The organism is Luminiphilus syltensis NOR5-1B, assembly GCF_000158175.1.
Taxonomy (GTDB): Bacteria; Pseudomonadota; Gammaproteobacteria; order Pseudomonadales; family Halieaceae; genus Luminiphilus; species Luminiphilus syltensis.
In genome coordinates this window covers 1,788,929-1,845,828 of the sequence record NZ_DS999411.1, presented here as the reverse complement: position 1 = coordinate 1,845,828, position 56,900 = coordinate 1,788,929, and the positions used below count along the sequence as shown (strand labels likewise).

Sequence of the window (56,900 nt, the reverse complement as noted above, 5' to 3'; positions counted from 1 at the left end):
CATGCTCGCTAAATTTGAGCTCAACCCACAACATTCTGTGAGGGCATAAAAAAAGCGGCCCGAAGGCCGCTTGTTTATATTTTACGGTTAATCCTGTTCGGATCAGCCGATTGATACTACGGAATACGCCATTACCCCAGCAACGACGGCACTGATTGCATAGATGCCGATGGTGTTGAGGGGGCGGAATATACGGTTAAACATAAAACCTCCTCCTAACCGGACATCGCTCTGCCCGATGCGGGCCAGCTTAATGTTACTTAATTATACATAAATACTCAGATGTGGATCACAAAGTAACACTTTTATTTTCAGTTTTTATGGTCGTGCACGTCCCCTTATAGGGGTAGTGGGTAAAAAATCGACGCTAAAAGGACTATTTTCGCCGAATAAGCAGCAAAATGCAGGCGTCCAGCGTTCGGAGACACGAACCGATCCCGTAAAATAGTATGTGCTCACTAACATCGACAGCACAGGTCGCAGCGCCAGAGGTCAGATTTGTCCCTCTGGCGTTATCCGATTAATTATAACTGACTAGCATGCAAAGCCTGCTCAATATCCAAAATAATATCGTCGATGTGTTCAATACCTATGGATAAGCGCACCATATCCTCGGAGACGCCCGCGCTGTTGAGCTCTTTGGGGGATAACTGGCGGTGGGTAGTCGATGCCGGATGACAGGCCAGGGATTTGGCATCGCCGATATTGACCAGGCGCAGGATCAACTGCAACGCATCGATGAACTTGGCGCCCGCCTCCGCACCACCGCGAATGCCGAAGCTCAATATGCCCGAGGCCTGACCACCGCAGAGTCGATCACAATTCGCCTTGTAAGGGCTATCGGGCAAGGCTGCATAATTCACCCAGTTGACCGCTTCGTGTCCCGAAAGAAACTCGGCTGCCGCCAGCGAATTGGCGCAATGCCGCTCCATACGCAGACCCAGGGTCTCCAGCCCCTGCATGATTAGAAAGGCGCTGTTGGCAGCCAGCGCCGCCCCGGTATTCCGCAAGGGCACTACGCGGCATCGCCCGATAAACGCCGCCTCACCCAGCGCTTCGGTGTAAACCACCCCGTGATAGGACGGATCCGGCGTGTTGAGAATGGCAAATTTTTCCTTGTCCGCCGTCCAGTCAAACCGTCCGGAATCAACGATCGCGCCGCCCACCGTGGTGCCGTGACCACCGATGTATTTCGTCAGCGAATGCAGGGCAATGTCGGCGCCGTAATCAAATACCTTGCACAAGAAGGGCGTCGCCACGGTGTTATCGACCATGAGCGGAACCCCGTGCTCATGGGCGAGCTTCGCCCAGGCTTCTATATCGACAACATTGCCGGCGGGGTTACCGATCGATTCGCAGTACAGCGCTTTGGTGTTTTCGTCGATCAATCGGGCCGCGCCATCGAGGTCATCGGCGCTGGCCATGCGCACATCGATACCCTGACGGGGGAACGTATGCGCAAACAGGTTGTAACTTCCGCCATAGAGCTGGCTGGTAGAGACGATATTGTCCCCCTGGGACGCAATGGTCTCTATCGCATAACGAATCGCCGCCATGCCCGAGGCAACCGCCAAGGCACCGACACCGCCCTCCAGCGCAGTAAGGCGTGCCTCAAGTACGGCGTTGGTCGGATTCATGATCCGCGAATAGATATTGCCCGGGACCACCAGATTGAAAAGGTCCGCGCCGTGCTGGGTATTGTCGAAGGTAAACGACGTGGTTTGATAAATAGGGGTAGTCGCCGCATTGGTGGCGGGATCGCCGTCGTAACCCTCATGCAGGGCGATGGTCTCTGGTTTCATTACTATTCTCCTAGGTTGGACGCAGGTTAAAACGGGAGTTGCAGCAAACCACATCGCTCAGCGTGGAGGTACCGAACCCCTTTATCTTACGAAGTTGTATTCGAAATCTAGCACGGTCCCGAACACCTGACTGCTATCATTTAGTCAAGAGACGGACGCCGCCGGTGAATTAGGTAAAGATAGACCCCGAGCGCGTCTAACAGCAAACCATCAATGCCATTTGGAGGCTTAGATGCGGGCAGCGCCGATCATCCTTACCCTGATAACGGCTTTATTGACAGCTCCCGCTCAGGCCTGGTGGGACCTCGGTCACGCCGCCATTTGTGATGCGGCGCTTGAGTATGTCAAACCCGGTACGCGCCTCGAAATCGATCGACTGCTGGCAACCCGTGACAACCGCGGCTTCGGCGCCCTCTGCAGCTGGCCAGACGAGATTAAAACGGATCAGCCGACAACAGCGCCATGGCATTATCTCAATGTTCCGGTCGGCACCACCGACATTGCTACCGCTCCCCGGCCTGCCGAAGGCGATATTCTGGCTGTACTGACCGAGCAACAGGCGCGTTTATCGCAAGCCAATACCGATATCCATGCGCGCGCGGAGGCGCTGTTATGGGTGGCCCACCTCGTTGGAGATCTACACCAGCCCTTGCACGTCGCCTACGCAGAGGATCGTGGTGGCAGTAGCTATCGCTTGCAGGTACCCCGCGAGATCAGAGCGTTACTTGGCGAGCGGTACGAGGAAACCGGAATGCACCAGATCTGGGATGGCTACCTGCCGCTCTACGCCCGCTACTCGGGCGGATCCGGACTCAAACAACTGGTCATTGAGCAGTCGGCTGAGGCTGGAGGAACCCCTTTGGAATGGGCGCAGGAGAGCCTCACCATCATGAACAACCCGGGCACCGCTTACCTTTACGGCTATCGTATAACCATCCTCGACGAAGCGTATCTGGCGAAGAACTACCGGATCGCGCTGAAACGCATGAAGCAGGCTGCGCTGCGTCTTGCGGCAGTACTGGATGCCGCACTCGCCCCTGTTGACTGAATCGCGCGCAAAAAAGGCTCATCGCGGGTTTCAGGGATCGGCAATTCCCACGCGTCTATCTGAAATGAGTCCAGGCGACTCAGCCACCGATTACTCGAGCTGCTCACGCGGCTCCATCGGCCCCGGCATTCAGCGATTGCCGTTTAAATAGGTAATCAAGGTTCTGTGCAGACTGTGCTAACGCCTATTTGCGCTTAGCAAAAAAAAGCGCCCCGGAGGGCGCTTTTAACTGAAGGCTAGCTGATCAGAAGTTGTAGCTGACACCGAAGCGCATTTCCCACAGCGAGGCATCACCCACGCGCTGCTCGGCAGTACCGTTGTCGACGTCGTCCTGGGTGGCGTTACCCGGAAAAACCGCCTGCTCCATAATGCCCCAGTCGTCGTTGATCAGATTGGTAACGTTGTTGATGACAAAGAAGGCGCTGCCGCGATGGCTATCGCTGAAGCCAGGGAATTCCTGGGTCACCCGAAGATCGGCCTTGGTCCACCAGGAACCGTCCTGATTGTTACGCGTGCCCGGTTCAACCACCACGTTCTCGAGAAAGTCGAGGAATGGCGTGAATCCATAGGCTGAGACAGTGCCATCAAAGCCGCTTTGCGTAATGCTGTAAGGCACTCCGGAGTTGGATTGCATGAACAGCGAGATACGCGTCTCGTAGCCATTAAACCAGTCTGCCGTGTAGTTGAAGACACCGGTAAATCGATGTTCGATATTCCAATTGGAGGTCGCCAACTCGTCGGACTGGGGATCATAGAAACCCCGCTCAGCGTAGTTGGAGAATGCCACCGAACTGGTCATTGGATTCACATCCTTTGAATCCGTCCAGGCGTAACCGAGGCGCATATTGAAACCGTTTTCGTAATCCTTGAATACACTGAACGACAGCGACTCGGATTCATTACCATTGGAGCTATTGGTCAGCACAAATGACGGCAAACGAACGCTTTCATAAATCGGGTAGCCATTGCCAAAATCATTGAACTCACCGGTAAACTCGAGGTCACCCCGCTTGTACAGAGCAGTGTCTTTACCCCGGGTAATCTGCGCGTCAGCGGTGACGACGTAGTCATTCGGTGTTATCCAAGTCGCACCGAGGGTGTATTTCCATTCGGTGGGGGCGTCGAAGTCCGGGTCGAGGTACACAATTTCGAAGTTATCTCCCTGGCCGGCGGCTACCTGATCACGGAGCGCGGTTGGCACACCATAACCGGGTCCACAAACCGGCACGCCCTCTTCACACAAGTCGTAATCAAGTGAAAACAAATCAACGTCGTCCAACTGCGTTTGTACGGCAGTTGTATTGGTATTGCTGTACACGTTGGAGTACCAGACATTGGGGTTACCGCCAGAGAACAAGCCTATACCACCGCGCACCGTCACATCATCGGTGGCTTCAAAGGTAAAGCCGAAGCGTGGCAGGAATAGGTCGATACCGTCCAGCGTGGCGTCATTGCCGAACCCGTAACTGGCCTCAAAATCGGGGTTCAGGTTGGGCTTATCGCTGGTTTCATAGCGGTCGTAACGCATGCCGAGGGTGACGTTGAGGCGGTCGTTAACCTGCCATTCATCCTCGATATAGAACGTATTCACCGCGTACGAGAACTCCTCACCCGCGTCCCGCTCGTTGTTCGTTATGGCGTTGCCGTACTGAATGCGATCGGCGAGCCCGGCCTCGAAATTATCGATGCCGTCAAAACGGATTTCGGTATCGACATGCTGGTAGAAGAGGTTGTAAAACTCGAGATCCTCACGCTCAAAGCCGGCTGTAATCGCATGGTTACCCACAAAATACGTGCCGCGGATCACGATCTGCTCGTTCTCCCACTCGAGCTCGTTGGCTTGGCGGCTGTCGTCACCACCGAGATACACATCAACATCATCCAACTCAACACGAATCTCACCAAAGTCCCGACCGGCGGTGGGTGCCTGCAGGAATTCGAGGTCGGTTAAGGTGTAGCGGATCTCGGTGGAGAAGTTTTCATTCCAGTCCGAGTACAGATTCAAGCTGTAGGTATTGAGCTCGGCGCCACGCTTGTAGAAGTGAAGATCGAACTCAAATTCGTCGAGATCACCATCGGATGGCGTGAAGTTGAACGAGTCGTTGTACATGTAGGTCGCTGACAAGCGCTGGGTATCGGTGACGTACCAGTCGATCTTGGCGAGATACTTTTCATCGTCAAAATCGAAGGCTTCAGAAACCGAATTACCCGGATCAAAGCCGTAGACATCGCGTGAAATCCGGGCGATACGATCCAACTCGGGCTGGGTGACCGCCACTTCGTTGACGGCACCCGAGCCAATCGCGCCGCGGTTATTCAAGTCAGCCCCTTCGTATTTTTCATAGGCACCGTAAAAGAACAATTTATCCTGAATCAGGGCGCCGCCGAGTTCGAAGCCGTAACGGTCTTCGGAGTAGTCCTGGCTCTGGATCGAGTCACCCTCGAGTTTGTCCCCACGGAAATCATCACTGGTGTAGTCATAGAAGACGGAGCCAAACATCTCATTGGCACCGGTCTTCGTGACCGCATTCACATTACAGGCCGAGAAACCACCGTAGACCACGCTCATCGGGGCCAGCTCTACTGCGACACTGGAGATCGCGTCGAAAGGGAATGGCATACGCTGGGTGGGGTAGCCATTGCTGTTCAGACCAAAACCGTCGTTGAGGCGAACACCGTCAACCGTAAGGCTGTTGTAGCGGGGGTTGGCACCATTACACTGAATCGAGTTATCACTGCTCGACTGATCGATATAAATCCGCGGATCCTGCTGGATGATGTCGTTGATGTTCCGGTTGATCGCCGGCGAATCCTGCAGCGCGGCCAAATCGAAAACGGCGGTGGGGCCAATGGCAGTGGCGGCGGTTTCAATACGCTGCCCCATCACGATGACCTCTTCCTCGGCGCTGAGTTGGTAATTCATCACCGCGGTCTGACCCACTGCCAACTGCAGCGAATCTGTGGTCGCTTTTTGCAGATCGGGTGCGTCGACCGAAATCATGTAGGTCACGCCAGCGGGCAGGTTGCGGACGTTGTAGATACCGTTCGCGTTGGTTTTTAGCGAACGGGCAACGCCGGTTCCAGAGCTGGTGATAATCACATCAGCATCGGCTACCGGGGCTCCGGTCATGTCAGTCACCTGGCCGCGAACTCCGGCGGTGGTTTCCTGAGCGAAAGCGGAGGTGGAATAACCGACAACACCGGCGGCGGAGGCGCTGGCAATGGCGCTTACAAGGGCTTTTCGTGCAAATAAGTGAATAACGGACTTTTTCATGGGGAAAGGGCTCCTGGGAAAGAGAAAACCAACGGCCGCGCTGAATAGCGCCAACACAGACCTGACTTTCAGCGACAAATGTTACAGGGGAATGAAAAGTTCCCGCCAGAGGCAAAAAAGTTTAATTTCACCAAAAATTCAGGACGTGCATTGACGAATTAGCAGAATAAGGCCCGGCGCTGAGACGACGGCGACAAGGAATCCCAGGGGAACCGGCTTGATCGTCAGCAATCCTGCTCCATGGATCACCAGAACCGAGGCACGATCCACCGCACAAGCCCCTGAATACCCCGGGTTATCAGCCCTGGCACCGTACCCAGCGCACGGGCCTAATTGCAAGACAGAATCGCTGAATTCGCGACAACTGGCCTTTTGAAACCCACCAAGAGAATTCCTGCCCCGCGAAACCGATCAATCTCCCAGTCCGTTACCGCTGTGCTCCAACACCCATGCCACGCCCATGCCGCATAACACGTTCTGGCGACCCGCATAGGTATAGAGGATGACTTCGTACCTGGCCCGACCGACTCAGCCCCCCTCAATGGTCGCTGCAAGTACGGTCGAAAATCACCTGCACTTGGCATTGCCTCGCCGACTTCAGGATATAGCGCCCGGTTGTCATGGAGTGGCTTCTTGAGCACTGATGGAGGTACCGCACAGGCCTTGATCCCGCCAGCCCGCGAGGAACCTTCTGAAAGTACAAGAAATCCACGCCTCAATTGATAACGTACCCAGAGCACATGAAAACTCCCCCCACTATCCGACATCTTCACTGGTTTCAGCGCGATCTGAGACTCGCTGACAACCCGGCGCTATCGAGCCACGTCGCCGCCGATACACTACTCTGCGTGTATCTAATGCCCAAGACCGGGCCCTGGTGCAACGTTACCGGGATGGGTCCGCAACGGGACCGATTCCTCAGGGAGTCATTGCAGGCCTTACGCGATGAACTCAACCGTCTGGGTCAGGACTTACTGGTCCTCGAAGGATCACCCGAGCTGGTGCTCCCCGACCTGGTATCCCGATTTGACATCACCGAAGTGAGCGCCTGCACCGCACCCGGCTATTACGAACGACTCACGTACGAGCGACTCCAGCGCCGTCTGGGGGTTCCTTTTGAACTGCACCGTGGCAATACGCTGTTCACCGAGGATCAATTACCTACCGGACTCGCCGATTTTCCGGCGACATTCACCCCGTTTCGCAAGCAGGTAGAACCGCTGACCATCACGCCTCCTGCTGCTGAGCCCGTGACACTACCGCCACCACCGGCGGCACAGTTCGATGCCATTCCGCCCGCACAGGCGTTACCCAGTCCCGCGCTTCCGATACCCGGCGGCAGAGCTGCCGGATTGCGCCGTGTGCGCCAATTCATCTTCGATGAGCGGCGAATCGTCAGCTATAAAGAAACGCGTAACTGCCTCGATGGTCTCGACGGGTCGAGTAGCCTGTCGCCCTGGCTCGCTAACGGTAACTTGTCCGCACGTGAAGTCGCCCATGAAATCTTTCGCTTCGAACGCGAGCAGCTTGCCAATGAATCGACCTACTGGCTGTTCTTTGAACTGCTTTGGCGTGAGTTTTTCCAATGGCGCGCGGTGATTGATGATCACGGGCTGTTTCATATTGGCGGCGTACAGAAACGCGGCAGGCGCTGTTGTTTTGACCCCCGGGCATTTGCACGATGGAGCGCCGGTGACACCGACTTCCCCCTGGTAAACGCATTAATGCACCAGCTCACCGATACCGGCTGGATGAGCAACCGAGGCCGTCAGATTGTCGCGAGCTGTCTGATCAATGAACTGGGTCAGGATTGGCGTTTTGGCGCTGCTTTTTTCGAGAAACACCTTATCGATTACGATGTCGGCAGTAATTACGGAAACTGGCAATACATCGCCGGTGTCGGCGCCGATCCTCGTGGAGGTCGGCATTTCAATCTCGACAAACAGGCCGCGCAGCACGATCCCGAAAATATCTTCACCACCAAATGGGATGGCTTTCGTAAGCCGCAGCAGCAACATGTTACTGACGCCGCCGATTGGCCGCTCGATCCACAGACCTGAGCGCCACCTGCGAACCCGGATCCATGCGAAAAAAACGCGATCTACCGAGCAAAATCTGCCCCATTTGCGGACGTCCTTTCACCTGGCGAGCGCGGTGGAAAAACAATTGGGACGAGGTGGTTTACTGCTCCCGCCGGTGTGCGGGCGAACGCAGCAAGCGTAAGTAGCCGATTACGCGTGTCGATCAAGGCAATGGTCGGCCCACTTCAGAATAGCGGTCTTGTCGTCGGGGTTTCGCTTCTTCCAATTCGCCATAATCAAACCCATTCGCGGGTTGTTCTCCAGCTTGTCGGACTGTCGGTCGATAAAACGCCAATACAGGCTGTTGAAAGGACAGGCATCCTCCCCGGTCATCTTGCTGGGTTTGAAGCGGCACTGTTTGCAATGGTCACCCTGCTTTTGAATGTATTTACCGCTCGCCGCGTAGGGCTTGCTGGCCATACTGCCGCCATCGGCATACAGGGCCATACCCAGCGTATTGGGTAGCTCTACCCACTCGTACGCGTCGATATAAACCGCGAGGTACCAGTCACAGACTGACTGCACATCAAGTCCAGTGAGCAGTGAAAAGTTACCGATAACCATCAGGCGCTGGATATGGTGCGCATAGCCCAGATCGAGGGATTGCCTAACGGCCTGACTGACGCAACGCATCTCGGTTTCCCCTGACCAGAACCAGTCGGGGAGCGGGCGCTCGGCACCAAAAAAGTTTTCATCGGCATAATCGGGCATAAAGCGCCAATAAATTCCGCGGATGTACTCGCGCCACCCGAGCACCTGACGGATAAAACCCTCCGCTGCCGACAGCTCGCAGTCTCCGTTTCGCCAGTGCTGCTCGACACGGCGACAGACCTCCAGAGGGTCCAGCAAACCGCAATTCAGATACATCGAAATTAAACTGTGAAACACCCAGGGCGACTCCTCGACCAGGGCATCCTGGTAGGTTCCGAAGCGGGACAACGCGTGCTCGCAAAACCAGTCAAACTGACGCTCAGCTCCGGTCTGGGTCACCGCCAGCCGGAACTGGGACAGATCTCCCGGATTATCTGGAAAGGCGGCGGACACCTCCTCGATAACGGCAGCGGTTACCGCATCGGGCTCGACATTGACACGCGGGGGGATGTCCTCCTGCTGGCGCCAACCCACCCGGTTTTCGTTATCGTAATTCCATCGATCGCCGCAGGGCTTATCGCCATCCATCAGGATGTCATACTGCCGGCGCATGTCGCGATAGAAATACTCCATACGGAGTTGTTTTCGGCCATCAGCCCATGCATCGAAGGCCTCGAGCGAAGCCAGAAAACGGGTGTCGGCCAACACCTCGACTTCAACGCCCAGGGCCTCTGGCCACTGCCTGAATTCGTGGGCAAGGCGGTACTCCCCCGGCTGGCATACCAAAACCCGTTCGAAATCATGCCCGTCGAGTACGGTTTTACAGGCTGATTTCAGCGTCGACACGTCATCGCCCAGCTGAAAATAATGGACCTCGAACCCTTTCCTTTTGAGTCGACTGGCAAAGTGACGCATCGCTGAAAACAACAGCACCAGTTTGTGCCGATTATGGCGCACGTAGGTCGCCTCTTCGGTAACCTCCGCGAGTAGAATATGGTCGCAGGCAGGATCGGCGTCGCTAAGTGCCGGGTTGTTCAGGCTGAGCTGGTCACCGAGGACCAGGATAAGATTTCTGGCGGACATGCCCTGCTTACGAGGATCGCCCGACTTCAGACCAATGTGGGTTCGCGCCAACCGCCGCACTCACCAGTAATGAGAGAGGAAGACTATGGCTGCATTGCGGCTAATATTGAGTGGAATGGGTATCGCCTCGTTATTGGCCATCATTATTATTTTTGGCCCGCTACCCCACTGGATCGATGCTCGCTCAAATACGGTGGTCAATATCAAGGAGGGTTCCAAGACAACTTCAGCGCAGCGCCTTCATCACTCACTGGTCATCGCCGACCTGCACGCGGATTCGCTGCTCTGGCGACGCGACTTTGCCGACGCCAATAGCATCGGCCATACCGATCTGCCACGAATGGAAGCTGGCAATGTGGCACTGCAAATGCTGACCACGGTGACCCAGTCACCCGCGGGCCAGAATTACCAACGAAACAGCGCCAACGCCCTGGATCGAATCACACTGCTGGGTATCGCCCAGGGATGGCCTGCGGAAACCCATGGGTCGCGCTTTGCGCGGGCCGCGTTCCAGGCCAGGAAATTACATGAAACGGTCAGGCAGACCGAACGACTGCAGCTGATTACCCACCAAACCGAGCTCGACACGCTGCTGAAGCAGCGCGCGATGGGGCAAGACGTGACGGGAGTGCTTCTGGGTACCGAAGGCTCCCATGCCCTCGATGGCGATATCGACAACGTGGATCGACTGTACGCGCTGGGCTTTAGAATGATGAGCCTGCAGCATTTTTTCGATAATCGGCTGGGAGGATCACTGCATGGAGAATCCCAGAGCGGTCTCACTGAATTCGGAGCGGCGGTAGTACGCCGAATGAACGCGCTCGGTATCATGATCGACGTGTCCCACTCATCAGAAGCCGTGGTCCGGGATGTAGTGGCGATCAGTGAAGGTCCATTAATGATCAGCCATACCGGATTTCAGGGGCACTGCAACAGCCCGCGCAATATTTCGGATGCCACTATGGAGAGGGTTACCAAGGCAGGCGGGCTTATAGGTGTGGGCTACTGGGAGGGGGCAATTTGCGATGCCACGATCGCTAATATTGCCGGTGCGCTTCGTTACGGTATCGATCGTTTCGGGCTCGACGCCATCGCCCTGGGATCGGACTGGGACGGCTCGGTGCACACCCCTATCGATGCCTCGGGCCTACCCCAACTCACCGAAGCATTATTGAATCAGGGCTTTAGCGAAGCCGAAATCAGGGCCGTCATGGGAGAAAACGCGGTCAATTTTTTCCGCGCACAACTCCCCCGCAGCTAGTCCTCCAGCCAGGGCTTTAACAGCGCATTCACGTTCACCCGGGCCCCGAGTCGAGAGGCGAGCAAAAACAGCCCCGCAATTTTGCGGTGTATATAGGCGGCATCGATGGGCGGAATTTCCCAGAAATCTTTGAAATACTGCATCTCTCCGCCCAATTCTGCGGCGATCCGGGCAATAGGGGAATTGCCAAAATCATAGGGCGCGTCCTCAACCACGGGCTCAAGGATAATGTCGAAGAAATCGAGCACCAGAGTTTGATAGCGGGTACCGGGCTCGCCCAGGGAGTACCCCACCTGCTCCGCTGCGGCGGCCATACCCGGCCGATCCCCTTCGACCCGGGCTTTCAGCAGGTCGAGATAACCCCGGGTAAAGGCTGCCTTGAAACGGCGGGAGGCACCGAAATCGAGTAGCGCCACCTGTCCCGTGTCGACGTTGTAGCGGTAATTGGCAAAATTAGGGTCGGTCTGGACCAGGCGCAGGTCGAACAGCTCAACCAGAAAAAGCTCGATGAGCAGCGACATTACCCGGTCCCGCTCCTCCTGCTCTTCATCAAGCACCGCTTCAATCGCCTCGCCCGGGACAAAGGTCATACCCATCACCCGTTCGGTGGTCAGCGACGGTATGAGCCGCGGAAGCAGAAAGCGGTCATCATCCCCCAGCGCGCGTACAAAGGCATTGAGGTATCGGGACTCATTCTGATAATCCGCTTCCTCCCGCAATTGCTCCTTGACCTCTTCGAGAATGGGGCGGATCTCGATTTGTGCGGGTAGCAACCCCGAGATTCTCAGCAGTGATACGAGGTTATCAACGTCCGAGTCGATACTTTCTGCCACGCCGGGATACTGCACTTTGAGCACTGCGTCGCGTCCATTACCCGACTTCAGACGGTGCACCTGACCGATTGAGGCAGCGGCAAAGGGCTTGCTTTCAAAATCGCTGAGCTTGTTACGCCAGTCATGGCCAAACGACTCCGACAACACCTGATCGAGCTGATCGGCGGGCATGGCGTAAGCACCAGAGCGCAGCGTCGCCAGAATATCCGCAAGCTCCCGGGGTAGGAAATCCCCTCCGTCCATCGACAGTATCTGGCCCAGCTTCATGGCCGCGCCGCGCATCTCCGAGAGCTGCCGGGTCAGGCGACGGGCATTGCCCGGAGTCAGCAGCAGATCGCGGGTCGAGGGTCGATTGCCAGCGCGGGCCTGGCGCGCTCCCTCGGCAATCATGCCGCCGGCGACGCCACCCGCCAACTTGGCGATTTTTCCGAAGCGGCTAAGCCGCCCCTTCGGAACCTTTCTCGACTCGTCGGTCACGCCTCACCGCCAAAACGGGCCTGGTATCGCTGCGCGACTTCCCAACCGTTAAATTCCGCATCAAGCACCGAAATAAAGGTAAACACTCCTGTCAGCTTGCGCACAATGAGTGCAAATTGCTCGGAGGGAATCGCGAAATGCCGACTCGCCGCCGAACCCGCCGCTCGCTTACCCGCACGGTTGAGCAAACCGGAGGCCTGCCATTGGTAGGCGCCGGCATCATTGATGCTCTCGTCCGGTATATCTTCGGGGTAGCGCAGCGGCTCAATCACATGATGGACAAACTTGGAGAACGTACTGCGCACGTGATCGCTGGCATCGGGTTTAATACAGCCCAGGCGTGTCAGCGCATCAGCGAGCCGCCTCTCGTCGTTCGCCAGGCCCGCAAAAATAGCATCGCCCAGCGAAGCCACAAAAGAATCTTCCAGCTCGATGACCGAACCAAAATCCAACAAGGTCAACTCGCCACCCGAGGGGTCAATCAGGTAATTACCAAAATTGGAATCAACCTGCATTAGACCCCAGTCAAAGACCTCGGCAAAAAACAGCTCGAGCATAGCGCGACCCAGTGCATTGCGCCGGGCTTGGCTGAGTTGAAGGATTCGGGCATCGGTTACCGGCAAACCATCGATGTATTCGATCGCCAGCACCTCCCCGGCCGAATAGACGGCGTGATACTCGGGTACCCGAATCGTCACCTCGGCCTCGGGTTGCCACGCCGAGAGATGTGCCGCCATTCGTCCTGCCATGGCCAGCTCTCTCGGGTAATCGGTCTCTGCGTGGAGCTGACGACGCATGGTGCTTAGCCAGGCGTCAAAATCCCTGCCGGCGGGGATCCAGCGCGCGAGGCGCATCATGCGCACGACAACATTGAAATCATCGTCGATGACAGCGGTGAGTTCGGGATACTGCACCTTAAGCACCAGTTGCTGGCCGGTCGCCTTTACCCTGGCCCGATGCACCTGAGCCAATGATGCCGCCGCGATGGCTTCGCGCTCGATGTCCAGGTCGTCAAACGCATTGCCCAGGGATCGACGCAGCGTCGGCTCAATATGCTGCCAGTCCAGAGGGCGAGTGCCGGCCTCCAGTTCGTGTAATGCAGAGGTGAGTTCGGGGGGCATGAAGTGTTCGCCCAGCAGGGCCATGATCTGCCCGATCTTGACGTAGCTGCCCTTTAACTCACCCAGGCTTTGAGCAAACCGGCGGGCTTCACTGTGTAAACGGGGCGAGCTCTGGGCCTCACCACCACGAATACGGCGCCAGGCGCCATCTATCGCCAGGGCACCTCCAGCACGCGCGCTGGCTATAGATACGGCAAGCCCACGACCCAGAGCACCCCGCTTGATAGGATTCTTTTTTGACATGCCCAATCTACGCCGGGAACCCCGGTTCAGACCGCCCCTTACATGGACAATATCCAGTCTCACGGCGCAGGGAAGGATGGATCATACTGAAATCAGCAGGTCCTGCCCGCCGACCGGGTAGTAAAGCGCGAATAACCCCATTTTGCGCGCCTCTCTATCACTCGATTCGCAACAGCGCTACTATTGCGCACCAATCCGCGCGCGCCGTCCGCGCGTAGAGGCAGCTGACCCCGGGCTTATTGGATAACGAATGAAATACCAAGGTTTCCCTGATTTCGATCACGGTTCTGCACCGCGCGTAGGGGTTCTGATGACCAATCTGGGGACGCCTGACGCCCCCACCAAAGAGGCGCTGAAGCCCTACCTGAAACAGTTTCTGTCGGATCCTCGGGTTGTTGAGGTGCCGCGGCTCATCTGGTGGCTCATCCTCAACGGTATCATTCTGAATACGCGCCCCAAGCGCTCAGCGGAAGGGTACCAGGAGGTGTGGACGGATCGAGGCTCGCCGCTCTTATATCACCTGCAAGATCAGGTCGCCGGGGTAGAAAAGCGCATTGCCGATCGCTGGGGCGACCCGGTGATGGTCCGCGGAGCAATGCGCTACGGGAATCCATCGATTCCGTCGGTACTCCAGGAAATGTTCAGCGCCGGTGTGCAACGGCTAGTAGTTCTACCCCTATACCCCCACTACGGCGGCCCGACGACAGGCTCGACCTTCGACGCTCTGGCTGAGGATATGCAACAGCGGCGCTGGCTACCCGATCTGCGATTTATCAGTTGTTACCACGATGACCCGGGTTATATCGAAGCGGTCGCCGCCAGTGTGCGTGATCATTGGCAGCATCACCCCAAGGCCGACAAACTGGTTTTTTCCTACCACGGTATGCCGCTGCGTTATCTGAACGAAGGCGACCCCTACCACTGCCAATGCCACAAGACGACGCGACTGGTCGCTGAAGCGCTGGGCTTGGCGAGCGAGGAATATGTCACGACTTTCCAGTCCCGGTTTGGGCGCGAAGAATGGCTGAAACCCTACACCGACATGACTCTCAAAGAGCTTCCCGCACAGGGCGTAAAATCGCTACAGATCCTGTGCCCGGGATTCTCGGCCGACTGCCTCGAAACCATTGAAGAAATTGGCATGGAAAATCGCGACTACTTCATGGAATCGGGCGGCGAGCGGTACGAATACATCCCCTGCCTCAACGCCGAGGCACAACACCTGGACGTATTGACCAATATGATTGAGCGTGAATTGCTGGGGTGGACCAGTCCTCGCTACGATCCCGCGCAAACCGCGGCCCTCGCCGATGCCCTGAGGAGTTGAGCTTACCGTCCTCAGTGTGCCGGCTCGAAGATTCCAATGGTCATCGCCAGCGCGATCCCAACAATAAACAGGACTGTGAGTTTGCCACGATCGTGGCTATGAAACTGCACCTCGGGTAGCAGGTCAGCCAGTGCGATACAGATAAACGCACCTGCCGAAAAGGCGAGCGCACCGGGCAGCAACAATGAATCTCCTGCAATCACGTCCGCGCGCAGGAAAAATAACACCGCCGCCAGGGGACACAGTAGCGAAAAAACAGTCGTCGCAATGCGCCTTACCGACACGGCAGTCCCCGCCGCGGTCATCACTGTCTCCAGCGCGAGTGTATCCAGGGGCTTGTGCAGAAAAATAGCCATAAATACCCCCACGCCCAATAGGCTGGCCTGCGCCTCACCACTCTGCATGACCGCACCCAGGGCAATACCATCGACGATAGTATGAACCGCCAGGCCGAAAGCCAGACCAAACCAACTCGATGCATTCGCCGGCGGGCTGGCATGGGCGTGATCATGGGCCTGGGCATGATCGTGCGCCTCGGCACTACCGTGCTCGCAGCCTGCCTCCAGGTCGCCAAAATCATGCTGGTGGAAGTGGAACAAGCGTAAAAGCATCAGCATGAAGACCAAGCCAGCCATGACCCAACGCATGGTGAAGTCAATATGACTGCCCGCCTCTGTCGCGCTATGTGGAATGAGATGAAACAAAGCCACGCCCAGCATCAAACCCGCAACGAGACTCATCACCAGTTGCATACGCGTGTGCGTCATTTTCATGCGTCGTGGGACCATCGCGCCCGCCATCGACGCGATGAAAATAGCCGCGCAGTAAAGCGCCAGCAACGCCGTCGCCACTCAGCTGCCCACCGTGATCAGATTATCCCGGTGGATCATTTCCACATCCCCACCGTAACCGATACGGCTCTCAATGTCGGAAGAAATCACACCAATCAGTTGCCGAGCCTCCTGGTCAGGGTAATTGATCAGCCCGCGTGCGACCTCGCGTCCCTCTAAATTCAGACATCTGACAAGATCACCGCGATCAAAACGTCCTTCAACGCCAGTCACACCTACCGGTAACAGCGAACGCCCTTGCTGCACCACCCCACGCACCGCGCCGTCGTCGAGAATAAGCGCCCCTTTGGCATGGAGCAGACTGGCCAGCCACTGCTTGCGAGCACTTTCCGGACGCCGATCGGTGTGCAACAGGGTACCGATAGTTTCCCCGCTGCGGATCCGCTCAATGACGTTCGCTTCCTTTCCAGAAGCAATCACCGTCATGGTTCCAGATCGGGCAGCGAGTCGAGCGGCGCGAAGTTTGGTGACCATGCCACCCCTACCGAGGGTGCCACCTTCACCGACCATGCCATCGAGCGATGCATCGGAGACCGAAGCGTGGTCGATTAATCGGGCATCGCTATCGATACTGGGATTTCGGTCATACAGCCCCGATTGATCGGTCAGAATGAGCAGCGCGTCCGCATCAACGAGGTTGGCTACGAGTGCGGCAAGCGTGTCGTTATCACCAAGGCGAATTTCGTCGGTGACCACGGTATCGTTTTCGTTGACGATGGGTAAGACCCCCATTGCCAATAAGGTCTTCAGGGTCGCCCGCGCATTCAGGTATCGATCCCGTGCCAGAATATCCGCATGACTGAGCAAGATCTGAGCACTGAGCACTCCTTTTGGCTGCAGCGCATCTTCGTAGGCACGAACCAGCGCCGATTGCCCCACTGCGGCCGCGGCCTGCAAGTCGTGCAAATCGTGGGGCCGTTCGGACATGCCCAGCCGCACAACACCCGCTGCAACGGCACCACTGGACACCAAAACGACCTCGATGCCACCACCGAGCAATTGAGCGATCTGGGTCGTCAGCGAATCAATAATGTCCCGATCAAGTCGCTTGCCGTCATCGGTCAGCAAGGCGCTGCCAATTTTGATGACCCAGCGTTTAGCAGACACCAGCGCTGATCGACTAGCGCTGGTCAATGCCGGTACTCCACCTCAATGTCAGACTCATCGTCGGCACCCTCAATCTCGGCCTTGCGCGCCGCGCTACGGGTCTTTTGCAGCATCTCGATACGTTCACGAGCCTCTGACTGCATACGCTCCTGAATGGCCTCTTCGGCGGCCAGGGCATCGGGATCATTGAACTCCTGCTCGTTACGCGCTTCGATCATGGTCATCAGATCGCCACTAACACGGTCAGTGCCCTGGGACGAGATCGCTGAAATGTCGTACACAGGACCGTCCCAATCGAGGGCCTGCAGCACCGACGCTTTGCGTAGCGCAAACTCCTCCGCATCGAGCAAATCCTTCTTGTTCAATAAAAGCCAGCGAGGGCGCTGGGCAAGGGTCGGGCTGAACTGCTCCAGCTCACGGACAATCGCGAGCGCTTGCTCCGCGGGGTCCGTGTCATCGAAAGGCGCCATATCAACGATGTGTAATAACACTCGATTGCGTGTCAAATGCTTTAAAAATCGAATACCCAATCCTGCGCCTTCCGAGGCTCCGGCTATCAAACCGGGAATATCGGCGACAACAAAGGACCGGTGGGCGTCTACCTTTACCACCCCCAGATTAGGCACCAGCGTCGTGAAGGGGTAATCCGCCACCTTCGGCGTTGCCGCCGAAACCGCCCGAATAAATGAGGATTTACCGGCATTGGGTAGGCCCAAAAGGCCGACATCCGCCAATACCTTCAACTCAAACTTAAGGCTGCGGGACTCTCCCAGAGTACCCTCGGACGTCTGCCGCGGGGCGCGGTTGGTACTGGACTTGAACCGGGTATTACCCAGGCCATGCCAGCCACCTTGGGCCACCACCAGTCGCTGGTCGTGTTCGCGAATATCTCCCAACACCTCGTCGGTTTCGGTATCGATAACCGTCGTACCGAGCGGCACGGGTAACAGCAAATCATTGCCTTTACGACCCGTACAGTTACGGCCTTTACCGGGCTCGCCATTCTCCGCCCGGTGACGCCGGGTGTAGCGGTAATCGATCATCGTATTAAGCGACTGATCACCACAGACAATAACGCTACCACCATCGCCGCCATCGCCACCATCGGGTCCACCTTTGGGGATGTACTTCTCTCGACGAAAACTCAGGCAGCCGTTGCCACCGTTACCGGCAAAGACTTCGATGGTCGCTTCATCAACAAATTTCATAGCGTCAGTGTAAACCCTGCAGACAAAAAAAAGCCCCGTCGCGTGACGAGGCTTCTCGACTCGAGATTCAGTCGATCAGGCGCTCACCACGTTTACAAATTTGCGGCCTTTGGCACCGCCCGTAGTAAATTCCACTTTGCCATCGGTAGTGGCGAACAACGTATGGTCCTTGCCGCATCCGACGTTCAGTCCGGGGTGGAACCGGGTACCACGCTGGCGAACAATAATGCTCCCCGCGCTAATGGTCTGACCACCAAAGGCCTTGATACCCAATCGCTTGCTCTGGGAGTCGCGACCGTTTCGAGTACTACCACCTGCTTTCTTATGAGCCATATGCGCCTCCTATCAACCCTGAATTCCAGTAATTTTGACTTCGGTGTACCACTGACGGTGACCGGTCTCGTTGCGATAATGCTTTCGGCGATTGAACTTCACGATTCGGATTTTTTCGTGACGCCCATGGGAAACCACTTCAGCGGTGACTTTCCCGCCCTCAACAACCGGCGTACCGATTTTGACGTCACTGCCCGCGCCGAGCAGCAGGACGCGATCAAATTCGATCGTATCGCCGGTACCGGCTTCAATTTTCTCAAGCTTCAGCAGCTCGCCTTCTTCGACCCGATGCTGCTTACCACCGGCTTCTATCACCGCGTACATAGTGTTCTCCACTCAGTTAGCCTGCTCGCAATGTCAATCCGAGTGTTTCGGGGCAGAGTCAGGCACTAGCTTCAGCGTGGCGAAAGGCCACACATTTAAGGCGGCGGAGTATAGGTTGGCGGCGGTCTCAGTGCAAGTAGTGAATATTAACGCCCATCGCCGTCCCGGTCACGCCGTCCGCGGCTTTTGGTGGATTTTCGACCCCCCGGAAATTACACTGTTCGGGTTATTAAACCGCTTATTTTGCCCGCCGACCGCGGGCTAAGGCGAAGCCACCGGGGCACTTCTTGCTTAAACACTATATCAATCTCATTCGGGTGCGTGTCGCCACCGACCTGAAAGCCGAGGCGTCGGGCTATTTCCTGGGATTGGCCTGGTGGATCCTGGAGCCCGCACTCTATCTGGTCGCGTTTTACTGTGTTTTCGCGCTTGGCTTCAGACGCGGTGATGAAGGTTTTGTGTCGTTCCTTCTGATCGGCCTGGTGCACTGGAAATGGTTTGCTTCCAGTATTGCGAATTCCACGACCTCGATATTGCAGGCAAAGAATCTGATCCAACAGATTTACCTACCCAAAATTCTGTTCCCGCTGTTTGTTGTTGCAGGAAATACCGTGAAGTATTTTGTCACCCTGATTTTACTTTTTTCAGTCCTGCTTTGGCAGCACTCACTGCACCTTCAGTACTGGTACGTGCTTCCCCTGATCATGCTCATTCAGCTCATCCTCATCACGGCCTGCGCAACACTTGCGGCAGTGCTGGTGCCCCTGCTTGGTGATCTGAAGCCCATCATCGACAACGGCTTGTTACTCGGCATGCTCATATCAGGCATATTTTTCGACATTGGCGACTTTGCGGAGCCCGCGCGAACCTACTTCAATCTCAATCCCATGGCGGTACTGATTGGTGCCTACCGCACGCTTCTCCTCGAGGGAGAGTTACCCGCATGGGGATCCGTATTTTACGTACTTGGATTGAGCCTTGGGCTCCTGTACCTGTCCATCGCCCTGCATCGACACTACGATCGTCGACTGCCCAAACTGATCGTCTGAGTAGTCGGAAACCGCCATGAATGACGCTGTCATCACTATTGAAGACCTTGGCGTTCGCTACGCGCGCCAATCCGGCGCCGATAATTGGATTATCCGTCAGCTCTCGTTGACTATTCTGAAAGGTGAAACCATAGGTATTATCGGTCGCAACGGCGCGGGTAAAAGCTCACTGCTGCGTGTTCTCGGTCGAATCATTCTGCCGGACGAGGGCAGCGTTCATACCGCGCCGAATCTGCGCGCAGCGCTGTTAACCCTGCAGTTACCCTTTTCAACCGACCTGAGTTGCCGGGACAATATCGCGCTGAATGGCATGCTTCTGGGAATGAGCACGGCGCAGGTCAAGGCCTCCACGCCCCAGATTCTTGATTTTGCTGAGCTCGGGGATATGGAATTTGAGCGGGTGGGTACGTTTTCCTCGGGGCAACGTGCGAGACTGGCACTGGGTATCGCCATCGCCTCACTGCCCGACGTGATTCTGATCGATGAAGTCCTTGGGGTGGGCGACGGCGTATTCAGAAAGAAGTCTGAGCAGGCCATTGCACAACTGATTCGGTCGAATGCAACGGTCGTTCTGGTATCGCACAATCTGAATACCATCAGCAAACTGTGTCATCGGGTCATGTGGCTGGAAAATGGGACCGTAAAAATGATCGACACACCGGAAATTGTGCTGCCTGAGTACCGGCGCCAGATTGAAAACAAGGCCAGCTGAGGTGTCATCCGACGATAAGCAGGGGCTGATCGTGATCGCGGGAATGCACCGCAGCGGTACCAGTGCACTCGCCGGGGCGCTGAATGCGGCCGGAGTAAATTTTGGTGACGACCTGATCGGCGCCGCCAAAGACAATAAAAAGGGTTTTTTCGAAGATCGACAGCTCGTCGAGGCCAACGATCGGCTCCTCGCAAGCCTCATGCAACGCTGGGACACCGCCGCGCCACTGGATATTGAGACGGCAATCCCCGCCACCGCCCGCTACCGGGCAGACGCGGTCGCGCTGTTGCAGCAATTGATCGCCGACCGACCGCTGTCGGGGATCAAGGACCCGCGGGTGTCGATCCTGGTCCCTTTCTGGAGCGAAATTTTCAGCGCGCTGGATGTGGAACCCTACTGGCTACTTTGCATTCGTTCACCCCATGAGGTTGCCTCATCGTTATATCAGCGGAACCGATTCAGCAGCGAAAAATCGGTCGCGCTGTGGCTCAAATACACCCTCAGCCTGCTCGAGGGGCTTCGTTCTGTACTCGACACCTCAAAGATCCTCGTGGTCGACTTTACGCGATCGCTACAACACCCCGAGCAAACATTGCGGGACATTACTGTGGGATTCGGCCTGGACGACCTTGACCAGCAGGCCTTCCTCGATTTTTACGACCAGGGATTGGTGACAGCAAGCGAGGCCGAGTACGGCAGCGACGTTAATGCCCTTGCAGATCTAGCGCAACGTCTCTATCAGGCGCTGCTGAGCGAGCCGCTCACCCTCGATTTGATTGAAAGCTACTCCGCGGAATGGCGTTCACTGTGCCCGCTAATCGTACATCTCGACTACGAGTACCATTCACTCGAAATGCTCGAGGAGAATGATCGTCTCTGGGTCGCTGACCTGGAGCGCCAGCTTCAGGAAAAGAATAAGTACCTGGGCTCACTCGAAAAACAGGTCAACTCACTTGCCGAGGTCAGTAACCGTCTATCTGCCGACCTTGAATCAAAACAACACGTTGAGAGGGAGCTGAAAACTGCGCTTCGGCAAGCCCAGCTCTATCATGAAAATTGGTCGCTCAGTCGGATGGAGACCCGACAGGCACTCGCTATCGCGAGAGAAAGGGAAAATGAGGCCCGGCAAAATTATTTGACGCTCAAAGCGGTGTATCAATCCACTAGCTGGAAAATCTCCTATCCGGTGCGCTTTTTTAAACGGATAATCCAGCGTATTCGCGGTGAATCCAATGACGGCTGACCCCTGTAAATTCATTTGGATTGTAGGCAGTCCACGATCAGGCACAACCTTCCTGACCCGCCTTATTGGTGACAACTGCGATCTGACCTACGACGAGCCCGGCGATATCCCGCACCTGCAGCGGGGGAAAGTGGGAAAGTGGCACTTCCCACCCGCCAAGACCATTTGTTTCAAGTGGTGTGAGAATTACCGGGTCGCCGATCCCATCGTCAGAAAATTCCCAAACTCCTATTTCATCCACATTACGCGAGAACCTCAGAACAACGTCTATTCGATAGCCTTCCCCAAAGAGAGTGCCTTTCCGCCACGGCAATTTCCCGAACTCGGCGACGCCATAGAAGAGCGTATGATCCGGGCGATTCGAATGTGGTTCGGCTACGACCAGGGTTGTCGGCAACTGCGGAAACAACTGGGCAGTCGCTACCTCGAAGTGCCGTATGAGCAACTTCCCGACTATTACGGCGCCATCGAAACGTTTACCGGTATCAAACTCACCAAGCGGCCTGAATTTTCGAATCAGAATCTGCCACAGGGCGCGCTCGAGGAACTGACGCCCTACTGGCAAAAGACGCCTTTCGCCAAACGATACGCCGATTCGCTGGTACCGTCTGAATCAGATCCAGAAACATCGGTAACGGCGAATGACAACACTGAGAAAATGGCGATAAGCGCACCAACATTGGCACCGCCGCCCATGACGACGCCAGGTGAAAAACCGAGTTTCGAACCCTTTGCAGGCAATGGCCTTAGATCCCCAACGACAACCACTGCCCTTAACAGCGCCTTGTGGACCGACCACCCCGATGCGAAAGCAATGATCAAACACGGGCTGGAGGCCGGCAGCATAAGCTGGGATGAGGCGGAGAATCTGCGCTTCTTTTGCGATCAGGGTTATCTGGTGATTCCAGATGCCCTGCCCGACGACCTTACCGAAAGCATTCTCAACGAGATTCTCACCGCCTGGTCCAACCCGACGGGAGAGACTTATGCCTCTTTCTGGGAGGGATCGCAGAAGCGACATCTCCCCTCACAAAGCGACTACGCGACCAGACACGAGGCCAAACTGCTCGATATCCATATGGTGTCGGAGTCGGTGCGCGCGGCCATCTTTCACGAGCAGATTCGACGCTACCTGACCCTGATATTGCAGGACGAGCCTCTGGCGTTTCAGTCATTGTCGTTTGAGAAGGGCTCCGAACAGGGAATGCACTCGGATATTGCCTTTGTAAAGGTCGACGAACCGAGAAATTTCGTAGCATCCTGGATTGCCCTCGAGGACGTTCACCCCGGCACCGGCGAACTCGAATACTATCCGGGCAGTCACAAGATACCCGATCACGTATTCGATAACGGCAGCGTCTGGCAGGATGCCAAGCCCACGGGCTACGAGCGCCTGGTAAGGAGTTTATTTGCAAAACGCAGCGATCGGTACCAGCGCTTACTCCCCAAAACCCACTACACCCGAATCGTCCACAAACTGGCCAAAGAAAATGGGTTGCTCAGCCAGCGGTTTCTGCCAAGAAAGGGCGATGCACTGATCTGGTCATCAGGGCTGTATCATGGCGGGTCTAAAATCGAGAATCCCCAGTCCACGAGACGAAGTCTGGTCACCCACTATTGCCCCCAGCGGTGCACTCCGCCCTACTTGAAAGAAAAGGCGGGTAAACAATCGACAAACCACGGCGGCCATGTCTGTGGTCAGTACACCAAAACCATTCTCTAAGCGGCAGATGCCGCGTTGGTAATCCCAAGCGCCTTGAGAACGTCGTTGATCACCCTTGGATAAACCGCGGGGTCGCACTCGTCGGCAATTAATTTCAGTGCCTGTTCACGGCAATTGCGCCACTGGGCTTCATCCCTGTGCAACGAAATACACTGCTTTGCAAATGCCTCACCGTCGCTGCTCGAGGCAGCCAGCAATCCGCCATTTTCACGCCAGCCGGTCTGGTCAGCGATTAACTCACTGGCGACCACCGGCAAGCCCATCGCCGCCGCTTCATGAACCTTGAACGGAACACCCGCGGCATAGCGCGTAGGCGCGATAAATACACGGCACTGGTTATACAAGGCGCTGACATCATCCACACGACCGTGCACCTGGACACCGTCAATACTGCAGCGCTTTATCGATGGCGCATTGTTGGCACCGACCAGGTGCAGCGTGGTTTCCGGCAACTCACGCCGAATAAGCGGCCATACCTGATTGAGGAACCACCGTATCGAATCGACGTTGGGGGAGTCCTCGTAGTCCATATTACCGACGAATAGCAGGCCCGAACGCGCTGCAAAACCAGCAGCTGTAGGCGTAACATCAAGCGCGTGCCCCAGTACTGATACGGTCGAGCCCTGAACCTTGCCATAGTCGATGAAGTGTTCCTTTTCGTGCTCGTTGACCGCGACAATATGATCAGCAGATTCAATCAAACGCACCTCCTTGGCAATCTGCTCCCTCGACTGCTCCTCGCTCATGGGCCGGCCTTCCACCCGCGCCTGCTCGATATCCCGTAACGCAAAAATAGCTTCCGCGTCGTAAACGATTTGGGCACCGGCAATGGCGGCTCGATCAACAAAGGTCATAAAATGCGACATGTTGTGCGGTCGGCTCACCCAGACGACACCGTAAAGCCCTGCGCGCTGGCGCAATATGTCATTGAGGTTGGTCCTGCCAACCCCCAGGAGTACTTCAACGGTGCGCGGAATATCCGCGTACACCGTCGCCAACGAGTCCTCATCGGGAAAATTGTACGGCACGAGTGTGATATTAAATCCCGCCTCAGCCAGCGCCCTGAGCACGTCATTGGAGCGTGGAAAGCCACCGCCAAATGAACGATGGGGTACCCGGTCATCGACGTACAACAGATGCGGCTTCAAATGATCGTAGTGTCGCGCGCGCCAGATATTGCTCGATTCGGGTGGCAGACGGGTATCCAAAAGTCCCCGGTTTTTTTCGCGAAACAGCGAAGCGTTCTTCGTCATCTGACGAATGGCAAAATCGCTCTTTCCTGCACTGGCAAACTCAAAATGGGTGATTGCGGCACGAGGCTCATAGACAATACGAAGACCCGCCCGATGCACCCGCGCACAGTAGTCCGTTTCTTCATAGTAGGCGGGGGCGTAGGCCTCATCGAGCCCGCCTAAATCTCTGAATAACTGCCTCGGCGTCATCATGAAAGCACCTGAGCAGTAGTCGACGTCGCGGACGAAATTGACCGCGGGATCCTCGGGGTTAAATCCGCGGGCAAAGCCGAGGCAGGATCCGTCCTGCCACATAATACTGCCCGCCTCCTGCAGGGTATCGTCGAGCAAGGTGATCTTGCCGCCGACAACGCCGATACCAGCACCGGTGTCGAAAGCGGCGACCGCCGACTCAACCGTGCCCGCGTGAACTTCGGCGTCATTGTTGAGCAGCAATATATAATGTCCGAGTGCCCGTTCTGCCGCCTGGTTACAGGCAAGAAGAAAACCGCGGTTGTCGTCGTTACGGATAATCTCAGCACCGTCGATTCGATTGAGCAGTATCGCCGTCTCATCCTCGGACGCGTTATCGACGATAACCAACTGAAAAGGTATCCCGATGTGTTGCTTGAGGCTTTTTAAACACGCCAGAGACAACTCTGCGCGATTAAAAAACACCAGCAGAATGCTAACCACCGGCGACTGTTCATTGGCAAAATCCAATCGTTCCTCAGAAATGAGGAAGTCGTAAAGCTCACCTTTCTTGTCGATGGTGTGTGTTTCTTTCGGTGTGATCGGAACACTACCGCCGAGCCTCCCTTTAATACGATCGGTAATAGCCATTGTTTTCCTGAGTCCTTGTCGGGCGCGGTAGATCGCGTTCTCCAGCGTGGATTTAAGGTAGCGTCGTTTGCGCATTTTTCCCATCGTTGTCTGACTCGCTCACCGCTCTATCGGCATCGTGATGCCCTGCTTTAGACCACGAAAAATTGCTTTGACTCGCGGAATACGCTGATCGGCAAAGACGATCATAATGACGGTTTTCAGTATAAAGCGAATCCCGTCGTGCCACTTCCAGATCGCCGGTATCGTGTTCTTGCGATAACTCAGCACCCGGCTTCGGGTCATTATCATTGATCGATCCGGGCTGTGAATCTTCACGTGCCAGCCCATTCCGGGCAAGTGAATACTGCGATTGCCAACCTGATGCAGCATGGTCACGCGGTCGGTCCCCAACAAACGATAACCTTTGCTTTGCGCGCGGTAGCTCCATTCGAGATCGACATTGTCCACAAAAAGCTGGTCGTCAAAGATGCCGGTTTTACGGAATGCCTCTCGATCGTACAAGGTTCCCGAAATAATCAGCCAATCAGGCTGCACCACGCCATTCTTCATGGGCAGCTCGACCGCACGGAGTCCCTGCAAGCGGAAGAATCCCAAATGCACATGATCGGGAAGGTCAATGACCCAGCCTCCCAGCGCTGCGGTCGCTGGAGACTGCCTGCGCGCTTCAGACCAAAGGGCTTCCAGTCGTCGGATGTAGCCATCTCCAGGCTCACTATCCTGATCAAAAGCAACAAAGCCCTTGATCGCAGGCGGAAGTCCCGCCTCCAATCGATTCAGGGCAGCCGCCAGACCGACGTTAGCCTCAGAGGCGATTAGGGTTGCCGAAAACTCTGCTGCTACCGACGTAACATCAGCCGCATTGTCAGAGCCGTTGTCAAAGATAAAGACAGGATATTCATCCCCCAACGCACTCAACAGGCTGACCAGCCTCTCGATTTCGGGGGAAAAAGTAACAATAACCGCGGCGAGATGCACCGAGGAAGCGGAGGGTGGCACTGAGAGAACCTCCTTTAGCCGTGGGATTGGCGGATCGGGCTGGAACCATAGCAGTTTTCAGGTCAGCACTTCATCAGGCTTCCTTATTGCACCGTCAAATATCGTAAAATTTGACACTCTGCGGCGCCCCACATAGCATCGCGGTTCGCTCCGGAGATACCCCGTGATTGAAGCCATTCGCGCCTGCGTCCAATCAGAAGTGGAACAGGTAGATCAACTCATTATTGAGCAGCTGCACTCCGACGTTGATATGGTCGAAAACGTCGGGCAGTACATTGTCGATGCGGGAGGCAAGCGCCTGCGGCCGCTTCTGGTGCTGCTCGCGGGTGAAGCCCTGGGAGGCTGCACCGAGTCCCATATTCGGTTCTCAGCCGTTGTCGAGTTTATTCACACGGCAACGCTGTTGCACGATGATGTTGTCGATGTATCCACACTTCGCCGAGGACGCCCCACCGCCAATGAGGCGTTCGGTAATGCGCCAAGCGTACTGGTTGGTGACTTTCTCTACACACGGGCCTTCCAGTTGATGGTCCAGCTGGACAATATGGACTTGCTGCGCCATATGGCAGACACGACCAACACCATAGCTGAAGGTGAGGTCCTGCAGTTGGCCCGGGCGGGAAACCCGGATATCGATGAAAGCCAGTACATTGATGTGATCACCCGCAAGACCGCGATTCTCTTTGCCTCGGCCTGCCAGGGAGCCGCCATGCTCGCTAACTGCGACATCAAGACTCAGCAGGCGCTCAGCCAATACGGCCTCAACCTCGGGATCGCGTTCCAGATGATTGATGATGTGCTCGACTACGAGGGCGATCCCACCGTTACCGGCAAGAATATTGGTGATGATCTCAACGAGGGCAAAACCACGTTACCCCTGCTGCATACTATGCAGACCGGATCCAAACCCGATAGAGACCTCGTTGCCCAGTCCCTCAGGGAAAAATCCACGGCATCACTGAGCGAGGTTATTGCGGCGGTTAGGCGCTCGGGAAGTCTTGACTTCACACGTGAACGTGCTCGTGAACGCCACGATCTGGCGATGAGCGGCCTGGATGTGCTTCAGGAAAATCGCGCCAAAGCAGCACTCTCTGACTTACTGCATCTCTCTTTGGAGAGAGCCAGCTAGTCGTGCCCGATTCGGTGACTGAGCCGTCGCTCAATAAACACGCCCATCGACTGTTGGCCTCATCGGTTGCAGCACTATTTGCTGCCGATCCCAAGCGGCACGAACAGTTGAGCTGCCGAACAGAAACGCTGATGCTCGACTATTCAAAGCAGCTTCTGGATTACGAGGTGCTGGGTGAGCTTCTGGATCTCGCCGGGCACCACAAGCTCGGCGCTGCCTTTTTCGAACTCGTGAGCGGTGCGCAAATGAACGTGACAGAAGCGCGCCCTGCACTCCATACGCTGTTACGGGGCACCGCCCGATCGGAAAATCCCGATTTCGTGGCCGCCGTAGACGCCTGCCTTGATAAGATGCAAAGCCTTGTCCGAGCGATTCATGCGGGCGAACGCTGCGGTCATCGCGGTGATCGCTTCACCGATGTCGTCAACATCGGTATCGGCGGCTCGGATCTTGGCCCGCGGATGGTTTGTCGCGCGCTTGAACAGCGAGACCAGCCCCTCAACGCCCATTTCATCGCCAACGTCGACCCCAACGACCTCGATACCGTTCTCGCCCCACTAAACCCGGATACGACGCTCGTGATCGTCTGCTCCAAATCGTTTACCACGGAGGAGACGCTAACGAATGCACTCCGCGCCCGATCCTGGCTCGCCAGCGCCGGCGTAGCCGAGTGCGATATCCATAATCATGTGATTGCGGTGACTACCAATCTCGAGGCGGCATCCCACTTCGGTATCGACCGCGACCAGTGCTACCCCCTGTGGGACTGGGTTGGCGGCCGTTACTCCCTGTGGTCGGCGATCGGGCTGGTGATCGCACTGCAAAGTGGGTGGACTGCGTTTGAGCAGCTACTGGAAGGGGCAAGACAGCTTGATGAGTGCACCCTGAGTGCGGCGCCCATCGACAATCTTCCGATGCTTATGGCCCTGCTGGAGTACTGGAATACGCTTTATCTCCACCGTGATACCCACGTTGTTCTTCCCTATTCCCAACGCCTCGAGCATCTCACTGCCTGTCTGCAGCAGTTGACGATGGAAAGTAACGGCAAGCGGGTAAAAGAGTCGGGGGAACCTGCCCCCCAGCGCACCGCACCGGTACTGTGGGGCTCGGCGGGAACCATTGGCCAACACTCCTACTATCAGCTATTACATCAGGGGATGCGGCAATTCAGCGCCGATTTCATCATCACGCTCAAGGAGCCCGGCAGTGATAGCGATGCGCAGCGTAAACTGGTCGCCAATGCACTCGCTCAAAGCCGAACCCTAATGCTGGGTCGCTCCGATGAGGAAGCACAGCAACTCGCCATCTCAAGAGGCCAGCCGAAGGCGATGACAGGGCATTATGCGATGCCGGGGAACCATCCGCACTCGCTGCTCATCATGGACTCGGTAAACCCCAAAAGCCTCGGCGCACTGGTAGCCGCGTATGAGCACAAGACCTTTTTTCTGAGCAAGCTGCTGGGCATCAATGCCTTTGATCAATGGGGTGTAGAGCTGGGCAAGCAAATTGGCCAGCAAATCAATCAAATGCTGATCGACGGTCAGGGCCTTGACGATCTGGACCCGGCAACGGCGGCTACGGTAACCGCCTGGCGCGACGCTAACGCTTAACCATCAATAAAACGTAGCAATTCTTCGGTTTTCTGCTTCATTTTTTCGACGTCTCCCCGGGTTTCAACATTCAGCCGTACTACCGGCTCGGTATTGGATGAGCGGAGGTTAAAGCGCCAGTCGTCGAACTCGATACTCAACCCATCGACATGAGCGATGTGTGTGCAGCCCTGGGCGTAATAGGCCTCGACCGCTCGCATCAATGCCCGGGGATCTTCCACCTTGCGATTGATCTCGCCACTGCAGGGAAACATGGCCGCTCTTGCGGCAATCATCTCAGCCAGTGATTGATTGCGCTGCGCCATCAACTCAGCCACGAGCAGCCAGGGAATCATTCCGCTGTCGCAATAGGCAAAGTCCCTGAAGTAATGGTGTGCACTCATTTCGCCACCATAAATGGCGTCAGCCTCACGCATCTTTTCCTTGATGAACGCGTGGCCCGTCTTGCTTTGCACGGCCTCACCACCCGCCCCCTCGACTACAGCTATGGTATTCCAGGTCAAACGCGGATCGTGAACAACGCGCTGCGGCCCATTTTTCTCAATAAAGGCCCCGGCCAGCAGACCTACAATGTAATAACCCTCGATGAAATTGCCCGCGGCGTCGAAGAAGAAGCAGCGATCAAAGTCACCATCCCAGGCGATACCAAAATCCGCGTTGGAGGACTGAAGCAAGGCCGTTGTAGGACTGCGGTTTTCAACAAGCAATGGGTTGGGAACACCGTTGGGGAAATGGCCATCAGCCTCATGATTTTGCGTGATAAACGTAAACGGGAGGTGAGGCTCGAGCGCGTCAATAACCCGACCCGCACCGCCATTCCCCGCATTACAGACAATACGCAGGGGTTTGAGTGACGTGATATCAACATAAGACAGCAAATGGGCGACGTAATCACCCAGCAAATCTGCGGTTTGATAACCGCCTCTTTTCGCAGTGGCCTCGAAAACATTGCGCTCCGCAAGGTGCTGAATCTCACGAAGTCCAGAATCACCGGATATCGGCTTGGAGGCCTCACGCACAAATTTAAGGCCATTGTAGTCCTTGGGATTGTGGCTGGCGGTAACCACTATGCCGCCGCCAACCCCCAGATGCGCCGTGGCAAAATAAATTTCTTCGGTCCCGCACAGGCCGATATCAGTGACATCAACACCCTGCTCCCGCAGCCCATCGATTAGCGCCTGCTTCAGCGATTCACTGGTCAGCCGAATGTCATGACCGACAACAACGTTACCGGGACGGATAGCCTCGGCGTAAGCGCGACCAATACGACGCACTATATCTTCATTGAGCTGCTCGGGAACCTGACCACGGACGTCATAGGCCTTGAAACAGGCGAGAGTCTCCTGCATCAGAGGTCGCTGGGATATAGATTTTCGTAAACGTAGTTGGTCGCCTCAACAAAGCCCGGAACGCTTCCACAATCGAAACGCCGGCCCTTAAATTTGTAAGCCATCACCGCGCCCGTCCGCGCCTGCGTCTGCAGTGCGTCGGTAATCTGAACCTCGCCATTGGCACCCGGAGGCGTTTCTCTGATGATGTCAAAGATATCCGGAGTCAAAATATACCGGCCAATAATTGCCAGATTGCTCGGGGCTTCCTCAACGGATGGCTTCTCCACCATTTTATCAACCCGATAGACATCATCCTTGATCGCCTCGCCCGCAATCACACCGTATTTATAGACCTGATCTTTGGGCACTTCCTGCACCGCCACGATTGAGCATCGGAACTGCCGGTATAGCTCGGTCATTTGCGCCAGCACACCGGGACCCTCATTGATACAAAGATCGTCAGAAAGCAACACCCCGAACGCCTCGCTGCCAATCAAGGGCTCGCCCGTCAGAATCGCGTGACCCAATCCTTTCATTTCACGCTGGCGCACCATCGTAAACACACCGCGATCGATAACGTCGCGAATACCCTCGAGCAGCGTCTCCTTGCTGCTCCCGGATATCTGATGTTCTAACTCGTAATTGGTATCAAAGTGGTCGGCGATAGCCCGTTTGCCGCGTCCGGTGACGAGTGCGCAGTTGAGCATGCCCGCTTCGATAGCCTCCTCAACGCCATACTGGACCAGCGGCTTGTTGACGACCGGCAGCATCTCTTTGGGCATGCTCTTGGTGGCAGGAAGGAATCGAGTGCCGTAACCCGCCACTGGAAAAAGACATTTCTTAATCATATTGATCTCGCTCCGATTCGTTATCGACCGTAGATATCGTCGTAGCGAACGATATCGTCTTCGCCCAAGTAAGAGCCTGACTGCACCTCAATGAGTTCCAAGGGAATGCGGCCGGGGTTGACCAACCGATGCTTCATTCCCATGGGCAGGTACGTTGATTCGTCCTCGTGCAGCATAATCACTTCGTCACCGCGAGTAACCTCGGCGGTACCGTGCACTACCACCCAGTGCTCCGCACGATGGTAATGCTTTTGCAGCGACAATTTGCCTCCCGGATTAACCACGATACGTTTCACCTGAAAACGGTCAGCTACGATTAACGACTCGTAACTCCCCCACGGGCGGTAAACCCGCTGATGCACGGAAGCTTCCGGTCGGGCATCGCTTTTGAGGCGGGAGACCAGTCGTTTTACACCCTGGGCATGGTCTCTATGCGCGACCATGACTGCATCTGCAGTCTCAACAATCACCAGATTATCGACACCCGTAGCGGCGACCAGACGACTGTCGCTACGGACGTAACTACCGCGCACATCGTCGAGTAATACATCGCCCGAAAGCACATTACCGTCATCATCGGCATGGCCTATCGCCCACAACGCATCCCAGGCGCCGATGTCACTCCAACCGCAGTCGAGACTCACTACAGCGCCTGAACCGGTGTGCTCCATTACCGCATAGTCAATGCTGTCCGACGGGCAGGCTTCAAAAATTGCCTTATCAGGCCTGATAAAATCGAGATCAATTGCCGCCCTGTTCATCGCCGCTTCGCAGGCAGATTCGATTTCCGGCGCACTCTGGGATAATGCCCGGAGAAAACCATCGGCTCGAAATAGAAACATCCCGCTGTTCCACCGATAAATACCGGCAGCGAGGTATTGCTCGGCGATTTCAGCCGTCGGCTTTTCAACAAATTGGTCAACCGCGTAGATATCGTCTGCCAGCAACTCACCGCTGCGAATGTAGCCGTAGCCGGTTTCGGGTCGATCCGGGACCACACCAAAAGTCACCAATGCGCCTTCGGCCGCCACCACGGCTGCCTTTGTCACCGCGGCGGCGAATGCATCCACATCAGCTATGAAGTGGTCCGCCGGAAGCACCAGCAGCAAGGCCTCGGGGTTCTCCTTTATCGCGTGCAGGGCGGCGAGCGCGATCGCCGGCGCCGTATTTCGTCCCACAGGTTCGAGGATGATCGCCGCGGCCTCGGCATTGATCTCCCGCAGCTGTTCGGCCACCAGGAAACGGTGCTCATCGTTACAAACGATCAATGGATCGGTTGCCGATACGGCGTCGAGCCGCTGGCAGGTCTGCTGTAGCATTGAGCCGTCACCGCCCAAGGGGAGAAACTGCTTGGGGCGCCCCTCTCGAGACATCGGCCACAATCGGCTACCCACCCCACCGCAAAGCAAGACCGGTGTTACTGTGAGCGTCATGACTATCCTAAACGGGAACGGGAAATGAGCGAAACATGCTAGCCCAAAAGAACCCTGAATTCATCAATCCCAGGGGTATCGAGGACTATCGGACTACGAGTCAGAATCGAATTAAGGTATCCTAGCCAGAAAATCGCTTTGCTTGTGCGCGAATCCAGCCATCTCATCGACCCGCGCGCCCTCTTGCCCCAACGGGATACTGTATGAACAATTACACACCGCAAGCCTCCTACTCCAAGGAAGACCTGATCGCCTGCGGTCACGGACAGCTTTTTGGAGCCGGAAACGCGCAGTTACCGGTGGACAACATGCTGATGGTGGATCGTATCGCGCACATCAGCTCGGAGGGGGGGAACAATGGTAAGGGCGAAATTATTGCCGAATTGGATATCCATCCCGACCTCTGGTTTTTTGAGTGCCATTTTCCCGGCGATCCCGTCATGCCGGGCTGCCTCGGTCTTGATGCCATGTGGCAATTGGTAGGGTTTTTCCTTGGCTGGCGCGGCAATCCAGGCCAAGGGCGGGCGTTGGGGTCCGGAGAAGTCAAGTTCACCGGTCAAATCCTGCCCAGTCACAAGCAGGTGACCTACAGCATCCAGATGAAACGTGTGATTGAGCGAAAACTGATCATGGGAATCGCCGACGGTACCGTCGCCGTCGATGGCAAGGTCATTTACACCGCCTCAGACCTGCGGGTCGGTTTGTTCACTTCTACGGACAATTTCTGATGAGTAAGCGTGTTGTAATCACAGGTATCGGCGTTATCTCGTGTCTGGGTAATGACGCCAAGACGGTTACTGAAGCGCTCAGAGCCGGCAGTTCCGGTATCAGGCACTGCGAGCAGCATGAAAACGCCGGGATGCGGTCCACGATAGCAGGGATCCCGGAAATTGAGCTGCGTGAACACATCGATCGTAAACAATGGCGCTTCATGGGTGACGCCGCGGGATACGCCTACTTAAGTCTGCAGCAGGCGATTGCGGATGCCGGGCTCGAAGACAGCGATGTATCTAACCCTCGCACTGGAATCATCGCCGGCTCCGGCGGAGCGTCCTCAGCGAGTCAAGTGGAGGCCGCCGACATCCTGCGTGAACGCGGTCTGCGCCGAGTGGGTCCCTATCGGGTCACCCAGACCATGGGTAGTACCGTGTCGGCCTGTCTGGCTACGCCGTTTAAAATCAAGGGCGTCAATTACTCGATATCTTCCGCTTGCTCAACCAGCGCACACTGCATCGGCAACGGTATGGAACAGATTCAGCTCGGCAAGCAGGATATTGTTTTCGCCGGTGGCGGCGAAGAGCTTCATTGGACATTGAGCAGTCTTTTCGATGCCATGGGCGCACTGTCTACCAAATACAACGACACCCCCGAAAAGGCCTCCAGAGCTTACGATGCCGATCGCGATGGATTTGTCATTGCCGGCGGCGGTGGGATGGTTGTGCTTGAATCGCTGGACCACGCCCTCGCACGGGGCGCCAAGATCTATGCCGAACTCGTGGGCTACGGGGCCACTTCCGATGGCTACGACATGGTGGCGCCATCAGGCGAGGGCGCAATCCGCTGTATGCAGCAGGCTATGGCCACGGTTGATGGCGGAATTGATTACATCAATGCCCACGGCACCAGTACACCGGCGGGTGATATTCAGGAACTCAATGCCGTCAGGGCTGTTTTTGGTGAGGGCGAAGCGAGTCCCTGGATAGGCTCTACAAAATCGCTGACCGGGCATTCTCTGGGCGCCGCCGGTGTTCAGGAAGCTATTTATTCACTGCTTATGATGAACAACGATTTTGTTGCCGCTTCTGCCAACATAGACAACCTCGACGCCGGCGCCGACGGTATGCGAGTGGCGACCGATCGAATTGATAACGCGGGTCTCGCGCGAGTCATGTCCAATAGCTTTGGTTTCGGCGGCACCAATGCCACGCTCATCTTTGAGAAATTCAGCAGCTAAGCCCGGGCGAGACTTTCGATAAGCATCACCTCGACAGCATCTCCCCGATGCAGTGACGTGTGTGCCGGGATACGAGCCAGCGCATCGGCCTTTGCGACACTGCTCAAAACACCCGAACTCTGACTACCCACGGAGGATGCCATCAGGCGCCCTTGGTCATCTGAATGCAGTGACACGCGGATGTATTCTTCACGGGTATTGGGCCGCGAATGATCAAACTCCGCCAGCGCCGAAAGACGCCTGACCCCGGATTGCGAAACACCCTGAGCCTTTAACAGCCACGGCCGCACCACCAGGGCAAAAGTCACCCAGGCCGAAACGGGATTACCCGGAACACCAAAGATGGGCGTGCCACACACTTCGCCAAAGGCCAGCGGCTTGCCGGGCTTGATGGCCAGCTTCCAGAGTTTGAGTGACCCCAGGGCCTCTATTTGCGCCTTGACGTGGTCTTCCTCACCGACTGACACGCCCCCGCTGGTCACAATACAGTCCACCTCCGATGATACTCGCGCCAACAATTGTCTTATTGCCTCGGGGTCATCCGGAACCGACTGATAATCAACGGCCTGCAAACCCAGCGAGGTGACCTGGGCCAGCAGCTGAAACCGATTGCTGTTGTAGACCTGCCAGGGCTTTAACTCCCCTGATCCGGGCTCGATCAATTCATCACCGGTGGAAATAACACCGACACGCAGACGGCGATACACCGTAATGCGGCTCAATCCCAGTGAAGCCAGTAAGCCCAAATCCTGCGACGTCAGCACCCTGCCCGCATCGAGCACATCGGCGCCCTGGCGCAGGTCCGCGCCTGCAGGCCGAACATGCTGAGTAGGCGTCACGCACCCGAGAATACTCACCCGACCATCCTGTTGCTCGAGAACGTCTTCCTGCATCACCACGGTATCGGCGCCCTTGGGAATGACACCACCGGTAAATATCCGAGCGGTGGTACCCGGCTCCAGAGGCTTTGGTTCAGCGCCCGCCGGTATCCGCTGTGAAACCCGCAACTGTCCGGGCACATCGGAGGATCGGACGGCATAGCCGTCCATGGCGCTGTTATCGGCCAGAGGCACATCCCGCGGCGCAACAACCTTGGCAGCCAAAACACGACCCAGCGCTTCAGGCAACGAAACCTCTTCACGCTGAGAGGGGGCAGGACACAGCGCCAGAATCTCATCGAGGGCGGCGCGTAATGGCGTTAACGCCACCGTTTACGCTCCCGACAAAACGGCGGCGTAGTTACAGGGTTTGTGCCGACTATCAAGCTGCGGTTCGATAATGCCCTGCCATGCGGTCCTACAGGCACCCGTAGACCCAGGCACACAAAAAATGACGGTGCGATTGGCGAACCCACCGAGCGCTCGGGACTGTATCGTGGACGATCCAATCTCATCGAGTGAAAGACTTCGAAAAACCTCTCCAAAGCCCTCGATCACTTTATCGAATAGCGGTCCAACGGCCTCTGGCGTGGAATCTCTACCGGAAAAACCGGTGCCACCGGTAGACACCACCGCCTGCACATCGGGGTCGGCAATCCATCCAGCGACGACGGCTCGAATTTTATAAATATCGTCGGGTACCAACTCCCGGGCAACAATGGTGTGTCCCGCCGTCCTGGCCGCCGACTCCAGGTAATCACCCGACGTATCTTCGGCAAGACTGCGACTGTCACTGATGGTCAAAACGGCGACGCCCAGCGGCTGCAACTCACTCATTTCTGTTCTCCCGCACGTAAAAGGTCGATATAACGGCGCACCGCACGCTCCACAAAGTCGCGCCAGGGTAATTGCTGGATTCCGAACTGGAATCGGATGCGATTACAGTCCAGCGAGCGATTGAACGGTGTCACTTCATCCTCGGGAATCTCTCTCAGCATTTCCCGCGCCGTGGAGAACTCATCAAACTGCGATGCGCAGGCGATAACGGCCTCCGAAAAGGCATAGTAGCCTGTATCTCCCAAGCTGCAATAATGATACAGACCCGTATCGGCGGCACCCACGCTCACCTGGTCCAGTATTCCAGCCACAACACGCGCCACCTCAGCGGTATGCACGGGATTGCCGCGCATCTGGTCACTGCTGAGCACAGGCTTCCGCTCGCGAATGCTGTCGAGCAGCTGGGTAAATCGCGTGGAGCGCCGGCCCGAAAAGATGGCCCCGAGGCGCACCGTCAAGACCCGCGCCTGAGAATCACTCAATATCGCTTCTGCTTCGCACAGAAGACGTCCGCTGACGTCGATGGCGTCGGGCTCGTCGGTTTCTTTGTAAGGCCGCTGTAATTGCCCTGAATACACGCGCGCGCTGGACAGAAACAATAAGTGGCTGTCGGTGGCGCGGGCAATACCCGACAACCAATCAGTACGCTCTAATTCTGCGGCGCCAAACTTATCGGGACTCTCAATCAGAGAAATGAGGCGAGTATCGATGATACTGTCACACTGCTCGCGCTTGATCAGCTTCTTAAGCTGGCGCTCTCGCTTCCAGGCCGTGGCGGCAAGGGGGACCTGGACCAGCTCGTGCCGCTTCAATGGGTTGAAGAAAGCGTTGAGCGAATAGCCCAGCGGCGTATCGGCACCCAGCAGAAGCACCTTCACAGGGAAAGCTCACTCACTGAAGATGTCGCCCAATAGCGCATGAATCCAGAGGGAAATCATGCTACGAATTGCGCACAAAGCATCGAATGCATTCATCGTCTCTCAGTCGGCGCCCACTCCCGATCATCAAAATCTGGCATGCAGCGCCTGCAACCAAGCCTGTTTGTAGGATCACCTCTGGACGTCAGCACCGCAGCGGACCGCGCCAGAAGAGACAATGTCGGATCACGCGAACCCTACCTAGAAGGGAATATCGTCGTCCTCGAGACTGGGCGCGGGGGCGGAAGGGGCAGTTGCCCCTTGCGACGGTTGCGAATCATAACCACCACCGCCTGAGTATCCACCCGAAGAAGACCCCTCGTTCATGCTGTTACGGCTATCCAGCATCTGCATCTCGTTGGCGACAATCTCGGTGGAATATCGGTCCTGTCCCGATTTGTCCTGCCACTTCCGCGTGCGCAGCGATCCCTCGAGGTAGACTTTGGACCCCTTGCGCAGGTACTCGGCAGCAATCTCCGCAAGGCGGTTAAAAAAGACCACCCGGTGCCACTCGGTTCGTTCCTGCGGCTGGCCGGTCTGCTTGTCCTTCCACGATTCCGAGGTTGCGACACTGATATTGGTGACCGCGCCGCCCGAGGGCAGCATACGGTGTTCGGGATCATTGCCCAGATTGCCTACAATAATCACCTTATTAACGCCACGGGACGCCATAATTCTCTCCAGTTGGTTGCCTGAGTGCGCCGGCAGCGGGGGCTGCGGCGCCAAACTATTCATCAATGACTATAACAACCGCTCCAGCGGGCGCACAGCCCCTGGAACAAAGTAGTTGCGTCAAGCCTGTTTTTGGGCGGCCTCGACCAGGAAAGATGAGGTTCGATGCCACATCCAGAGCAAAGGCAACCACAGCAACAATACCAGCAGGAACAAAACATTAAGTGCTGAAAGCCCTCCAGCACCGTAAAGAATCCCGCCCAGACTGCCACCGACAAAAACCCCAAGGAATTGCGCGCTGGAAAAAATACCCATCACGGTGCCCCGCAAAGCCACAGGCGCGATTTGGGAGGCCAGCGACGGCAAGGTCGCCTCCATAACGTTGAATCCGGTAAAAAAGATAATCAAGCCGCAGGCCACAGCCCCAATACCCGCACCATTGACCGCCAGAACCGCTCCAATACCCAGTGCCCCCAGCGCCACCAGCAGGATCTGTCCCGTGTTGTTACCCTTTCTTCCGCCCCGAAGCGCCCAAAGCACCCCGGGTACCGAGAGCACAATAGCCCCCAGATAAACCGCCCAGTGATGATCCGCCGGCAAACCGATCACCTGTGCCAGCCGGGCGGGTATTACGACAAACGCAGCCATCAATACCAGGTGGCAAAACAACACGCTGGCGTAGAGCGCGGGCAGGCCGGGGGCCACCACGGCATGGGGAATCTGCTTGAGCCTGACGGTCTCCGCCGGATCGCGCCCTGTGGCAAGGCCAGGCTCCGCCGGGAGCACCCACACCACCAGGGTCATCCCTATCAGTCCAAGCAGTCCCGTGACGGCGAAAACCAGTGAGAGCCCACCCAGCGCCGCTATTCCCGGACCCAGCACCAGAGCGATGACAAACGAGACACCGATACTGGCGCCGATAATGGCAATTGCCTTCGTGCGTTGCTGGTTTCGCGTGTAATCGGCAGCGAGCGCCAGCAGGGCCGCTGAAATGGCGCCGCCGCCCTGCATTAACCGACCGACAATAACGCCAAAAATCGTATCCGCCATCGCCGCGACAAAGCTGCCCATGACGAATATCGCCAAACCCAGCAGAATCACAGGTTTGCGTCCAACCCGATCGGATGCCCATCCCATGGGAACCTGCAGCACCACCTGTGTCAGCCCATGCGCCCCGAGAGCAATGCCTATCAGCGCCGATGTTGCACCGACGAGATCAAGACCATAGACACCGATGAGGGGTAGGACCATGAACAGGCCCAGCATTCTGAAATTGTAAAGTACCGCCAGAGATAGGACGGCTCGACGCTCACTGGCAGTAAAGGGCTCTTTGGAAATCACGGATCGATCGTTTGGTATGCAGAAGGGCGGGGAGTGTAGCACGATGCGACGCCCCCTCCGGCGGTCCCGATTAAGCCAAAGATAACCGCTATAATGACCGGCTAGCCCAGCGACTCCCAGGAAACGTCATGGACACCATTCAAGTGCGCGGTGCCCGCACGCACAATCTCCAAAACATCGATCTCGACATACCCAGGGATAAGCTGGTCGTCATTACCGGACTGTCCGGATCCGGGAAATCATCACTGGCCTTCGATACTCTCTATGCAGAAGGCCAGCGCCGCTACGTGGAGTCGCTGTCCACCTATGCGCGGCAATTCCTGTCGATGATGGAGAAGCCCGACGTTGACCACATCGAGGGACTCTCCCCCGCCATCTCAATCGAGCAGAAATCGACCTCCCATAATCCCCGCTCAACGGTGGGCACCATCACCGAAATTTACGATTACCTGCGCCTGCTCTTCGCACGGGTGGGCCAGCCCCGCTGCCCGACCCACGGGATATCGCTGGAGGCGCAGACCGTGAGCCAAATGGTGGATTCGGTGCTCGCAATGCCCGAGGAAAGCAAGCTGATGCTGTTGGCACCGATGGTGCGGGACCGCAAAGGCGAACACCAGCACATTTTTGAGCAGATGCGGGCGGCAGGGTTCATCCGCGTGCGTGTCGATGGAATTATCGTCGACCTCGACGATGTGCCGGCTCTGGACAAGAAAAAGAAGCACCGCATTGATGTGGTCGTCGATCGATTCAAAGTGAGACCCGATCTGGGACTGCGCCTCGCCGAATCCTTTGAGACTGCACTTGAACTCACCGATGGACTCGCTGCTGTCGCACCCATGGATAGCGAGGGTCCCGAAGTGTTGTTTTCGGCCCGTTACTCCTGCCCGGAATGCGGCCACAGTATTGATGAACTCGAACCCCGCCTGTTTTCGTTCAACAACCCGGCGGGCGCCTGTGAGGCCTGCGACGGGCTGGGTATGATGCAGTACTTCGACGAAGCGCGAGTCGTCACCCACCCCGAAGCCAGCCTGGGCGCTGGCGCCATTCGTGGCTGGGACCGCCGCAATGTCTATTATTTTCACCTCCTGACCTCACTGGCGGATCACTACGGCTTTGATATCGACAAGCCCTTCGAAGCATTGAGCAAAAAGCACCGGGAGGTCATTTTGAACGGCAGTGGTGGTGAGGAACTGGAGTTTTCCTACATCAACGATCGCGGCAGTGTATTCAAGCGTCGCCATGCCTTCGAGGGTGTCTTACCCAATATGGAGCGCCGCTACCGGGATACCGAATCCCAGTCGGTGCGCGATGAGTTGTCAAAGTTCGTGAGCTCTGCGCCCTGCCACCAATGTGGGGGAACCCGTTTACGCGAGGACGCGCGAAGTGTTTTTGTTGATGAGCGCACACTGCCGAGCATTACCGAAATGCCGGTTGGCGAGGCTCAGGATTACTTTGATCAACTGGAACTTGCGGGGCGACAGGGCGAGATCGCGGACAAAATCCTCAAGGAATTGCGGGCGCGTTATCGCTTTCTGGTCGACGTCGGTCTGAATTATCTCACCCTGAATCGAAGCGCGGAGACCCTCTCGGGCGGTGAAGCACAGCGTATACGCCTGGCCTCCCAGATTGGCGCGGGACTGGTCGGTGTTATGTACATTCTGGACGAGCCCTCGATTGGCCTGCATCAGCGCGACAACGAGCGTTTGCTGCGCACGCTGACCCATCTGAGAGATCTGGGAAATACGGTGCTTGTGGTCGAACATGACGAAGACGCCATACGTCAGGCCGACCACATTATCGATATTGGCCCCGGTGCCGGGGTTCACGGTGGTCAAATCGTCGCAGAAGGTAGCCTGAAAGCCATTACTGAATGCGAATCCTCCCTCACCGGAGACTACCTGTCGGGCAGGCGTGAAGTCAGCATTCCAAAGAAGCGATGCAAACCTGATGCCAAACGCCAACTGACCATTACAGGTGCCAGCGGCAATAATCTGAAAGATGTCAGTGTCTCGCTGCCCCTGGGCCTGCTGACCTGTGTCACCGGTGTATCGGGTTCGGGCAAGTCCACCCTGGTCAACGGTACCCTCTACCCTCTGGCCGCAACCGCACTCAATGGTGCAACCACACTAAAAGCCGGTGCGCACGACAGCATCACCGGGCTACAGCATCTCGACAAATGCATCGACATTGACCAGAGCCCTATTGGAAGGACACCACGGTCCAATCCAGCTACCTACACGGGAATTTTCACCCCCGTACGCGAGCTGTTCGCCGGTACACAGGAGGCGCGGTCACGGGGTTATAAGCCGGGGCGCTTTAGCTTCAATGTCCGTGGTGGGCGATGTGAAGCCTGTCAGGGAGATGGCGTCACCAAAGTGGAAATGCATTTTCTACCCGACATCTACGTGCCTTGCGACGTCTGTAAGGGCAAGCGCTACAACCGCGAAACGCTGGAGATCCGCTACAAAGGCAAGAACATCAGCGAAGTACTGGAGATGACCATCGAGGACGCACTCGACTTCTTCGAGGCGGTACCTTCAATTGCCAGAAAACTACAAACCTTGATGGATGTCGGTCTGTCGTACGTCCGATTGGGGCAGGCAGCGACCACGCTCTCAGGTGGTGAGGCGCAACGCGTCAAGCTCTCCAAGGAGCTCTCCAAGCGAGACACCGGTAAAACCCTCTATATTCTGGACGAGCCCACTACCGGCTTGCACTTCGAAGATATCCGGCAACTGCTGGATGTACTGCACCGACTTCGTGATGGTGGTAATACGGTCATCATCATCGAGCACAATCTCGATGTCATTAAAACCGCAGACTGGTTGATAGACCTCGGGCCCGAGGGCGGCTCGGGCGGTGGTGAGGTGGTTGCCACTGGCACACCAGAAGCCGTCGCCGTCAATAAGGGCTCACACACGGGACGGTTCCTGGCGCCGTTGCTGACAAGCGACGAAAAGCGGAAGAAAAAAGTGGTAAAGCGCAGTAAACGCAGCCGAACTGAAAAAGCCGCCTGACAATAAAAGTGTCGCATTCTCCGACAAAGGAACAGCGCCTCCTGCGTGCCTGAGGCACAATACTGGGCATAGATTTCTGCGTCGCAAACCGCCCGCTTCAGGGCTCAGGAGTTAGAAAATGATCACGTTCAGTGAGCAGTCAATGCAGCTTCAGGAGGCCCTTGAGGCGTTTATGGCCGCGCACGTGTTTCCCAACGAGCACGTCTACCACGAACAAGTAGCCGCAATGGATAATCGATTTGGGCTGGTACCCATCATGGAGTCCCTGCGAGAGAAGGCGAAGGCCGAGGGACTCTGGAATCTGTTTATTCCCCCCAAACTCTCGGAGTGGAGCGACCACGGAGGCCTCAGCAACTTTGACTATGCGCCGTTGGCAGAGATTATGGGGCGGGTCATCTGGTCTCCCGAGGTTTTCAATTGCAATGCGCCCAACACCGGTAACATGGAAGTCTTCATGAAATACGGTACGCCCGAGCAGCAAGAGCGGTGGCTAAAGCCGATGCTGGCCGGTGACATGGCAGCTGCCTACGCAATGACCGAACCCCAGGTGGCCTCCAGCGATGCTACCAATGTCGAATTAAGCATTGTTCGCGATGGCGACGAGTGGGTACTGAATGGTCGGAAGTGGTTCATTACCTCTGCAATGTATGAGCGCACCGGTGTGTTTATTGTCATGGGGAAGTCTGATCCCAACAACGCGAGCCGCCACCTCCAACAAAGCCAGGTACTGGTTCCCGATGGAACGCCAGGGCTCATCAAGGTTCGCCCACTGACGACACTGGGCTACGACGACGCTCCCCAGGGCCATGCCGAAATTCGCTTTGAAGACGTGCGAGTACCCGCAGAGAACGTGCTACTCGGGGAAGGTCGTGGCTTTGAGATCGCACAGGGACGGCTTGGACCGGGTCGCATGCATCACTGTATGCGGCTGATTGGGGCCGGCCAGCGCACACTGGAGATGGCTTGCCAGCGAGTCACCGAGCGCGAAACCTTCGGCAAGCCACTGGCGCAGCATCAATCGGTCAGAGAGGATATCGCCGATTGTTTCTCTGATATCGAAATGGCGCGCCTGTTGGTGCTCAAGACCTGCGCCAAAATGGACCAAGTGGGTGCACAGGAAGCAAAAGATATGATTGCTGCCGCGAAGATCAGCGTGCCGAGAATGATGCAGCAAGTGATTGATAAGTGTATGCAGATGTTCGGCGCTGGCGGGCTGACCGAAGATTTCCCGATGGCCGAGTTCTTCAATTATGCGCGCTGGTGCCGCCAGGCGGATGGCCCCGATCAGGTCCATCAAATGGCCCTTGGGCGACAACTGATCAAGCGGTATACCGAATAACTGTCCAAGCTGAGCCCGCTTTACCTACCGCCCCACTCATTAGCAATGATTTGTCACGGGGTTAGCGGGATTTAGGCCAGCGCGATACTTCAATCTTTGCTGTGTAATACAGTTGCCGGCGACCGCATCCTCAGCTTGAAGTCGGTGAGGCAAACGGCAGTCCTTTGGGCTGCTCGCGCAGCTCCAGCAAGGACAGTGCACGGTAAGAGTCGCTCGTCGACGCCCAAAGGACTCCCGTCTACCTCACCTCGCGCCAGTGCCACGTTCAGGGGTGGTTCGACCGTACTTGCAGTGACTGCTGAGGGAGGCTTGGCGCCGGTTTGCTCGAGCGTCGACGAGCGGGCCGTCTGGTACACAGGTGGCGATGAAGCCACGGGAGCAGCCCGAGTAATCCGGGGCCGAGCAGCTCGGGGCAGGTGGGACGTCATACGCGAAGCTTATCCGCTGAGATAAACGATCATTGGTATTCGCGATAAGCCAAAAAAAAGCCCGGCATTGCCGGGCTTTTTTCTAGAACGAAACCGCCAGGCGCTTATTCGTCGTCACCATCGATTTCTTCAATATCGTCCACGACATCAGGTTCGGGACGATCAACCAGCTCGACATAAGCCATGGGCGCCTTGTCACCCATGCGATAGCCGCACTTGAGAATACGAATGTAGCCTCCAGGCCGCTCCTGATATCTGGGACCCAGCTCAGAGAACAGTTTGCCCACGGCAGCCTTTGACCGAGTACGGTCGAAGGCCAATCGTCGGTTGGCAACGCTGTCTTTCTTGGCCAGCGTGATCAAAGGTTCGGCATAGCTCCGCAACTCCTTGGCCTTGGGCAAGGTAGTCTTGATCAGCTCGTGCTCTACCAGTGACACCGCCATGTTACGAAACATGGCTTTGCGGTGGGAGCTGTTACGGTTGAGCTGTCTACCGCTGTGACGATGACGCATTTCTTTATTCCTTCACTGTTACCGCCTCACGGCGGTTGCTAATTACTGTAGCTTCAAGCGCTGAGTAAACGCTCGTCGTTCTTGAGGCTGGCAGGCGGCCAGTTCTCAAGACGCATACCGAGGGAAAGACCTCTGGAAGCCAGGACGTCTTTAATCTCCGTGAGCGATTTCTTACCGAGGTTAGGCGTCTTCAGCAGCTCGACTTCAGTACGCTGCACAAGGTCCCCTATGTAATAAATGTTCTCGGCCTTGAGGCAGTTCGCTGATCGAACAGTCAACTCGAGATCATCAACCGGACGCAGCAGGATAGGATCAACTTCGTCTTCCTGCTCGGTCGCGGTGGTTTGCGCTTCACTCTCGAGATCAACAAAGACCGAGAGTTGCTGCTGCAGGATGGTCGCGGCGCGACGAATGGCCTCTTCGGGATCGATCGTGCCATTGGTCTCGAGATCGATAACCAGCTTATCAAGGTCGGTACGCTGCTCTACACGAGCCGACTCAACGACGTAGGAGATACGACGGATCGGCGAGAATGAAGCGTCGAGGTGCAGGCGACCGATCGAACGCGTTTCGTCCTCTGGATCCTCTCTCGAGTCCGCGGGAGAGTAGCCGCGACCGCGCTGGGCAACCAGGCGAACAGCCAGCTCCTGATCTGAGGTCAGAGTGCAAATAACGTGATCCGGGTTGGAGACTTCCACATCGTGGTCCACCTGAATATCACCGGCGGTCACCGTACAAGGCCCTTTGGCAACCAGAGACAACTCGGCTTCATCCTTGCCAGCCATTGTCAGCGCCACGCCTTTCAGATTGAGCAGGATTTCGATGACGTCTTCCTGTACACCCTCTATCGCCGAGTATTCGTGAAGAACACCGTCAATTTCGACTTCGGTAATGGCGCAACCAGGCATCGAGGACAGGAGGATACGTCGCAGGGCGTTACCCAGCGTATGGCCGAAACCACGCTCCAGCGGCTCGAGGGTTACCTGCGCACGAGTAGTCGATTTCTCATCAACCTTGATAACCCGTGGGGTAAGAAACTCATTTACTGAACTTTGCATAATGCACCTGCGGTTGATTCTTGTGAGGTAGGGCCGTCTTCGAAGGTTACTTCGAGTACAACTCCACGATCAGGTTTTCGTTGATTTCGCTGGACAGATCCGCTCGCTCGGGCTTTGCCTTAAAAGTGCCCTCGAGCTTCTCGTTGTTGACCTCGATCCAGACGGGTTCCCCGCGTTGCTCGGCAAGACTCAGAGCTGCCTGCACACGCAATTGCTTCTTGGCCTTTTCACGAATGGATACCACATCACCTGGCTTAACCTGATACGAGGGGATATTGACCACAGCGTTGTTGATCAAAATACCCTTGTGGGCCACCAACTGCCGGGCTTCGGCACGGGTGGAACCAAAGCCCATCCGGTAAACCACATTATCCAGACGGCACTCGAGCAACTGCAGCAGATTCTCACCGGTAGCACCCTTGAGGCGGGCGGCTTCTTTGTAATAGTTACGGAACTGCTTCTCGAGAACCCCATAGATGCGACGTACCTTTTGCTTCTCCCGAAGCTGCACTCCGTAATCGGAAAGGCGTCCTCGGCGAGCGCCATGCTGTCCGGGTGCGGTCTCTGCTTTACACTTTGCTTCGAGCGCACGAACCCCGCTTTTCAGCTGAAGGTCTGTACCTTCACGACGGGAGAGCTTGCACTTAGGTCCAATATATCGAGCCATTCTATTAAATCCTCAGCGCTTGCGTTAAACGCGACGCTTCTTCGGTGGGCGACATCCATTGTGCGGAATGGGCGTCACGTCGGTGATATTACTGATGCGGTAACCACAGGCGTTCAGTGCGCGCACGGCTGACTCTCTACCCGGTCCCGGGCCCTTGACCTGGACATCCAGATTCTTGAGGCCGTATTCCTTGGCAGCTTCACCGGCGCGCTCTGCGGCAACCTGTGCTGCGAAAGGCGTCGACTTTCTGGAGCCGCGAAAACCTGAGCCACCGGCAGTCGCCCAGCTCAGTGTGTTTCCCTGACGATCGGTAATGGTGACGATCGTATTGTTAAAAGAGGCGTGCACATGCGCTACGCCATCGACCACCTGCTTGGTGATCTTCCGCTTTGTTGTCTTGGCCTGCTTTGCCATTTTTTTCCTACTTCAATATCCACGCTACAAATAAGCGATGTAGCTACACTGAAAAAAATCTCTTACCGTCGGATCGGCTTGCGCGGTCCTTTTCGGGTTCGAGCATTGGTTTTGGTTCGCTGACCACGCAAGGGAAGACCTCTGCGGTGACGTAAACCACGGTTACAGCCGAGATCCATAAGCCGCTTGATATTCATTGACACTTCTCGTCGAAGATCACCTTCTATGGTCATCTCTGAAACGAGGCTACGCAGCTGGTCGAGCTGCCCCTCGTTGAGGTCAGCCACTTTGGTAGCCTCATCGACGCCGGTAACAGCACACAGCTTCTTAGCCTGGGTGCGGCCTACACCGTAGATGTACGTCAGCGAGACTACTGCGTGTTTATGATCGGGAATGTTGACACCGGCGATACGCGCCATTGATTTATCTCCAAACGTTCTTTGTGCTGCTCACACGAGCAGACGCCACGCACTCAAATCGAGGGGCGCGCATATTACTGATTTGCCGAAACAATTTCAATGAAATTATCCCTGGCGCTGCTTATGTCGCGGATCGCTGGAACAGATCACTCTAACCACACCGTTACGACGAACGATCTTGCAGTTACGACATACCTTTTTAACTGAAGCTCTAACCTTCATTTTACTTACTCCTGAAACCTACCGTAGCCGGCCGGCGGGACCGGTGCTGGCCAGGTTTGCTTTTTTCATTACACCTTCATACTGATGAGACATCAGGTGGCTCTGCACCTGGGCCATAAAGTCCATCACAACAACCACAACGATCAGCATTGACGTACCGCCGAGGTAAAAAGGAACGTTGAACATGACGACCAAAAACTGCGGCAACAGGCATACCAGCGCAATGTACGCTGAACCGAAGACCGTGAGCCGGGTTAACACGCCATCGATATAATTGGCCGTCTGCTTACCGGGGCGAATACCCGGCACGAAGGCACCCGAACGCTTGAGATTGTCAGCCACTTCCTGTGGGTTAAACATCAGCGCGGTGTAAAAGAAGCAGAAAAAGATGATAAATCCAGTGAACAGGATAATATTCAACGGCTGCCCAGGCCCAATAGCCACCGCCAGGTCCTGCAGCCAATCCGCATTGTCGGCGCTGCCAAACCACTGCGCCACCGACGCGGGGAAAAGCAGTATTGAGCTGGCAAAAATAGCGGGAATTACACCTGCCATGTTGACCTTCAGCGGCAGGTGCGATGACTGCGCCTGGTACTGCTTATTGCCCTGCTGACGCTTGGCATAATTGACTGTGAGACGCCGTTGTCCGCGCTCGATGAAGACAACCAGATAAATAACCGCGATTGCCAGGGCGACAATGGCCAGCAACACAAGAATATTCAGTTCGCCCTGTCGAGCCTGCTCCATGGACTGCCCGATCGCGGCGGGCAATCCCGCGACAATCCCGGCAAAAATCAGCAGCGAGATACCGTTACCAATGCCCTTTTCGGTAATTTGCTCACCCAGCCACATCATGAACACGGCTCCGGTGACCAGCGACGTGATGGCGATGACATAAAAGGTAATCGACGTGTCGAAAGTGAGGCCTTGATTCGCAAGCCCAACGGTCATACCCGTGCCCTGCACCAGGGCCAACAGCACCGTTAAATAGCGGGTCATCTGGCTTATCTTTCTACGACCTGACTCGCCCTCTTTTTTGAGCTGCTCCAGAGACGGGGTTACAGCGGTCATCAATTGCATGATGATCGAGGCGGAAATATAGGGAAGAATACCCAGCGCAAGAATACTCATGCGCTCGAGTGCACCGCCGGAAAACACGTTTGCCAGTCCGAGAATAGTCCCCTGATTCTGGTCGAAAAGCGCCGACAACTGCTCCGGGTCAATACCCGGCACAGGGATGTGCGTACCGATTCGATAGACGATCAGCGCAACAAATACAAAGCGTAAACGGGCGAATAACTCGCCCATTCCCGCATTGTTCATTGATGGCATACCGTTGGCCATGAATTACGCCTCGACGCTCCCGCCAGCAGCTTCGATCGCCTCGCGAGCACCCTTGCTTACCGCCAATCCCTTGACGGTGACTGCTTTGGTGATTTCGCCAGAAAGGAAAACCCGGGCACGCAGGACATTGCTCTTAACCAGATCGGCTTCCTTGAGCGCCGCGAGATCCACTACATCACCCGCAACCGCATTGAGCTCATGCAGGCGCACCTGCGCGGTGGTCCGACCGATACGCGAGGTAAAGCCATACTTGGGAAGACGCTTCTGCAGCGGCATCTGGCCGCCCTCGAAACCGGGCTTCACTTTACCGCCGGATCGAGCCTTGAGACCTTTGTGGCCACGGCCTGCCGTCTTGCCATCACCAGAGCCGATACCGCGGCCAACGCGTTTCGCGTTCCGCTTTGAACCCGCTGCAGGCTTCAGACTGTTCAAACGCATTTCATCAGCCATTACATCAACCCTCTACACGAACCATGTAGTTCACTTTATTAATCATTCCGCGGACCGACGGCGTATCTTCGACTTCAACGGTCTGGCCAATGCGACGCAGCCCCAGGCCACGAACACACGCCTGATGCGCCTTGAGACGACCTGCGGTACTTTTGATCTGCGTGACCTTAATCATTGTTTTGCTCATGAGTTCCGTCTCCCGCCTCAGCTGAGGATCTCTTCAACCGTCTTGCCACGCTTGGCCGCAACCGCATCGGGTGACGTCATGTCGCGCAAACCGTTGTAGGTCGCGCGGACCACGTTCACCGGATTGGTTGACCCGTAGCACTTGGCCAAAACGTTGTGGACACCGGCGAGCTCCAGCACCGAACGCATCGCACCGCCGGCAATCACACCTGTACCTTCTGACGCAGGCTGCATGTACACCTTTGAGGCGCCATGATTGGCACGCACCGGGTACTGTAAGGTGCCGTCGACCAACTCGACCTTGATCATATTGCGCCGCGCCGCCTCCATCGCCTTCTGAATAGCGACAGGTACTTCGCGAGCCTTGCCACGACCGTAGCCCACACGACCTTTGCCATCGCCGACAACGGTGAGCGCTGTGAAGCTCATGATGCGGCCACCTTTAACGGTCTTGGCAACACGGTTAACCTGCACCAACTTTTCCTGCAGGTCGCCTTCGGTCTGCTGACCTCTTTTCTGATCGTTGAACGCCATAACTCTTCCTAGAATTCCAATCCGCCTTCGCGAGCCGCGTCTGCCAACGCTTTGACTCGACCGTGGTACTTAAAGCCCGAGCGATCAAAGGCCACTTGTGAAACACCTGCCGCCTTGGCGCGCTCAGCAATCAACGCGCCCACTTTCGAGGCCGCATCAACATTGCCGGTGGCGCCACCGCGAAGATCCTTATCCAGCGTCGATGCTGAAGCCAGCACCTTGTCGCCATCGGGTGCCAACACCTGTGCATAAATATGACGCGGCGTTCGATGGACCGTTAAGCGCGTTGCACCTACGGCACGCATTCTCACGCGAGACTTCCGAGCGCGACGTAAACGGGATACTGTTTTCTCGTTCATGCTCTTCCCTACTTCTTCTTGGCTTCTTTGCGCCGCACATACTCATCGGCGTAACGAATACCCTTGCCCTTGTAAGGCTCGGGCGGACGGTAACTGCGGATTTCCGCAGCCGCCTGGCCCACAGCCTGCTTGTCCATACCTTTGATAACCACTTCGGTCTGGGTCGGCGTTTCCGCGGAGATACCGTCCGGGAGCTGATAATCAACGGGATGCGAGAGTCCAATAGTGAGATTGACCACGGATCCTGTGGCTTTGGCTCGATAGCCCACACCATTCAATACCAGCTTCTTTTCCCAGCCATCAGATACCCCAACGACGAGGTTGTTGAGCAGCGCGCGGGTAGTGCCCGCGATAGCGCGCTCCTTATCAGATCGATAGGTCACTGTGGCAACGCCGTCACCGAGATCAACACTGATCCCGTCGATCAGCGACATCTCCATAGTGCCCTTGCCACCTTTAACTGCCACCGTCTGACCGTCGAGATTAACCTCGACGCCTTTGGGCAACGTAACCGGATTGTTTGCGACTCTTGACATAACTCAGTCTGCTCTTAAAAACGTCGAATCAGAAAACGGTGCAAAGTATTTCGCCGCCGACGCCCGCTGCTCGAGCGGCACGATCGGTCATCACACCATGTGAAGTGGATACGATGGCAATACCCAGCCCGCTGCGGACTGAAGGCAACTCGTCCTTGGCTGCGTAACGACGCAGGCTGGGGCGACTCACCCGCGCAATCTCAGCGATTACCGGCTTACCATCAAAATATTTCAGCTCAATCGCCAGTCGGGGCTTACCCGACGAGCTATCAAGGTTGAAGTCAGCGATATAGCCTTCTTCGGCCAGAACCTTGGCCAGAGAGGCCTTAAGCTTGGATCCCGGCATTTCTACCGAGGTCTTGCCAGCCATCTGCGCGTTGCGCAGTCGGGTCAGCATATCGCTGATGGGATCTTGCATGCTCATAAGCTTTCTTCTCCGTTACCAGCTGGACTTAACCAGGCCCGGCACATCGCCGTTCATGGCCGCTTCACGCAACCTGTTTCGGCATAAACCAAACTTTCTGTAAACCCCGTGCGGCCGCCCCGTAATCTGGCATCGACGCCGCTGGCGAACAGGGCTGGAATCTCGTGGCAGTTTTTGCAACTGGATCTGGGCGTCCCACCGCTCTTCATCACTAGAGCTCTGGCTGGTGATGACTTCCTTGAGCTGTGCACGCTTGGCCGCGTACTTGGCTACCAAGCGAGTACGCTTGTGCTCTCTAGCAATCATTGATTTCTTAGCCACGCTTTACCCTCTCAACCCTTAAACGGGAAATTGAACGCTTTCAGAAGCGCACGACCCTGTTCGTCGTTCGCTGCCGTTGTCGTGATGGTGATATCCATGCCACGCAGAGTGTCAACTTCGTCGTAGTTGATCTCCGGGAAAATAATCTGTTCGGTCACGCCCATTGCAAAGTTACCGCGGCCATCGAAGGACTTCGGGCTGATGCCACGGAAATCACGAATCCGCGGAATGGCGATTCCAATCAACCGCTCCAGGAACTCATACATGCGCTCTCCGCGAAGCGTTACCTTGCAGCCAATAGGCCAGCCGTCGCGAATCTTGAAACCTGCAATCGATCTGCGAGATTTCGTCACCACGACCTTCTGCCCGGCAATCTTTTCCATGTCCGCGACGGCGTTCTCCAGAACCTTCTTGTCACCAACCGCCTCACCCACACCCATATTGAGTGTGATTTTGGTGATGCGAGGAACTTCCATCACATTGGAAAGACCGAGCGTTTCTTTGAGCGCCGGTGCTATTTCGCTTCGATACTTCTGCTTTAGCGTTGCCATTTTTCCTTGCCTCAATCAGCCGGAGCTTTTGCTCAGGCGTCGATCACTTCGCCACTGGATTTGTAAACACGGACCTTCTTTCCGTCTTCGACTTTATAGCCAACCCGATCGGCCTTACTGCTACCCGGGTTATAAATCGCTATGTTCGATACCTGGATCGGGGCCTCTTTTTCAACAATACCGCCCTGGATGCCCGCTTGTGGATTGGGCTTGGTGTGCTTCTTGATCATATTGACACCACTAACCAGAACGCGGTTATCGTCCAACACAGAACGCACCTTGCCGCGCTTGCCCTTATCCTTTCCGGCCAGGACGATCACTTCATCATCGCGCTTAATTTTTGCCATTGCCTCGTTCCTCTCGTCCTGTCGCTCAGATCACTTCCGGCGCCAGAGAAATAATTTTCATAAACTTGTCGCCACGCAACTCGCGAGTGACCGGTCCGAAGATTCGCGTACCAATGGGCGCATCCTGGGCGTTCAGAAGTACAGCTGCGTTCTCATCGAACTTAATCAGCGAACCGTCCGGACGACGCACGCCTTTCTTGGTTCGAACAACGACTGCGGTCATCACCTGGCCTTTTTTCACCTTTCCTCGCGGAATCGCTTCTTTAACGGTCACTTTGATCAGGTCGCCCACACGCGCATAACGGCGCTTGGACCCACCCAATACCTTGATGCACATAACGCGACGAGCACCACTGTTATCGGCGACTTCCAAATATGACTGGGTCTGAATCATTTCTTTTACTCCAACCTGCGGCGGGGCCGCACCGTGTCACCAGAGATCGTTAGATCTGCGGTGCCGTTTCAAGTATTTCCACCAGCGTCCACGTCTTCGTCTTCGAGATAGGACGCGACTCTGCAACCAGTACCGTGTCACCCATACCCGCACTGTTGACTTCGTCATGAGCGTGGATCTTTGAGGTGCGTTTGATGTACTTCCCGTACACCGGGTGCTTGACGCGGCGCTCTACCTCAACGGTGATAGTCTTATCGGCTTTGTTACCAATAACTCGGCCCTGAACCGTTCGGGTTCGTTTTTCTGCAGCACTCATTACGCTTCCACCTTCTGCGCCAATACAGTTTTCACCCGCGCGATATCACGCTTGGTCTGCTTCAGCAAATGAGTCTGGCCCAACTGACCAGTACCCTTTGCCATACGCAACTTGAACTGCTCTTCCCGGAGTTCAAGAAGCTGTTTGGTCAGCTCTTCCTCGGACTTTTCTCGCAAATCTTTCGCTTTCATCACATCACCGACCGCTTGACGAAGGCCGTCTTCAAAGGCAGCTTGGAAGCCGCGAGGTCAAATGCCTCGCGAGCCAGCGCCTCGGATACGCCTTCGACTTCATACAACACACGTCCTGGCTGAATCTGGGCGACCCAATATTCAACGTTACCTTTACCTTTACCCTGTCGTACTTCCAGCGGCTTACCGGTAATCGGCTTGTCCGGGAAAATACGGATCCAGATCTTTCCGCCACGCTTGATATGGCGCGTCATCGCACGACGGGCGGCCTCGATTTGACGCGCTGTTATGCGACCACGTCCGGTCGCCTTCAGCGCATATTCGCCAAAGCTGACCTTGCTACCGCGCTCTGCAAGGCCGCGGTTACGGCCTTTTTGCATCTTGCGGAATTTAGTTCGTTTCGGTTGCAGCATTTTCTATTCCTCTGCCCGGGCTCAATTGGCTGCGGTACGACGCGACGTATCCGGCGCATCATCGTCGCCGCCAATCACTTCACCTTTGAAGATCCAGACCTTTACGCCAATGATCCCGTAAGTGGTTTCCGCCTCGTACGTTGAATAATCAATATCAGCGCGCAGCGTGTGCAAAGGCACACGGCCTTCGCGGTACCATTCAGACCGCGCGATTTCAGCACCACCCAATCGGCCGCCGACCTGTACCTTGATACCCTCTGCACCCTGACGCATCGCGTTTTGAACGACCCGCTTCATCGCGCGACGAAACATCACGCGTCGCTCGAGCTGCTGGGCAACGTTTTGAGCCACCAGCCTGGCGTCGAGATCGGGCTTGCGGATCTCCTCGATGTTGATATGCACAGGCACACCCATTTTGGCCGACAACTCCTTGCGCAGCGCCTCCACATCTTCACCCTTCTTACCGATGACAATACCGGGGCGAGCCGTGTGGATAGTGATACGTGCCGTCGCTGCCGGACGCTCAATCACGACCCGGCTTACCGAAGCTGCATCCAGCTTCTTGAGAATGTATTCGCGAACCTGCAGATCACTAATCAGGTTCTTCGCGTAATTTTTACTGTCCGCGTACCAGACCGAGTTGTGGTCTTTGACCACGCCCAGACGAATACCTGTTGGATGTACCTTCTGACCCATGCGGTCTACTCCCTTAGCCTTCGCTGTCCGCGACCTTGACCGTAATATGGCAAGAACGCTTCAAAATTCGATCACCACGACCTTTCGCTCGTGCGCGCATACGCTTCTGGGTGATGCCTTCATCGACAAAGATGGTCGATATACGAAGCTCATCGACATCCGCACCTTCATTGTTTTCCGCATTCGCGATCGCTGAATTCAACAGCTTGCGAACCAGGTGCGCAGCCTTTTTGGGGCTGAACTCCAACACGTTGAGTGCCTCACCAACCGGCTTACCCCGGACCTGGTCGGCAACCAGCCGCACCTTTTGCGCAGAAATGCTGGCGCCACGAAGTTTTGCTGCTATTTCCATCTTTCTATCTCCGTCCGGCCTGACTAGCGCTTGGCCTTCTTGTCGACAATGTGGCCCTTGAAGGTGCGCGTTGCCGCGAACTCACCCAGCTTGTGGCCTACCATGTCTTCGTTAATCAGCACGGGCACATGCTGCCGTCCGTTGTGCACGGCAATCGTCAGACCGACCATGTCGGGTGACACCATGGATCGTCGTGACCAGGTCTTGATAGGTCGGCGATCATTACTCTCAACCGCTGCTTCAACCTTCTTCATAAGGTGAAGGTCGATAAAGGGGCCTTTTTTCAATGAACGTGGCACGTAGTTTTCCTCTCTACCTATTCAGCGATTACTTCTTGCGACGACGACGAACAATAAAGGTGTCGGTGCGCTTGTTTTTGCGTGTCTTGTAACCCTTGGTCGGCTGGCCCCAGGGCGAAACGGGGTGGCGACCACCGGAGGTCTTACCCTCACCACCACCATGCGGGTGATCGACCGGGTTCATCGCGACGCCGCGCACCGTCGGACGAACACCGCGCCATCGCGCAGCGCCCGCTTTACCCAACTTACGCAGGCTGTGCTCAGAGTTGGATACCTCTCCGAGCGTAGCGCGACAATCAACCGGCACTCTGCGGGTTTCGCCGGAACGAAGCCGAACAGTGGCGTACTGACCCTCGCGAGCCACCAGCTGTACTGACGCACCTGCAGAGCGAGCCAACTGGGCTCCACGGCCCGGCTTCATCTCGATGCAGTGAATAACCGAACCCACTGGAATATTGCGCAGCGGCAGGCAGTTACCGGCCTTGATGGGCGCCGTAGAGCCTGAATAGAGCGTATCGCCCGCCTTGATGCCTTTAGGCGCAATAATATAGCGACGCTCGCCATCGGCGTAGAGCATCAGTGCGATGTGAGCCGTACGGTTGGGGTCGTACTCCAAACGCTCTACCTTCGCCGGAATGCCATCTTTATTACGCTTGAAATCAATAACGCGGTAATGATGCTTGTGACCACCACCGATATGCCGGGTGGTAATACGACCGGCATTGTTCCGACCGCCAGACTTGGACTGTTTCTCCAGCAGCGGCGCGTGGGGAGCACCCTTATGGAGATCAGCACCCACCACCTTTACCTGGTGGCGGCGACCGGCCGAGGTCGGTTTGCTTTTTACGACTGCCATTAGTCAGTACCCCTTAACTGATCGACGCAAAGTCAATTTCCTGACCCTGCTCGAGACGAACGTAAGCTTTCTTCCAGGAAGGCTTGTTGCTCCAGCCAAAGCGATTGCGCTTGGACTTGCCCTTCACTCGAAGCGTCTGTACATCGTCTACGGTAACCTTGAACAACTGCTCAACCGAGGTGCGAATCTCGTCCTTGGTGGCATCAAGCGCTACTTTAAATACATATTGATTGCTGTTATCCGCAACAATCGCGGCCTTCTCCGACACGTGCGGACCCAGCAATATCTGAAAAACTCGTTCCTGATTCACGCCAGCGCCTCCTCAAACTTCTTCACCGCGTCGACGGTGACCAACACCTTGTCGAACGCTACAAGGCTCACTGGATTGACACCCTCTACATCGCTCACATCAACACGATGAAGATTGCGCGACGCCAGGTACAGATTCTTGTCCACTTCGCTGGAAATAATCAGCACGTTCTCGAGACCGAAGCCCTTCAACTGCTCCGCGAGCAGCTTGGTCTTGGGCTGCTCGAGATC

General features: G+C 56.1%; 61 protein-coding genes. 15 read left to right on the top strand and 46 right to left on the bottom strand.

The features are described from left to right. Positions 1–524: 524 nt before the first annotated feature. Positions 525–1,802: an O-acetylhomoserine aminocarboxypropyltransferase/cysteine synthase family protein gene (locus NOR51B_RS08325; RefSeq protein WP_009020225.1), complete on the bottom strand. Its 1,278-nt coding sequence runs from the start codon at positions 1,800–1,802 to the stop codon at positions 525–527. A gap of 232 nt (positions 1,803–2,034) precedes the next feature. Between NOR51B_RS08325 and NOR51B_RS08320 the strand changes: the two genes are divergently transcribed. Next, complete coding sequence (locus NOR51B_RS08320; protein WP_009020339.1) at positions 2,035–2,850, top strand: S1/P1 nuclease; 816 nt, start codon at positions 2,035–2,037, stop codon at positions 2,848–2,850. 244 nt (positions 2,851–3,094) lie between these two features. On the opposite strand, the gene NOR51B_RS08315 is transcribed toward NOR51B_RS08320, so the two are convergent. Further along, complete coding sequence (locus NOR51B_RS08315) at positions 3,095–6,124, bottom strand: TonB-dependent receptor (protein WP_040481951.1); 3,030 nt, start codon at positions 6,122–6,124, stop codon at positions 3,095–3,097. Positions 6,125–6,864: 740 nt separating this feature from the next. Here NOR51B_RS08315 and NOR51B_RS08310 point away from each other — a divergent pair. Both NOR51B_RS08310 and NOR51B_RS15795 read left to right on the top strand, forming a co-directional pair. Further along, positions 6,865–8,184 carry a DASH family cryptochrome gene (locus NOR51B_RS08310; protein ID WP_009018874.1) on the top strand — a complete coding sequence of 440 codons (1,320 nt, stop codon included), beginning with the start codon at positions 6,865–6,867 and terminating at the stop codon, positions 8,182–8,184. Positions 8,185–8,207: 23 nt separating this feature from the next. Then, positions 8,208–8,351 (top strand): DUF2256 domain-containing protein, encoded by a 144-nt coding sequence (locus NOR51B_RS15795; RefSeq protein ID WP_081443921.1) that lies wholly within the window; start codon positions 8,208–8,210, stop codon positions 8,349–8,351. Positions 8,352–8,355: 4 nt separating this feature from the next. On the opposite strand, the gene NOR51B_RS08305 is transcribed toward NOR51B_RS15795, so the two are convergent. Then, on the bottom strand, positions 8,356–9,879 hold the full coding sequence (locus NOR51B_RS08305) for a cryptochrome/photolyase family protein (protein ID WP_040482468.1): 1,524 nt from the start codon (positions 9,877–9,879) through the stop codon (positions 8,356–8,358). An 85-nt stretch (positions 9,880–9,964) separates the two neighbouring features. On the opposite strand from NOR51B_RS08305, the gene NOR51B_RS08300 reads away from it, so the two are divergent. Next, positions 9,965–11,140, top strand: coding sequence for a dipeptidase (locus NOR51B_RS08300; RefSeq protein WP_009018829.1), 1,176 nt, complete (start codon positions 9,965–9,967; stop codon positions 11,138–11,140). On the opposite strand, the gene NOR51B_RS08295 is transcribed toward NOR51B_RS08300, so the two are convergent. Together NOR51B_RS08295 and NOR51B_RS08290 are read right to left on the bottom strand one after the other, a co-directional pair. Then, complete coding sequence (locus NOR51B_RS08295; RefSeq protein WP_009020278.1) at positions 11,137–12,450, bottom strand: ABC1 kinase family protein; 1,314 nt, start codon at positions 12,448–12,450, stop codon at positions 11,137–11,139. The genes NOR51B_RS08300 and NOR51B_RS08295 overlap by 4 nt on opposite strands. Further along, a complete protein-coding gene (locus NOR51B_RS08290) occupies positions 12,447–13,814 on the bottom strand; it encodes an ABC1 kinase family protein (RefSeq protein WP_009020003.1) in 1,368 nt (455 codons plus the stop codon). The genes NOR51B_RS08295 and NOR51B_RS08290 overlap by 4 nt, the downstream gene beginning before the upstream one ends. A gap of 250 nt (positions 13,815–14,064) precedes the next feature. Between NOR51B_RS08290 and hemH the strand changes: the two genes are divergently transcribed. Then, positions 14,065–15,141, top strand: coding sequence for a ferrochelatase (hemH, locus tag NOR51B_RS08285; RefSeq protein WP_009020160.1), 1,077 nt, complete (start codon positions 14,065–14,067; stop codon positions 15,139–15,141). Between the two features lie 11 nt (positions 15,142–15,152). Here hemH and NOR51B_RS08280 read toward each other — a convergent pair whose 3' ends face one another. The 5 genes from NOR51B_RS08280 to rplU form a co-directional block, all read right to left on the bottom strand. Continuing rightward, positions 15,153–15,992 carry a ZIP family metal transporter gene (locus NOR51B_RS08280; RefSeq protein WP_040481950.1) on the bottom strand — a complete coding sequence of 280 codons (840 nt, stop codon included), beginning with the start codon at positions 15,990–15,992 and terminating at the stop codon, positions 15,153–15,155. Beyond that, positions 15,993–17,126, bottom strand: coding sequence for a glutamate 5-kinase (proB, locus tag NOR51B_RS08275; RefSeq protein ID WP_050759440.1), 1,134 nt, complete (start codon positions 17,124–17,126; stop codon positions 15,993–15,995). It lies immediately after the preceding gene. Further along, positions 17,123–18,307: an Obg family GTPase CgtA gene (cgtA, locus tag NOR51B_RS08270; RefSeq protein ID WP_009019888.1), complete on the bottom strand. Its 1,185-nt coding sequence runs from the start codon at positions 18,305–18,307 to the stop codon at positions 17,123–17,125. The genes proB and cgtA overlap by 4 nt, the downstream gene beginning before the upstream one ends. A 75-nt stretch (positions 18,308–18,382) precedes the next feature. Beyond that, positions 18,383–18,640: a 50S ribosomal protein L27 gene (gene rpmA / locus NOR51B_RS08265; RefSeq protein ID WP_040481949.1), complete on the bottom strand. Its 258-nt coding sequence runs from the start codon at positions 18,638–18,640 to the stop codon at positions 18,383–18,385. A gap of 12 nt (positions 18,641–18,652) precedes the next feature. Next, positions 18,653–18,964 carry a 50S ribosomal protein L21 gene (rplU, locus tag NOR51B_RS08260; protein WP_009019744.1) on the bottom strand — a complete coding sequence of 104 codons (312 nt, stop codon included), beginning with the start codon at positions 18,962–18,964 and terminating at the stop codon, positions 18,653–18,655. A gap of 287 nt (positions 18,965–19,251) precedes the next feature. Between rplU and NOR51B_RS08255 the strand changes: the two genes are divergently transcribed. The 4 genes from NOR51B_RS08255 to NOR51B_RS08240 are packed head-to-tail and all read left to right on the top strand — an operon-like array spanning position 19,252 to position 23,691. Continuing rightward, positions 19,252–20,013, top strand: a complete 762-nt coding sequence (locus tag NOR51B_RS08255) for an ABC transporter permease (RefSeq protein WP_009020261.1) — start codon at positions 19,252–19,254, stop codon at positions 20,011–20,013. Between the two features lie 16 nt (positions 20,014–20,029). Further along, positions 20,030–20,725, top strand: coding sequence for an ABC transporter ATP-binding protein (locus tag NOR51B_RS08250; RefSeq protein ID WP_009019238.1), 696 nt, complete (start codon positions 20,030–20,032; stop codon positions 20,723–20,725). Between the two features lies 1 nt (position 20,726). Then, a complete protein-coding gene (locus tag NOR51B_RS08245) occupies positions 20,727–21,968 on the top strand; it encodes a sulfotransferase family protein (RefSeq protein ID WP_040481948.1) in 1,242 nt (413 codons plus the stop codon). Then, positions 21,958–23,691, top strand: a complete 1,734-nt coding sequence (locus NOR51B_RS08240; RefSeq protein WP_009019188.1) for a phytanoyl-CoA dioxygenase family protein — start codon at positions 21,958–21,960, stop codon at positions 23,689–23,691. The genes NOR51B_RS08245 and NOR51B_RS08240 overlap by 11 nt, the downstream gene beginning before the upstream one ends. Here NOR51B_RS08240 and NOR51B_RS08235 read toward each other — a convergent pair. Next, positions 23,688–25,841: a glycosyltransferase gene (locus NOR51B_RS08235; RefSeq protein WP_195891485.1), complete on the bottom strand. Its 2,154-nt coding sequence runs from the start codon at positions 25,839–25,841 to the stop codon at positions 23,688–23,690. The two genes, NOR51B_RS08240 and NOR51B_RS08235, sit on opposite strands and share 4 nt — an antisense overlap. Positions 25,842–25,865: 24 nt before the next feature. Further along, positions 25,866–26,765: a glycosyltransferase family protein gene (locus NOR51B_RS08230; RefSeq protein ID WP_040481947.1), complete on the bottom strand. Its 900-nt coding sequence runs from the start codon at positions 26,763–26,765 to the stop codon at positions 25,866–25,868. Between the two features lie 163 nt (positions 26,766–26,928). Between NOR51B_RS08230 and NOR51B_RS08225 the strand changes: the two genes are divergently transcribed. Further along, a complete protein-coding gene (locus tag NOR51B_RS08225) occupies positions 26,929–27,894 on the top strand; it encodes a polyprenyl synthetase family protein (protein ID WP_009021392.1) in 966 nt (321 codons plus the stop codon). A gap of 2 nt (positions 27,895–27,896) precedes the next feature. Continuing rightward, positions 27,897–29,504, top strand: coding sequence for a glucose-6-phosphate isomerase (pgi, locus tag NOR51B_RS08220; RefSeq protein WP_009018984.1), 1,608 nt, complete (start codon positions 27,897–27,899; stop codon positions 29,502–29,504). Here the strand turns inward: pgi and NOR51B_RS08215 are convergent. Genes NOR51B_RS08215 through NOR51B_RS08205 form a run of 3 tightly spaced genes read right to left on the bottom strand, consistent with a single transcriptional unit; the run spans position 29,501 to position 33,116 of the window. After that, complete coding sequence (locus tag NOR51B_RS08215) at positions 29,501–30,853, bottom strand: phosphohexomutase domain-containing protein (RefSeq protein WP_009020472.1); 1,353 nt, start codon at positions 30,851–30,853, stop codon at positions 29,501–29,503. The two genes, pgi and NOR51B_RS08215, sit on opposite strands and share 4 nt — an antisense overlap. Next, on the bottom strand, positions 30,853–31,683 hold the full coding sequence (gene galU, locus NOR51B_RS08210; protein WP_009021136.1) for a UTP--glucose-1-phosphate uridylyltransferase GalU: 831 nt from the start codon (positions 31,681–31,683) through the stop codon (positions 30,853–30,855). The genes NOR51B_RS08215 and galU overlap by 1 nt, the downstream gene beginning before the upstream one ends. 20 nt (positions 31,684–31,703) lie before the next feature. Beyond that, complete coding sequence (locus NOR51B_RS08205; RefSeq protein WP_009021404.1) at positions 31,704–33,116, bottom strand: mannose-1-phosphate guanylyltransferase/mannose-6-phosphate isomerase; 1,413 nt, start codon at positions 33,114–33,116, stop codon at positions 31,704–31,706. A 203-nt stretch (positions 33,117–33,319) separates the two neighbouring features. Here NOR51B_RS08205 and fabA point away from each other — a divergent pair, with 203 nt between their 5' ends. Together fabA and fabB are read left to right on the top strand one after the other, a co-directional pair. Beyond that, positions 33,320–33,844, top strand: coding sequence for a bifunctional 3-hydroxydecanoyl-ACP dehydratase/trans-2-decenoyl-ACP isomerase (fabA, locus tag NOR51B_RS08200; protein WP_009018830.1), 525 nt, complete (start codon positions 33,320–33,322; stop codon positions 33,842–33,844). Beyond that, on the top strand, positions 33,844–35,070 hold the full coding sequence (fabB, locus tag NOR51B_RS08195) for a beta-ketoacyl-ACP synthase I (RefSeq protein ID WP_009018891.1): 1,227 nt from the start codon (positions 33,844–33,846) through the stop codon (positions 35,068–35,070). The genes fabA and fabB overlap by 1 nt, the downstream gene beginning before the upstream one ends. On the opposite strand, the gene NOR51B_RS08190 is transcribed toward fabB, so the two are convergent. The 5 genes from NOR51B_RS08190 to NOR51B_RS08170 form a co-directional block, all read right to left on the bottom strand. Next, positions 35,067–36,278 carry a molybdopterin molybdotransferase MoeA gene (locus tag NOR51B_RS08190; RefSeq protein WP_009020054.1) on the bottom strand — a complete coding sequence of 404 codons (1,212 nt, stop codon included), beginning with the start codon at positions 36,276–36,278 and terminating at the stop codon, positions 35,067–35,069. The two genes, fabB and NOR51B_RS08190, sit on opposite strands and share 4 nt — an antisense overlap. 3 nt (positions 36,279–36,281) lie before the next feature. Beyond that, positions 36,282–36,785, bottom strand: a complete 504-nt coding sequence (gene moaB, locus NOR51B_RS08185; protein ID WP_009019070.1) for a molybdenum cofactor biosynthesis protein B — start codon at positions 36,783–36,785, stop codon at positions 36,282–36,284. Next, on the bottom strand, positions 36,782–37,663 hold the full coding sequence (locus NOR51B_RS08180; RefSeq protein ID WP_009020046.1) for a sugar nucleotide-binding protein: 882 nt from the start codon (positions 37,661–37,663) through the stop codon (positions 36,782–36,784). Before NOR51B_RS08180 ends, moaB begins: the two co-directional genes overlap by 4 nt. Before the next feature lie 240 nt (positions 37,664–37,903). Beyond that, complete coding sequence (gene ssb, locus NOR51B_RS08175; RefSeq protein ID WP_009021516.1) at positions 37,904–38,374, bottom strand: single-stranded DNA-binding protein; 471 nt, start codon at positions 38,372–38,374, stop codon at positions 37,904–37,906. Positions 38,375–38,494: 120 nt separating this feature from the next. Further along, positions 38,495–39,715 (bottom strand): MFS transporter, encoded by a 1,221-nt coding sequence (locus NOR51B_RS08170; protein ID WP_009021664.1) that lies wholly within the window; start codon positions 39,713–39,715, stop codon positions 38,495–38,497. A gap of 128 nt (positions 39,716–39,843) precedes the next feature. Between NOR51B_RS08170 and uvrA the strand changes: the two genes are divergently transcribed. After that, positions 39,844–42,732, top strand: a complete 2,889-nt coding sequence (gene uvrA, locus NOR51B_RS08165; protein WP_009020584.1) for an excinuclease ABC subunit UvrA — start codon at positions 39,844–39,846, stop codon at positions 42,730–42,732. 118 nt (positions 42,733–42,850) lie between these two features. Continuing rightward, entirely contained in the window at positions 42,851–44,071 is a 1,221-nt protein-coding gene (locus NOR51B_RS08160) for an acyl-CoA dehydrogenase family protein (protein ID WP_009019718.1), read from the top strand. A 532-nt stretch (positions 44,072–44,603) separates the two neighbouring features. On the opposite strand, the gene rplQ is transcribed toward NOR51B_RS08160, so the two are convergent. From rplQ to rplD, 26 genes are all read right to left on the bottom strand, one after another. Continuing rightward, positions 44,604–45,011 carry a 50S ribosomal protein L17 gene (gene rplQ, locus NOR51B_RS08155; RefSeq protein ID WP_040481946.1) on the bottom strand — a complete coding sequence of 136 codons (408 nt, stop codon included), beginning with the start codon at positions 45,009–45,011 and terminating at the stop codon, positions 44,604–44,606. 53 nt (positions 45,012–45,064) lie between these two features. Next, complete coding sequence (locus NOR51B_RS08150; RefSeq protein WP_009020358.1) at positions 45,065–46,069, bottom strand: DNA-directed RNA polymerase subunit alpha; 1,005 nt, start codon at positions 46,067–46,069, stop codon at positions 45,065–45,067. 46 nt (positions 46,070–46,115) lie between these two features. Then, positions 46,116–46,736, bottom strand: coding sequence for a 30S ribosomal protein S4 (gene rpsD, locus NOR51B_RS08145; RefSeq protein WP_040481945.1), 621 nt, complete (start codon positions 46,734–46,736; stop codon positions 46,116–46,118). A 24-nt stretch (positions 46,737–46,760) separates the two neighbouring features. Next, positions 46,761–47,150, bottom strand: coding sequence for a 30S ribosomal protein S11 (rpsK, locus tag NOR51B_RS08140; RefSeq protein WP_009020678.1), 390 nt, complete (start codon positions 47,148–47,150; stop codon positions 46,761–46,763). Between the two features lie 62 nt (positions 47,151–47,212). Then, the gene (rpsM, locus tag NOR51B_RS08135; RefSeq protein ID WP_009019184.1) at positions 47,213–47,569 is read right to left on the bottom strand and encodes a 30S ribosomal protein S13; all 357 of its coding nucleotides are present in this window, start codon (positions 47,567–47,569) and stop codon (positions 47,213–47,215) included. Between the two features lie 105 nt (positions 47,570–47,674). After that, complete coding sequence (gene rpmJ, locus NOR51B_RS15230) at positions 47,675–47,791, bottom strand: 50S ribosomal protein L36 (protein ID WP_081443920.1); 117 nt, start codon at positions 47,789–47,791, stop codon at positions 47,675–47,677. 18 nt (positions 47,792–47,809) lie between these two features. Then, positions 47,810–49,135 (bottom strand): preprotein translocase subunit SecY, encoded by a 1,326-nt coding sequence (gene secY, locus NOR51B_RS08130; RefSeq protein ID WP_009018898.1) that lies wholly within the window; start codon positions 49,133–49,135, stop codon positions 47,810–47,812. A gap of 3 nt (positions 49,136–49,138) precedes the next feature. Further along, positions 49,139–49,573, bottom strand: coding sequence for a 50S ribosomal protein L15 (gene rplO, locus NOR51B_RS08125; protein WP_040482464.1), 435 nt, complete (start codon positions 49,571–49,573; stop codon positions 49,139–49,141). 16 nt (positions 49,574–49,589) lie between these two features. After that, positions 49,590–49,772: a 50S ribosomal protein L30 gene (rpmD, locus tag NOR51B_RS08120; protein WP_009019162.1), complete on the bottom strand. Its 183-nt coding sequence runs from the start codon at positions 49,770–49,772 to the stop codon at positions 49,590–49,592. A gap of 17 nt (positions 49,773–49,789) precedes the next feature. Next, positions 49,790–50,305, bottom strand: a complete 516-nt coding sequence (gene rpsE / locus NOR51B_RS08115; protein ID WP_009019193.1) for a 30S ribosomal protein S5 — start codon at positions 50,303–50,305, stop codon at positions 49,790–49,792. 8 nt (positions 50,306–50,313) lie between these two features. Then, the gene (rplR, locus tag NOR51B_RS08110) at positions 50,314–50,664 is read right to left on the bottom strand and encodes a 50S ribosomal protein L18 (protein ID WP_040481944.1); all 351 of its coding nucleotides are present in this window, start codon (positions 50,662–50,664) and stop codon (positions 50,314–50,316) included. A gap of 8 nt (positions 50,665–50,672) precedes the next feature. Further along, positions 50,673–51,200, bottom strand: a complete 528-nt coding sequence (gene rplF / locus NOR51B_RS08105; RefSeq protein WP_009021412.1) for a 50S ribosomal protein L6 — start codon at positions 51,198–51,200, stop codon at positions 50,673–50,675. A 28-nt stretch (positions 51,201–51,228) separates the two neighbouring features. Continuing rightward, positions 51,229–51,624, bottom strand: coding sequence for a 30S ribosomal protein S8 (rpsH, locus tag NOR51B_RS08100; protein WP_009018827.1), 396 nt, complete (start codon positions 51,622–51,624; stop codon positions 51,229–51,231). Between the two features lie 15 nt (positions 51,625–51,639). Continuing rightward, positions 51,640–51,945, bottom strand: a complete 306-nt coding sequence (gene rpsN / locus NOR51B_RS08095) for a 30S ribosomal protein S14 (RefSeq protein ID WP_040481943.1) — start codon at positions 51,943–51,945, stop codon at positions 51,640–51,642. 11 nt (positions 51,946–51,956) lie between these two features. Then, on the bottom strand, positions 51,957–52,496 hold the full coding sequence (gene rplE / locus NOR51B_RS08090) for a 50S ribosomal protein L5 (protein WP_009019963.1): 540 nt from the start codon (positions 52,494–52,496) through the stop codon (positions 51,957–51,959). Positions 52,497–52,528: 32 nt separating this feature from the next. Further along, positions 52,529–52,843 (bottom strand): 50S ribosomal protein L24, encoded by a 315-nt coding sequence (gene rplX / locus NOR51B_RS08085; protein WP_009018893.1) that lies wholly within the window; start codon positions 52,841–52,843, stop codon positions 52,529–52,531. 25 nt (positions 52,844–52,868) lie between these two features. Next, on the bottom strand, positions 52,869–53,237 hold the full coding sequence (gene rplN, locus NOR51B_RS08080) for a 50S ribosomal protein L14 (RefSeq protein ID WP_040481942.1): 369 nt from the start codon (positions 53,235–53,237) through the stop codon (positions 52,869–52,871). A 49-nt stretch (positions 53,238–53,286) separates the two neighbouring features. Further along, positions 53,287–53,553 carry a 30S ribosomal protein S17 gene (gene rpsQ, locus NOR51B_RS08075; protein ID WP_009019045.1) on the bottom strand — a complete coding sequence of 89 codons (267 nt, stop codon included), beginning with the start codon at positions 53,551–53,553 and terminating at the stop codon, positions 53,287–53,289. Further along, positions 53,553–53,744 (bottom strand): 50S ribosomal protein L29, encoded by a 192-nt coding sequence (rpmC, locus tag NOR51B_RS08070; RefSeq protein WP_009021259.1) that lies wholly within the window; start codon positions 53,742–53,744, stop codon positions 53,553–53,555. The genes rpsQ and rpmC overlap by 1 nt, the downstream gene beginning before the upstream one ends. Further along, positions 53,744–54,157, bottom strand: a complete 414-nt coding sequence (rplP, locus tag NOR51B_RS08065) for a 50S ribosomal protein L16 (RefSeq protein WP_040481941.1) — start codon at positions 54,155–54,157, stop codon at positions 53,744–53,746. The genes rpmC and rplP overlap by 1 nt, the downstream gene beginning before the upstream one ends. Before the next feature lie 21 nt (positions 54,158–54,178). Next, positions 54,179–54,853 (bottom strand): 30S ribosomal protein S3, encoded by a 675-nt coding sequence (gene rpsC, locus NOR51B_RS08060; RefSeq protein ID WP_009019893.1) that lies wholly within the window; start codon positions 54,851–54,853, stop codon positions 54,179–54,181. A 13-nt stretch (positions 54,854–54,866) separates the two neighbouring features. Further along, positions 54,867–55,205 carry a 50S ribosomal protein L22 gene (rplV, locus tag NOR51B_RS08055; protein ID WP_009018932.1) on the bottom strand — a complete coding sequence of 113 codons (339 nt, stop codon included), beginning with the start codon at positions 55,203–55,205 and terminating at the stop codon, positions 54,867–54,869. 23 nt (positions 55,206–55,228) lie between these two features. After that, positions 55,229–55,504 carry a 30S ribosomal protein S19 gene (gene rpsS, locus NOR51B_RS08050; protein ID WP_040481940.1) on the bottom strand — a complete coding sequence of 92 codons (276 nt, stop codon included), beginning with the start codon at positions 55,502–55,504 and terminating at the stop codon, positions 55,229–55,231. Positions 55,505–55,532: 28 nt separating this feature from the next. After that, positions 55,533–56,360 carry a 50S ribosomal protein L2 gene (rplB, locus tag NOR51B_RS08045; RefSeq protein ID WP_040481939.1) on the bottom strand — a complete coding sequence of 276 codons (828 nt, stop codon included), beginning with the start codon at positions 56,358–56,360 and terminating at the stop codon, positions 55,533–55,535. Between the two features lie 13 nt (positions 56,361–56,373). Then, positions 56,374–56,670, bottom strand: a complete 297-nt coding sequence (gene rplW, locus NOR51B_RS08040; protein WP_040481938.1) for a 50S ribosomal protein L23 — start codon at positions 56,668–56,670, stop codon at positions 56,374–56,376. Further along, a partial coding sequence (gene rplD, locus NOR51B_RS15690; protein ID WP_040481937.1) for a 50S ribosomal protein L4 occupies positions 56,667–56,900 on the bottom strand: 234 nt, incomplete at its 5' end. The genes rplD and rplW, both read right to left, overlap by 4 nt.

Excerpts from the sequence above, each read along its gene's own strand:
- NOR51B_RS08325 (WP_009020225.1), bottom strand. The coding sequence starts at position 1,802 with ATGAAACCAGAGACCATCGCCCTGCATGAGGGTTACGACGGCGATCCC.
- NOR51B_RS08320 (WP_009020339.1), top strand. The coding sequence starts at position 2,035 with ATGCGGGCAGCGCCGATCATCCTTACCCTGATAACGGCTTTATTGACA.
- NOR51B_RS08315 (WP_040481951.1), bottom strand. The coding sequence starts at position 6,124 with ATGAAAAAGTCCGTTATTCACTTATTTGCACGAAAAGCCCTTGTAAGC.
- NOR51B_RS08310 (WP_009018874.1), top strand. The coding sequence starts at position 6,865 with ATGAAAACTCCCCCCACTATCCGACATCTTCACTGGTTTCAGCGCGAT.
- NOR51B_RS15795 (WP_081443921.1), top strand. The coding sequence starts at position 8,208 with ATGCGAAAAAAACGCGATCTACCGAGCAAAATCTGCCCCATTTGCGGA.
- NOR51B_RS08305 (WP_040482468.1), bottom strand. The coding sequence starts at position 9,879 with ATGTCCGCCAGAAATCTTATCCTGGTCCTCGGTGACCAGCTCAGCCTG.
- NOR51B_RS08300 (WP_009018829.1), top strand. The coding sequence starts at position 9,965 with ATGGCTGCATTGCGGCTAATATTGAGTGGAATGGGTATCGCCTCGTTA.
- NOR51B_RS08290 (WP_009020003.1), bottom strand. The coding sequence starts at position 13,814 with ATGTCAAAAAAGAATCCTATCAAGCGGGGTGCTCTGGGTCGTGGGCTT.
- hemH (WP_009020160.1), top strand. The coding sequence starts at position 14,065 with ATGAAATACCAAGGTTTCCCTGATTTCGATCACGGTTCTGCACCGCGC.
- cgtA (WP_009019888.1), bottom strand. The coding sequence starts at position 18,307 with ATGAAATTTGTTGATGAAGCGACCATCGAAGTCTTTGCCGGTAACGGT.
- rpmA (WP_040481949.1), bottom strand. The coding sequence starts at position 18,640 with ATGGCTCATAAGAAAGCAGGTGGTAGTACTCGAAACGGTCGCGACTCC.
- rplU (WP_009019744.1), bottom strand. The coding sequence starts at position 18,964 with ATGTACGCGGTGATAGAAGCCGGTGGTAAGCAGCATCGGGTCGAAGAA.
- NOR51B_RS08250 (WP_009019238.1), top strand. The coding sequence starts at position 20,030 with ATGAATGACGCTGTCATCACTATTGAAGACCTTGGCGTTCGCTACGCG.
- NOR51B_RS08240 (WP_009019188.1), top strand. The coding sequence starts at position 21,958 with ATGACGGCTGACCCCTGTAAATTCATTTGGATTGTAGGCAGTCCACGA.
- NOR51B_RS08235 (WP_195891485.1), bottom strand. The coding sequence starts at position 25,841 with ATGCGCAAACGACGCTACCTTAAATCCACGCTGGAGAACGCGATCTAC.
- NOR51B_RS08215 (WP_009020472.1), bottom strand. The coding sequence starts at position 30,853 with ATGCAGGAGACTCTCGCCTGTTTCAAGGCCTATGACGTCCGTGGTCAG.
- galU (WP_009021136.1), bottom strand. The coding sequence starts at position 31,683 with ATGATTAAGAAATGTCTTTTTCCAGTGGCGGGTTACGGCACTCGATTC.
- NOR51B_RS08205 (WP_009021404.1), bottom strand. The coding sequence starts at position 33,116 with ATGACGCTCACAGTAACACCGGTCTTGCTTTGCGGTGGGGTGGGTAGC.
- fabA (WP_009018830.1), top strand. The coding sequence starts at position 33,320 with ATGAACAATTACACACCGCAAGCCTCCTACTCCAAGGAAGACCTGATC.
- fabB (WP_009018891.1), top strand. The coding sequence starts at position 33,844 with ATGAGTAAGCGTGTTGTAATCACAGGTATCGGCGTTATCTCGTGTCTG.
- moaB (WP_009019070.1), bottom strand. The coding sequence starts at position 36,785 with ATGAGTGAGTTGCAGCCGCTGGGCGTCGCCGTTTTGACCATCAGTGAC.
- ssb (WP_009021516.1), bottom strand. The coding sequence starts at position 38,374 with ATGGCGTCCCGTGGCGTTAATAAGGTGATTATTGTAGGCAATCTGGGC.
- uvrA (WP_009020584.1), top strand. The coding sequence starts at position 39,844 with ATGGACACCATTCAAGTGCGCGGTGCCCGCACGCACAATCTCCAAAAC.
- NOR51B_RS08160 (WP_009019718.1), top strand. The coding sequence starts at position 42,851 with ATGATCACGTTCAGTGAGCAGTCAATGCAGCTTCAGGAGGCCCTTGAG.
- rplQ (WP_040481946.1), bottom strand. The coding sequence starts at position 45,011 with ATGCGTCATCGTCACAGCGGTAGACAGCTCAACCGTAACAGCTCCCAC.
- NOR51B_RS08150 (WP_009020358.1), bottom strand. The coding sequence starts at position 46,069 with ATGCAAAGTTCAGTAAATGAGTTTCTTACCCCACGGGTTATCAAGGTT.
- rpsD (WP_040481945.1), bottom strand. The coding sequence starts at position 46,736 with ATGGCTCGATATATTGGACCTAAGTGCAAGCTCTCCCGTCGTGAAGGT.
- rpsK (WP_009020678.1), bottom strand. The coding sequence starts at position 47,150 with ATGGCAAAGCAGGCCAAGACAACAAAGCGGAAGATCACCAAGCAGGTG.
- rpsM (WP_009019184.1), bottom strand. The coding sequence starts at position 47,569 with ATGGCGCGTATCGCCGGTGTCAACATTCCCGATCATAAACACGCAGTA.
- rpmJ (WP_081443920.1), bottom strand. The coding sequence starts at position 47,791 with ATGAAGGTTAGAGCTTCAGTTAAAAAGGTATGTCGTAACTGCAAGATC.
- secY (WP_009018898.1), bottom strand. The coding sequence starts at position 49,135 with ATGGCCAACGGTATGCCATCAATGAACAATGCGGGAATGGGCGAGTTA.
- rplO (WP_040482464.1), bottom strand. The coding sequence starts at position 49,573 with ATGCGTTTGAACAGTCTGAAGCCTGCAGCGGGTTCAAAGCGGAACGCG.
- rpmD (WP_009019162.1), bottom strand. The coding sequence starts at position 49,772 with ATGAGCAAAACAATGATTAAGGTCACGCAGATCAAAAGTACCGCAGGT.
- rpsE (WP_009019193.1), bottom strand. The coding sequence starts at position 50,305 with ATGGCGTTCAACGATCAGAAAAGAGGTCAGCAGACCGAAGGCGACCTG.
- rplR (WP_040481944.1), bottom strand. The coding sequence starts at position 50,664 with ATGAACGAGAAAACAGTATCCCGTTTACGTCGCGCTCGGAAGTCTCGC.
- rplF (WP_009021412.1), bottom strand. The coding sequence starts at position 51,200 with ATGTCAAGAGTCGCAAACAATCCGGTTACGTTGCCCAAAGGCGTCGAG.
- rpsH (WP_009018827.1), bottom strand. The coding sequence starts at position 51,624 with ATGAGCATGCAAGATCCCATCAGCGATATGCTGACCCGACTGCGCAAC.
- rplE (WP_009019963.1), bottom strand. The coding sequence starts at position 52,496 with ATGGCAACGCTAAAGCAGAAGTATCGAAGCGAAATAGCACCGGCGCTC.
- rplX (WP_009018893.1), bottom strand. The coding sequence starts at position 52,843 with ATGGCAAAAATTAAGCGCGATGATGAAGTGATCGTCCTGGCCGGAAAG.
- rplN (WP_040481942.1), bottom strand. The coding sequence starts at position 53,237 with ATGATTCAGACCCAGTCATATTTGGAAGTCGCCGATAACAGTGGTGCT.
- rpsQ (WP_009019045.1), bottom strand. The coding sequence starts at position 53,553 with ATGAGTGCTGCAGAAAAACGAACCCGAACGGTTCAGGGCCGAGTTATT.
- rpmC (WP_009021259.1), bottom strand. The coding sequence starts at position 53,744 with ATGAAAGCGAAAGATTTGCGAGAAAAGTCCGAGGAAGAGCTGACCAAA.
- rplP (WP_040481941.1), bottom strand. The coding sequence starts at position 54,157 with ATGCTGCAACCGAAACGAACTAAATTCCGCAAGATGCAAAAAGGCCGT.
- rpsC (WP_009019893.1), bottom strand. The coding sequence starts at position 54,853 with ATGGGTCAGAAGGTACATCCAACAGGTATTCGTCTGGGCGTGGTCAAA.
- rplV (WP_009018932.1), bottom strand. The coding sequence starts at position 55,205 with ATGGAAATAGCAGCAAAACTTCGTGGCGCCAGCATTTCTGCGCAAAAG.
- rplB (WP_040481939.1), bottom strand. The coding sequence starts at position 56,360 with ATGGCAGTCGTAAAAAGCAAACCGACCTCGGCCGGTCGCCGCCACCAG.